Origin of the sequence: Chroogloeocystis siderophila 5.2 s.c.1, from assembly GCF_001904655.1 — a bacterium.
Lineage (GTDB): Bacteria > Cyanobacteriota > Cyanobacteriia > Cyanobacteriales > Chroococcidiopsidaceae > Chroogloeocystis > Chroogloeocystis siderophila.
Window position 1 is genome coordinate 113,679 of the sequence record NZ_MRCC01000012.1, and the last position, 57,671, is coordinate 171,349.

The window sequence follows — 57,671 nt, forward strand, 5'->3', positions numbered from 1 at the left end:
TCAGTATCTACTAATAACGTTGCCGCTCCAGCAGTAAACTGATTGTAGGTGATGCCATCGAGTGTTATTGTGCCACCACTGAGCCATCCTTGTTGAGTGGAAGTGATGCGATCGCCTACATTACCTTTGACAATCAATTGATTTTTCGTGTCAGATAAGTTCAGCACATTCCAGCGGTCTAACTTTAACGAGTTATTGCCAGTTCCCGTCAAATCGATGATCTCAATTCCTGTAATGCGATTTCGCGGAATCGCGGTAAGATCCATTGTCATGTTGCTGACTTCAATCGCAAGAGTGTCTATACCACTACCACCATCCATGCGGTGGTTTTGAGGACCAAAAATTAGCACATCATCACCTGCACCACCGTAGAGAACATCACTGCCACGCCCGCCACGCAAAGTATCATTACCAAGTCCACCGATGAGGATATCATTGCCATTTGTACCAATGAGTAGATCGTCTCCTGGTGTACCAAGGCGATTAACTTTATTTGTGAAGTCGCGTCCAAAGACAACGTAGCTTTCTTCTAAAGTAGAAGACCCCAGAATCAAGTCATCAAAACCATCGCCATTCACATCTCCCGCACTACTAACAGCTGTAGTTGAACCATTATCTGTACTAATTCCTTTCAAGACAAAACCATTAAGTCCATTCAAGTCAGATAAATCAAAGCTAGCACCGAAACCGCCGGCTTTCCCAAAGATGACATAGCTTTCACCAACACCATTAGCTGTAACACGATCACGACTAAGATAAGGGCTACCAGTTCCAATAATCAAATCATCAAAGCCATCACTATTAACGTCTCCGGCGCTACTAACATTTATTCCTGAATAGTTGTATTGATTAATTCCATTAATGATAAAACCATTACTACCATTGAGTGCTGCTAAGTTTATGCTTGCATCAAATCCACCTCGTTTGCCAAATACAACATAGCTTTGCCCTGCGCCAGATTCATTGTTAGGATCTGCACCACGTGCACCAATAATGATGTCATCAAAGCCATCACCATTCACATCTCCTGCATTGCTGACAGAGCCACCTGAAGCATCTCCTAACTTAATACCATTAATTGCGAAGCCATTACTACCATTGAGTGTTGCTAAGTTCACTTGTGCATTAAATCCACCTGGCTTACCGAACACAACATAACTTTGTCCGGCTTCGTTAGCCCCAGGCGCGCCAATTAAAATATCAGCAAAACCATCACCGTTGATATCTCCGGCACTGCTTACAGATGCGCCTGAGTAATCTTCTGGAAAAATACCGTTGATGGCAAAGCCATTGCTACCGTTGAGTGTTGCTAAATTCACACGCGCATTGAATTCACCTGTACCAAACACAACATAACTTTGTCCGGCACTACTTTGACCGTTAGGATCAGCATTACGTGCGCCAATTAAGATATCGGCAAAACCGTCACCGTTGATATCTCCGGCATCACTTACTGTACTCGCACCGTCAAACGCATTGATTCCTTCGAGGATAAAGCCATTGTTACCGTTGAGTGTTGCTAAGTTTAAACTTGCGCCAAATCCACCTGTACCAAACACAATATAACTTTCGCCAGCATTAGTTTGACCATTAGGACTAGCACCACCTGCGCCCAACAAGATATCGGCAAAACCATCGCCATTGACATCTCCGGCACTGCTAACCCCACCTAAAAAGTCTAATGCATTGATACCATTAATAACAAAACCATTGTTACCATTGAGGGCAGTTAAGTTTACCTTTGCACTAAATTCGTTTGGTTTACCAAACACAACATAGCTAGCGCCAGCAAATTGATTAGCCCCAGGCGCACCTATTAAAACATCAGCAAAACCATCGCCGTTGATATCTCCAGCGCTGCTTACAGATCCAGCCGCAAATATATAGTCGCTACTGATACCAAAACTGCTGATTGTAAAACCGTTACAACCATTTAAAGAAGTAGAAACATCGATCTCATCGTCAGTAAATTTGAAGTAAGTACCGATAAGATTGAGTGTGGTCGAACTTTGAATGATGGCAATGAGTTCATTAGGTTCGCCGCTTTTTTGGCGAAAAATTGCAGTTCCTGCAGGCATTCCCGTAGGTGAATTTAACAGCAAATAATCTGAACGCTTACCGTTGAGTCGAATTTGATCTTCAGAGAAATTCAAATCTGTAATCAAAGCGTAGTCGGCAAAACCTGGTGTAGTTGGGTTATTGTCGTCGTAAAATACACGATTGTTTGTACCAAGAATAAATGTGTCTCTACCACGACCTCCTGTCAGAGTGTCTTTGTCGATAGTGCCATCTGTACCAATTAAAGTATCTGCACCTGCACCACCGTTGAGTGAATCGTTACCTGCTAAACCTCGTAAAACATTTTTGAATGAATTACCAATGATTGTATTGTTAAGATTGTTTCCTGTACCCGATAAGTTGCGATCGCCTAAAGGTTCAGCTAATGTCAAATTTTCTAGATTGTCACCCAAAGTATAGTTAATGTAGGAAGTAACAGTATCAATTCCAGCGTTTGCCTCTTCTCTAATGACATCTAACTCAGCGAGGATGTAGGTATCGTTACCATCACCACCGTACAAAATATCTGTAGCGCGATCGCCGAACGTATAAAAGTAATATCGGTTGTTATCAACATCACTACCGCTTAATGTATCATTGCCATCGCCTCCATAAATAATATCTACTCCTGCTTTACCGTTGAGGTTGTCATTACCTCTTCCTCCACGGAGAATGTTATTAGCATTATTACCGATAATGACATTATTAAGATTATTTCCTGTGCCATTAGTTGCTGCTATTCCTGTTAGCTCTAATCGCTCTAGATTACTAGTTAAAGTATAGCTTTGCGAAGATTTAACTGTATCATATCCTCCGTTAACTGCCTCAATAATGAAATCATTTATGTTATCAATAATGTAAGTATCATTGCCTGCTCCTCCATTGAGAGTGTCTATTCCTTTACCTCCATCGAGTAGATCGTTGCCTCCTTTACCTAATAGTAAGTCATTGCCTGCAAACCCTAAAAGTATGTCAGCAAATTGAGTGCCAACTAGCGTATCATTACCCGAAGTTCCTTTAATGATTGCCATAAATTTTGTGCCGGTTATGATAAATAAAAAGACAGGTTAAAAACTCATGATTTTTGACAGAAAAATCGACTATCTCCCCAGAACCAATGTTGGGGAATAGCAGTAATTATGATGCTAAATTAAGAAGATTTTATCCTCAAGACTGATAATTTGAGATTACTTGAAAAGTCAAGCTCAAACTATAAATTTCTGATAAAGACACTAGGCAAAAACACGCCTAAATTAAAGTTTTGGTAAATTCTTAGTAAGCGCAAGTGTATAAAAAAAGAAGACGGTAATATAAACTTCAGTAATATTACACATTCCCTTACAAGAAATAGTATTTATTCAACCAATTCTAATTAACGTTTTTGTTGTGTTGCCACAGGTTCTGCTTCAGGAATTGTAATATCGATTGATGTCACTTCTGATGCTAATGCTGTTAATGGGGGTTGAATCGCCGCAGCATTACCCACTACTAAGGTGACTAAGTTTTCGGGTTTGAGATGAGTTTGGGCGACACGTTGGATATCTTCAGCCGTAGTTGCTTCGACAGCTTGACGATAGCGGAAGAGAAAATCGGCGGGGTAGCCGTAGTATTCGTAACGTAAAAGTCGCGTCAGAGTTTGTGCCGGATCTTCAAAATTGAAAACGAAAGAATTGAGAACAGAATCTTTTGCTAAAGCAAGTTCTTCTGGTGTTACTAATTCTGTTTTAAGGCGTTCAATTTCTTTTTGCATTGCTTGAATAAAAGATACGGTGGCATCAGATCGAGTTTGTCCGCCAGCAATAAATAAACCAGGATAGTCATAACGCGGACTCCACGCACCGTACACCGAGTAAGCTAAACCTTGACGCGATCGCACATTATTAAACAACCGCCCGCCAAAGCCATTTAATACCCCATTTAAAACATCTAGTGCGGGATAATCAGGACTATTAAATTGACCGCCCAAATGACCAATTTGTAAATAACTTTGTGTTAGTTGCGGTTGATCTACCAAGAAAATACCGCCTTGTTTAGCTTGACACACCGTTGGTAATTGCGGCAATTGCATTCCAGGATTCGGTTGCCAATCGGCAAAATACTTTTGGATCAGCGATCGCATTTGTTGCGAGTCAAAGTCCCCCACAATTCCCAAAATCATGTTATTCGGATAGAAATACTCGCGATAAAAATTAACGACATCTTCCCGCGCAATATTATCTACCGTTTGATACTCTGGAATCCGCGCATAAGGACTATCATCACCGTAAATTAACTTTTGAAACTCTCGCTGGGCAATACTACCTGGTTCATCATTGCGCCGTGCAATACTCCCACGCAACTGCGTTTTTGCTAAATCTAATTTATCCTGCGCAAACACCGGCTGACGAATCACCTCAGCAAACAGCCCAAACACTGTATCAAGATCTTCACTCAAAGCATCAAAACTCGCCGAACCCGAAGCGGTACTAATCGATGTTTCCACCGTAGCCGCCCGTTGTTCTAATAACTCATTAAGTTCATCAGCAGAATGCTGTTTTGTTCCTCCCGTGCGCATCACAGTTCCTGTCAAACCAGCTAAACCAGTTTTCTCAGCACTTTCCCAGCGTTGCCCAGTGCGAAACAACGCCGTACCACTCACCAACGGCAACTCGCGATCTTCTAACAGATACACAATCATGCCATTATCCGTCACAAAGCGCGTATACTCTGGTAACTGCACCTCTGGCAACGGCGCAAACTGCAACTCAGTAAAATGTACAGCCCCCGCAACCGCAGGTAACCGCAACATCACCACCAACAACAGCGCTACCAACCACAGCCCAAGCCAATTAACACGCCGCTGACTCCGACTCGTACCAACCCAATGCATCAACATTCCCAAACTTCCTTATGATTTAATCTCTGCTTCAATCTCTGCGTCCTCTGTGGTTCGTTCCCTCAAGCCTTTGGCACCAACCGCCCGATCGTCCGATTCTGCGTCGTAAAAGTCGCCTGCGCCACGCGCTGAACATCAGCAGCCGTCACTGCCCCAATTGCTTCCAACTCCTTGAATAAATTGCGCCAGGAGCCAGTTTTCACTTCATATTCCAATAACAACTGTGCCATACCCATATTCGATTTGAGCGATCGCAATAATCCTGCCCTTGCTTGCGTCTTCACGCGATCCAACTCCTCAGCAGACACAGGTTCTGTCTTTAAGCGTTCAATCTCTTGTCTTAAAGCTACACCGACTTCATTTGCAGTATGACCAGGAGCCGTCAAAGCATAAAATAACATGACATTTTGGTGCTTATCACCTGGAAATCCACTAAAACCTTGAGCAGAAAGAGCAAGTTGCTGTCGTTCAACTAAAGACCTATACAGCCGCGACGTGCGACCATCACTCAGTAATCTACCAATGATGTCATAAGTAACATGATCCGGATCGGTAATAGAGGGACGATGATAGCCTTCTAGATACCAAGGCTGCGATCGCAAACGTAATTCAAATTCCCGTTGTCGTTTTTGAGGTGGTTCCGAGACTTGCACAGCGGGGGCTGCGGGTTTTGCTTTGTAACGTCCAAAGTAAGTTTTTGCTAGCTGTTGCACCTGATTTGCATCAACATCACCAATCACGGCAATTGTCAAATTACTGGGTACGTAGTGCGTATCAAAAAAATCTTGTAAGTCTTGGCGCGTCAAGTTGCGGATATCTTCTTCGTAACCAATCACCGGACGACGATAGGGATGTTTAGTAAATGCGGTATCGAGAAACTTCTCTACCATCTGACCAATAGGAGAATTATCAACCCGCAATCGCCGTTCTTCAAGAATGACATCTTTTTCTTGATAAAATTCGCGAAAGACAGGTTCTAAAAATCGCTCAGATTCTAGCGACATCCATAGTTCTAACTTATTACTCGGAAAACTATAAAAATAGCGTGTTGCATCGGCTGAGGTATTGGCATTTAAACCAACACCGCCTGCTTGTTCGACGATTTTCCCTAGTTCGTTTTGCTTGACAAAACTTTGGGCTTGTGCTTGGACTTTTTCAAATTCTGCCTGCAAACGGGCGACTTCCGCTTTGTTTCCCCTAGCTTGCGCTGCGCGAATTTGGGCATCGAGTTCATCTAAGCGATCTAAGAGTGGTTTTTCGGCTGCGTAATCGGTTGTGCCGATGCGTTGCGTTCCCTTAAATGCTAAATGCTCTAAATAGTGCGCGATTCCTGTTTTACCATCAGGTTCATCCGCACCACCAACATCAGCATAAGTGAGAAACGAAACAACGGGTGCTCGATGGCGTTCTAAAACAATAAATTTTATGCCATTTTCTAAACGAAACTCACTCAGTTGATCGATGACACGATCTAAGTAAGGCTGGATCGATGCTTCTGGCGTCGGGGCTTGCGTACGAGCAAATGCAACTGCTGGTAACGAAGCCCAAGAAAACAAAATAATTATTAAAAAAGTGAAAATTCGCCATCTTACATGATGAGGTAAGAACAATTGGCAGCAACGTTTCCAACTCATAAGTCACAATAAAAGTACTTTTCCAGGATAGATCCCCTTAACGATCTATTACACTTTCAGCGGGGAATCTGCTTGATAGTAGAAAATATCGCTACAAGTAGCACGGCAATCTTACAGGCATTAAGTATATGCAAGTTTTTCATCGCACAGCACAATCTGAAGAATCCTCCCGCGATCGCATTTTGAAAGCAGCACAGCGATTATTTGCCCGTCAAGGATATGATGGCACGACAACGCGCGACTTAGCTGTTGCAGCAGGCGTTGCTGAAGGAACACTATTTCGTCATTTTCCGAATAAAAAGGCGATTTTGATTGAAATTGCAACGCAAGGCTGGGTAGAAATTCTTACCGATTTACTGACTGAATTAAGCGAAATGGGCAGCTACAAGGCGGTAGCCCAAGTGATGCAGCGCCGGATGTGGAATTTTCATAAAAATGCGGATATGATGCGCGTTTGCTTTATGGAAGCGCAGTTTCATCCTGATTTACGCGATCGCATTCAAGCAGAAGTGATTAACAAAATGACGGATGTTGCTGAGGCATTTTTTCAAACCGCGATGGATCGCGGAATCTACCGCAAAACAAATCCGAAAATTGTCGCGCAGGTGTTTTTAGGAATGTTTGCGATCGCAGGTTTTAGTCACAATACATTAATGGAACCGGATGCTTCACCAAAAGCTATGCAAGAAATGGCAGAAGGACTTGCGGATATTTTTCTGAATGGGGTGTTAGAGAGGGGGGAGTGAAACTTAATGTCCGAGTTTAGTTTTGGGTTATGAATATTCATGATGTTGATGCGAGGCTGGCGGATATTTTGCGCGATCGCCGTCGGCGACTTGCTGAAATTTTTGCTGCACCTGTCGTCTTATGGTCAGGGCGTCGTAGTCCGCGCAATTTTGCGGCAAATACGTTTCCGTTTCGCGCTAGCAGTCATTTTCTCTACTTTGCTGGATTACCATTAGAAAATGCGGCGATTTGTTTAGAGTCTGGACAGTTAACTTTATTTATTGACGATCCGTCACCTAGTCACACACTATGGCATGGAGAAACACCTGCAAAAGAAGAGATTGCCCAAAAAATTGGTGCTGACGCTGTTTTGCCGATGGCAGAATTACCAGCACACTTAGCCGGAGTTGCGACAATTCCAGTGCAAGATGCGGCGACTTGGACAGAACAAACGCAGTTACTCGACCGCTGGGTATTACCAGAAAGACCGCTCGAAGGGATTGATTTAGAATTAGCAAAAGCCATTGTTACTCTCCGCTTGATTCACGATGCGGGTGCATTAGCTGAATTGCGCAAAGCTGCGGCGGTGACGATAAACGCGCATAAAGCTGGCATGGCAGCGACTCGGAAGGCTAAGACTGAAGCCGATATCCGTGCGGCGATGGAGGGTGTCATAATTGCTGAGAATATGAGTTGTGCGTATGCAAGTATTGTGACGATTCATGGCGAAGTGTTGCATAGCGATCGCTATCACAATAAAATTCAAGCTGGAAACTTAGTACTTGCTGATGTTGGCACGGAAACTGCAACCGGTTGGGCAGCAGACGTGACGCGGACTTGGGCAGTTACAGGTAAATTCTCATCTACCCAAAGAGATATTTATGATGTTGTTTTAGCCGCCCACGATGCTTGTATTGCTAAAGTTTCTCCAGGCGTTGAGTATCGCGATCTTCATTTTTTGGCAGCAACGACAATTGCTGAAGGGTTAGTCGATTTAGGCATTTTGCAGGGTAACGTAGAAGATTTAGTCGAGAGAGATATTCATGCATTGTTTTTCCCGCATGGTGTTGGTCATTTACTCGGCTTGGATGTCCATGATATGGAAGATTTGGGAGATTTAGCGGGATATGAACCAGGAAGGACGAGAAGCGATCGCTTTGGGTTAGGATATCTGCGTTTGGATCGTCCTTTACGTCCTGGAATGTTGGTGACAATTGAACCTGGCTTTTATCAAGTTCCAGCAATTTTAAATAATCCGGAAGTCCGCACCGCGTATCAAGATGCTGTGAATTGGGAAAGATTAATGCAGTTTGCAGATGTACGCGGAATACGGATTGAAGATGATGTGCTAGTCACCGAAGCAGGAAGCGAAGTCTTGACCGCAGCGTTACCGACTAAAGCCGAGGATATTGAACAGTTAGTGCGCGGATAAGTTTAATAAGAAATTTCCTGGCGATCGCGGAAGAATTTCCCACTCATATCAAGTGACGCTTCGGTCGCTAACCAAATTGCGGTATCTGCACCTTGTTCGGGCGATCGCGGTGCATTTTCACCACCCATATCAGTTTTCACCCAACCAGGACACATTGCATAAACTGCGATTCCCTGCGATTGTAATGCTTCGGCAAGCATAATCGTTGCCCCATTTAATGCAAGTTTAGATAAACAATAACTAGGGACATCTGCGGATAAGCCATCCAGTTCGCCATAGCCACTCGAAACATTAATCACGCGGGCTTGAGTAGCTTTTTGTAATAGTGGGAGGAAAGCTTGCGTTACATGAATTGAACCAAAGGTATTAGTATCCATTGCTTGGTGCAGTATGCTACGTGACACATTGAGAATATTTACGCCTTGATCTTGATAGACTCCCGCATTGTTGACAAGAACATCCAAAGAGTCTATTTCTTGCTTTAATTGCTCTGCTGCACGGTGAATACTATCATCATCAGTGACATCAAGTTTGACAACACGCACAGTGGAGTTAGCTGGTAACTTTTGCGTCGCTGCTTTGGCTTTATCAAGCGAACGTGCTGCGATAATCACCTCAAAACCTGCTTGCAGTAATCCTTGACAAATTGCAAATCCAATGCCTTTATTACCTCCAGTAACAAGTGCCCGTTTTCCTTGAAATTCAGAATTCATAGCGATCGTATCTCATGCCTCTTAATACACCAATGCATTTTGTGTTTTTTTGTTTGCATAAACTTCCTACTCAGGGAGTAAGTTTTCATGACTAAATTTGAACTTTTACAAAAATTCCCGCCTCGCCCAATCAAATCAGAGACTGAACGACAAGTCTTTCAAGAAGTCATTGATAGTTTACTGGATAGTGAGATAATGCCAGAAGGACAAGATTATCTCAATGTACTAGGAGTTCTGGTTTATGAATATGAGAAAAAATCTTTATCAATTCCAGATTTAAGTGGTGTTGAGTTACTCAAAGCATTGATTGATGAATTTGATCTTAAACAAAAAGATCTTATTCTTATTTTTAAAACTGAAGTTATTGTATCGGAAATACTTAATGAAAAACGTAGCTTTACTGTAGAGCGTATTAAAAAATTAGCTGATTTCTTTCCTCAACCATCAATAATAGCACCACGTTCTAGCAAGTAACGCTTCATCTCAGTAGAAAGTCCTTTGACATTGTGCATTTGGGTGTTCTCTACTTGCACGTCATTGAATTCTACACGAGTTAAGTCTGCGTTGCTAAAGTCTGCATGACTCAAATCTGCATTACTGAGATCAGCTTGTTGCAGTAGTACACCCCTAAGATTAGCAGCATGAAGATTAGCATTTTGCAGATACGCACTGCACAAATTGGCATGACTTAGAATTGCCCTACTGAGGTTAGCACGAGGCATTAAACAGCGTAGATCGGCATTTTGTAAATCCGCACCTTGCAAGTTAGCATCGCGGAGATTTGCATTGCTAAGGTTAGCATCGGCTAAACAAGCATTAGATAAGTTAGCACGACTTAGATCAGCAAGTTTGAGATCGGCATTATCAAGAATCGCGTATGCTAAATTAGCAGAATTGAGATTCGCATAACTAAGATTGCAATGACTTAAATTAGCACCTTGCAGATTTGCTGCTTTGAAATTTGTATTACTGAGGTTAGTAGCACTTAAGTTGGCTTTGGCAAAATCTTCAATTGGATTTAAACCAAGCATGGTTGCAACTTTTGTAAAATCATTGGTGGTGGAGGAAGTTAACATTTCTTGCGCTAAAGCTAACTGCTGCTGGTGGTATTCACCTGCTTTAGTCGCATCATCAAGCGCTAAGTAAGCATTTCTTAAGTTTAATAGTGCATTAACTTGACCTTTGTTATCTGCTATTCGCTGCGCTAAGGCTAAATGCTGTTCAAAACACGCGATCGCTTCGGGTAAATTTCCCAAAGCTTGATACGCTGCACCCAAATTTCCTAAGGCTGCACCTTCGCGTTGCAAATCTTGATCTGTGCGATACAAATTTAATGCTTGTTGCCAAGATTGTAATGCTTCCTCAAACGCGTTTGTTTGATATTGGATAATTCCTTGTTTGAGTAATTGATTGGCAGCATTAGTCATGGGTTAATCTATTTGTTGTTAGTATTCACAGTTAGCCATTGCGGTTTGACGTGTTGCAGTGATGAAGGATTGAAAGATGCGGTGTTGTAAAGGATCGACACTACTGGAAAGTTCAGGATGCCATTGCACTGCGATCGCCCAAGGGTGATATTTGTGTTCTAGTGCTTCAATAACTCCATCCGTCGCCCATCCGGTGACGCGCCATTCTGAAGATACAGTACGTACAGCTTGATGATGCCAAGAGACGACATCAACTGTGGTTGTGCCAATGATTTCTTGGGCAAGACGACTCTCAGAGTTAAGATCGACACCGTGTTGAATCGATAGTAATTCTTCAGCGCGATGCGTTACTATCTCGCCGTATTCATCCGGAAGATGCGGAATCAATGTTCCGCCAGTTGCAACTGCAAGTACTTCTAAACCGCGACAAATACCGAGTATGGGAATATCAGAGGCTAAGGCGGCTTGGGCTAGGGCAATTTCGGCGCGATCGCGTTCCAAATCGATATTATAAATTGTCGGATGCATGACACCGTTGTACATTGCGGGATCAATATCTCCGCCACCAGAGAAGATGAAACCATCAATTCTTTGTAATATAATCTCGCTTGCTTCAGGTTCGCTTGGAGGAATCAGTACTGGAATTCCACCAGCGGCTTTAACAGCTGCTGCATACGAACTAGGTAAGCAATAACTACTCGTTTGAGCGTGACCCGAGGTCGTAATTCCAATAATCGGAGGCTGTATCATTTCCCAAGTTTAGCAGTTAACATACTGCTCAACCTCCCAGCTTGTCACTTGCGCGTTGTAACTATTCCACTCGTGATATTTGAAATCGAGAAAGGTTTTGGCAGCTTGTTCTCCTAAGGTTTGCATTAATAAGGAATCTTTTTCTAAGCATTGCAGTGCTTCGAGTAAACTCGTTGGCAGAGTTGGTAAATCAGAAAATTCTAAACCCCGCACAAACATATTTTCATCCAAGCGTTTCCCTATTGCAAGATGTTTTGCCATTCCTTCCATCCCTGCTGCTAAGATTCCCGCTAAAGCAAGATAAAGGTTTGCTGCACCATCGACAAGACGACACTCAAAGCGCCCGCCTTCGGGAATGCGGATCATGTGCGTGCGATTGTTTCCACCATAGGAAATGTAACGAGGACTCCAAGTGCTACCGGATGCAGTTGTCGTCGCACCAATACGGCGATACGAGTTAATTGTCGGGCTACAGAGTGCAGCCAATCCACGACCATGTGCTAGAACACCCGCAAGAAATTCATACGCTATATTTGATAGTCCCATTTCTTCGGTGGTCTCTGCAAAAATATTTTGACCGTCATTCCATAAACTCATGTGGATATGTGCGCCATTTCCGGTAAGCTGGCTGAAGGGTTTGGGCATGAATGTGGCAGTTAAACCGCGTTGTTCTGCTAGAGTTTTCACCATGTATTTGAAAAAGACATGGCGATCGCACGTTGTCAAAGCATCAGTAAACGTCCAATTAATTTCAAATTGACCATTGGCATCTTCATGATCACACTGATACGGTTCCCAGCCTAATTCTTCCATGTATCCCACGAGTGTGGAAATTAATTCAAATTGCCGCATCAAGTTCAACTGATCATAGCAAGGGCGTGCAGCAGTATCTTGAGGATCAGCGATTTGATAACCTTGTTCGCTCTTTTTGAGTAAGAAAAATTCAGCCTCTACTCCAGTTTTGTAGCTGTAACCCAAATTTTCGCACTGTTGTAGTATTTTCTTAAAAATAACGCGCGGCGATGCAGCAAACGGTTCGCCATCTAAATACACGTCACTTGCTAACCAACCAACATTCGGTTGCCACGGTAGCACAATCAACGAACTTGGATCGGGTACAGCAGCAATATCATGTGCATCAGGTCCCAAACCTAGATTACTGGCAAACGGCGCAAAGCAAGCTCCATCATTTTCTACTGCTGTAATTTTCGCGGCGGGAACGAGTTTAGCACGGGTTCCTCCCAACAAGTCAGTATAAGATACAAGAAAAAAATCGAGTTGCAATTCTTTGGCTAACTCGGCTAGGGCTTTGCCTCGTGTCAAGGTTGTCGTCACTGCCGTACTCCCAATTGCTCTGTCTCCGAGTAAACCAAACTTGTTATAACAGATTTGTAGCAGATAATACTGTCTTACTTTAAGATCTCTGTGAATAAAAGCAGGGGGGCAGAGGAGAAATCTATTCAAATTTACTATGTGTGGTAGCTTTGATGGTGTTCTTGGCAAGTTATGTACGCTAGCTACGTGGCAATCCAGAAATTCATGGTTTGTGATGTTAAAAGCTTACAACTTGGCTAGAACTGGTGTTGCTAATGCATCTTTGCAATAGTTAGCTAAAAAAGGAGTGCGATCGCCATTTTTTGTCCACAATATTGGAAAGAAACTCTCATCCATTGTTGTCTCATCCACGCGCTGATAACGCCCATAAATATATCCTGCACCTGTAGGACGAAACTTCGCTTCTGATGACAGTGTATGCACTCCCAAACTGCGACGCACTTTATCAAGTCTGGTATTTTTCCCCGAACCATGCCACACGTTACCATGATGAAAAACGCAGCCTCCCGCAGGAATTTCTACCTGCACAATTTCAGGATTGCTAATATTCATTTCTGCCGCAGCTTGTAACATTTGAGCGCGATACCCTTGAGTAGGTGCATGAAATTCTGCCACACTATCTAGCAAGCGCCACTTATGCGATCCTCTGACATACTCGATTGTACCAGCATCAGCGCTAGTATCATCTAAGGCAATCCAACACGTAATTATCTCCGGCGGATCGATGTATTTAATGTACGTCGCATCTTGATGTAGCGCTACCTCTTTACCGCCAGAAGGTTTCCACCATAAGCTATCTTGTCCAATTCTCGCGCCTGTCCATCCTGCCAAAGTTGCACTCAACCGCCCAATCTCTGCGGATAAAACCACACTTGCAATTGTGAGGTCACTTTTCCAAACATTACACATTTCTCTAGTAACATCAGGCAAGCTCAACCCAGGACGCCAATACCATTCATCAGGATAAATCCCTGTTTCAAACTCCCCAGAAAATAATGGTTCAATTCTTTCAATTAACCGCCCTACTAAATCAGCATTAATTAAGCGAGGAATAACTAAAAAACCATCATGATTAAATTTATCTATCTCTTTTGTAGTTAATTTTATCATATCGCTCGACATAAAGTATTATTTTAAATATTGCTGATACAACTTGTTATAATAACAATATGTAATAGATAAATTGTAGTTTTTAATACAGTTGTATACTTTGATATACTGAATTTATTTTAATAAATGAGATTACTTAAATTTTTCATAGTAATCATCTGACCATAACTATTAATCAATGAATTTAAAAACAGTCAAGCCTGGCTATTTAACTATTGCTGCGAGTAACTTTGATGCTCGTCCAATGACTTACCTTGAAGGAGAAACACGTTTAGGATACGAGCCAGACGTTGCACGGGCAGTATGTGCAAAACTTGGGTTTGAACCAGTGTGGTTTAATGTACCGTGGGTCGATTTTTATCCAACTTTAGCAGCAAAACAGTGTGATGTTGTTTGGTTCAATCAAGCAATTACCGAAGAACGCCGCACCCGTGCCAATTTTACGCAGCCCTATGGTGTATTTGATGAAGCCGTACTGGTTCAAACAAAAAGAAATATCTACTCTGCTGCTGATTTAGTAGGATTGCGTGTAGGAGGATTGGCGACAAGTACCAATTTGCAACTAGCCGAAAGTTTTGGTGATGTCGAGATTGTACCTTTTCCTGGTAATGATCATGTGTTACCCGAAATGCTAGAAGCGTTACGTAGGGGTGATATTGATGCACTGGTGGATGATGAATTAGTGTTAATTGCAGCTGCAAAGATAGATCCAAACTTGCGAATTGCGTTTACTGTACCAACACAAATTCCATTTGGTATAGCAGTACATCAAGATAATTTAGACTTGTTGCGATCGCTCGATGATGCGCTTACAGCATTGATTCAAGAAGGTAAACTCGCTGAACTTTGGCATTGCTCGATTCCCGAAAAAGAATTTCCCATACAATTATTGAGTAGATACCAATGCACTAACGGCGATCGCGATGAATCGTACCGCAAATCAACTTAGCCTCCAAGAGTTTCTGGATTTGCCAGACAGCAACGACCACTATGAGTTGGTGGAGGGACAGCTTAGACCTAAAATGTCGCCCAAATATAAACATTCGACATTACAACTGCGGTTGTCAATAGCGTTAAACCAATGGTGCGAGCAACAAAAGTACGGTAGAGTTCGTCCCGAATGGGGTGTAATTTTACAACGACAACAAAAAGATTGGGTTCCTGTCCCTGATCTGATTTATGTGTCCTACGAACGGCTACCTCAAGCGTGGAATGAAGATGAACCTTGTCCTGTTGTACCAGAGTTAGTTATCGAAATTATTTCTCCTGGTCAAACCTTTGGGGAAATGACCGAGAAAGCAACCGATTATCTACTTGCTGGTGTAGATCAAGTTTGGGTGGTAGATACCAAAGCGCAATCAGTTACAATTTTCGAGCGTGATTCTTTACCGCAGACGATTCGGAGTAATGGTTCAATTAGTAATTCTCTACTACCAGGTTTTGTCTTAAATGTTTCTGATTTGTTTGATATAGTTTGAGGAGGGTCATTATCAGTACCATTTTGCATTATTCAGTAGAAATCCAAAGCATTTGAGTCTTTATTAATAGACTATTTATCTCCCCAATAGAGTAGGAAGCGATATAGACGTGCTGGTAGAGTTTTCAGAGACACCAAGCCTATTGAAATTTATCAATTTAGAAAACTATCTCAGCGATAATCTAGGCATTAACAGTTGATCTGGTGCATAAGTCTGGACTAAAGCCTCGCATTGATCAGCAGATTTTGGCAGAGGTAGTTTACCTGTGACCAAATGGCAAGTTGAAGACTACTTGCAGGATATTTTGGATGCGGTTGCTGCAATCAAGCAATTTACAGCAGATATTGAGAAAGTTTTAGAGGACTTTAAAAGATAAAGATAAAGTACTTAGTTATCTTAAGGGAAAGGCTACGCAAACTACTATGTATCTCTCGTAAAGCAAGCCTACAAGCTACTGCACGAAGAAGCCCTAATAAACTTGATCGTTAGATTACTTTGATCGAGTGAAAGTATCTCTAGATACAGCCTTGTTATAACAAGATTGCTTTACTACAAAAAAGCGTATCAGGAGTCATGGCAGTGACTGGCACACTCACCCGTGTTGAAGCACTAACCGATTTGGAAGCTTATGTTGATGCTGAAGGTCGTGCGGAACTGGTAAAGCAAGTACGGGCGAAAATTAATGAATTAGGAATTCAGTATGTCTATTATCAATTTGTCTCGGTCACAGGTCGTATTGTTGGTAAAGGTGTCCCTGCGGAACATTGGGAAGCGATCGCCCAAAATGGTTTTCAGTTAGTTTACGGTGCAACTGCCAATTTATCTCTCGATCGCCACCGCAATTACATTGGTTATGGTCCCGAAGCTTCAGAACTTGTTGCCATTCCTGATCCGGAAACGTTTTGTCAATTACCGTGGGATAAGCGTGTCGCACGAGTTTTTTGTACGTGTTTCCGTAACCGCGAAGAACCAAGCGATCCTGGTGCGTATTTAACGTCAGATTGTCGCGGAAATTTACGCCGCATTCACGCCGAGTTTCAACAAGAACACGATGGACTGCATCTGCCACATGGTTGCGAACCGGAAATGATGTGGTTGAAAAAAGGTACTGATGGGAAACCTGATGGTGGTGTTACGAAATCAAATTGCTACCATATTGACCAGTTTGAAGAATTGCGCCCCGTGTTCTTGAAGGTCATAGAATATAGTCAGGCGATGGGGTTGGATATGATTCAGGGCGATCATGAAGATGCACCAGGGCAATTAGAACTTAATTTTATGTTTGATGATGCCTTGAGAACGTGCGATCGCCTTACAACATATCGTCAAATCTGCGCTCAAGTAGCAAGAGAACATAATCTCATTGCTTGCTTTATGACGAAACCTTTTATGGGCGTTTCCGCTTCTGGTTGCCATCACAATTTATCTTTATGGCGTGGTGGAGACGCAATTGTTAAAGACTTTGGTAATGAAACACTACCAGGAATGCCAGGAACTTTTCAATATTACAAAGGTGGGGAAACACTTTTTTACCCTCAGAATCGTCGAAACCTGGTCGATCGGTTTAAATTGCATTGGTGGTGTCATAGAACATTTAGGGGCTTTAACTGGGATCGGTTGTTCTACGGTAAATTCTTACAGGCGGTTGTGGGATACTGGATTGTGGGCACCTGTCTATGCAGATTGGGGCTATCAAAACCGCACGTGTGGGTTGCGAGTTTCTGCACCAGGAAGATTTGAGTATCGCGCGGTGGATTCAATGGTGAATCCCTATTTAATGGCGGCTGGGTTGTTGAAGGCTTTTGATGATGGTATCAAACGCAACCTCGATCCAGGAGAACCCGAACATCGCAATTTGTACGAAGCGATGGAAGCTGGTAAGCAAGTGAAGAAGTTACCGATGTGTTTGGGTGAAGCTTTAGATCGTTTAGCGACGGATGAGGTGATTAAATCTGCGTTACCTGGAGAGATGTATCATGTTTACACTTGGTATAAGTGCGACGAGTGGGAGCGATTTTTATCTCAAACTTTGCTCTCATCCCCATACTCCGCTACACTGCGTATGGGGATGAGAGCAAAGCCAAAAATCTGCGGCACTTAGCTAATTGACCGCGGAAGGCGGTGAACGCTTTTCCCCGGAGTTAAACTCCGGTGTACCGTTCACTTGAATTGGATAAGTATTGTATAGTAAGCGCTATGGGAAATAAAGCTTACAAATTTCGATTGTATCCAAATAAAGAGCAATCCGCATTTTTGGCAAAATGTTTTGGTTGCTCTAGATTTGTGTATAACCATTTTTTAAGGTTGACAATAGATGTATACGCCGAGTCTAAAAAATCTCTGCGTTACAAAGAATGGGCGAAGCTTTTAACAGGTTTAAAGTCAGAATTTGAATGGCTTAAAGAAGTTAATTCTCAGGCATTGCAACAGACTCTTAAGGATTTAGAGTCAGCATTTGTGAGATTTTTTAAAAAGTTAGGAGGATTCCCAAACTTCAAAAAGAAAAGTAATCGACAATCTTTCAGAGTACCACAACACTTTTCGATAGATACTCGTGGGTTTCTGAAACTCCCTAAAATGACACCTATCAAAATGGTCATTCATAGGGAAATACTAGGAACACCAAAAAATGTCACCATATCTAAGACACCATCTGGTAAATATTACGCATCAATAGTAACTGAGCAAGACCTTCCTCATGCACCTTTGAATGGTGACAAGATTGGTTTGGATTTAGGACTCAAGGAGTTTGCAATTACGTCAAAGGGCGAGAAGTTTGAAAACCCTAGATATTTTCAGAAGTCTTTACGCCGACTCAAAATCAGACAAAGGAGGCTAACCAGAAAAGCTTCATGTTCTAACAACCGGAACAAAGTTAGATTGGTTGTAGCTAAAATTCACGAAAAAGTGGCTAATCAACGGCAAGATTACCAACACAAAATTAGTTTGAAACTGGTATCCGAGAACCAAAGAATATCAGCAGAAAGTCTCAACATCAAAGGGATGGTAAACAACCGTAAATTAGCCAAACAGATAAATGATGTATCGTGGGGCAATTTCCTCACTATGTTGGAATATAAAGGGGATATCTACGGTTGTGAAGTTCACTATGTAGATAGATTTTTCCCTAGTTCTAAGAGATGTTCCAACTGCGGGTACATCAAGCAAGACTTAACACTTGCTATTCGTGAGTGGGAGTGTCCAGAATGCAAAAGTTTTTGGGACAGAGACATTAATGCTGCCCTGAATCTGATGCTGTTCTCTGAGTCAAAAATACCCTTGGAAGAAGGGAAATCTACGCCTGATCAGCTAGTTGCAAGACTAGGGATGAATCGGGATACTGGTTCAGGACAGGAAGCCACAGGTTCCGCTACGCTGCACCTGTGGTACTTCACCTACAGTTAGTAACTGGGATGTGGAAAATTATCTCGATTGTTTGCCATAGTAACAGAAATTAGCCTGAATATTCTTCAAGTTTTACGTATACTTCCGTTGGATGCGATCGCGCATACGAAATATCCCATTGCCGAAAGCCTAAACTCTGATAAAGCTTTGCAGCTACATCATTCTCTTTTCGATAACTAGTCGCAATGATTTCAACATATCGTATATCCAGCCGCTTATCAGCTTTGTCATACAGCTACAAACTGCTCTAAGTCATGATATTGCCCTTCCCAAAAGCCATATTGTATCCATTTACCCTGATGGAAGCCTAATTTTTGCAACAATTTTTTAGAAGCTATATTCTCTAACATGACCTCTGCAATAACATACTGTATTCCTATGGTTTCAAATCCATATTGCAGAATGGCACTTAAAGCTTCACTCATAATGTGAGTACAAATAATTGTTCCCCTGCACCTCTGTTCCTGTTGCCTATTTGTATTAACCTTGAAGTGAAACGGTATAAGGCTATATCAGAGGGAGAAGTATTAGGTGAAACCTCTTTATTTACCCTTTGCGGATGGACAATGGCGGATGGCAATGGGGCTAAAGCCTTTACAGTTGCAACACTGGATTGAGATTGATGAGGATTTTGCTGACGAATTGAATTACAAAGACAAACTACTCAAAGAGCGTCATTCAGAAGTTTTCGGTAGTCTGCCAGAAAGTGAAGCAGCACAACAAGAAGTCTTGCAATTACTGTTAGAGCATTTGTTGCAGTACTTTCCAGATTATTATCAACAGCAAGATAACTGCGTAGTTAATAAGATTACCGGACAAGTTTGGCATCTGAATGATTTTGCGGCAAATCCGCTTGATTTAGCAGGGCGTTTAGTGCAAGAAGATTTATGTTTAATGCAACTTAAACATGAATACGTACTGACTGCAGGTTCAGTATGTTTTCCGGCGCGGTGGCGCTTGTCGGAAAAGTTAGGGCGTCCTTTGGTGCAAATTCACGATCCGGTTCCAGGTTACGCCCAGAAGCTAGAGCAATCTGTAAATAAGTATTTTCATCACTTGAAACCGGAATGTCCTGGGTATCGCCTAAATTGGGGTATTGTTGATTCTCCAGAATTGTGTCTGACTCAACGCCATAGCACTGAAGCCTTTGGTACAGACATTACTGCTGACAATGCTGGGGAGAAACTTTGGTTAAGAGTCGAGCGTCAAACACTGCGACGCTTACCTGTAAGTGATGGTATCTTATTTACAATTCGTACTTACGTGTATTCTTTGCAGAAACTCGCAAGCGATCCGGCGATCGCATCTCAACTAGCAACAGTTGTTCAGCAAATTCCCCCCGAAGTGCAGATCTATAAAAATATTTTTCCTATTCAGACAGCACTTTTAGCCTATTTACAGCGAGTTAGAGCTTGATTCAGCCCTCAGTATGATGAGAATTTCATCAAATGCAATATTAACTAAGTGATATCGCTATCTGGATAAAGAGGTAATAAATATTACTCAAAGGCTTTAACTATAGTAATTAGCTATTAGCTTTTATTGAGCTAAGTGTTTTATTACTTATTATCTAATTTCATATAAGATGCGATCGCGTTTTTTTGTACTTAATCAGGGTGAGCTTATGTTGAAGTATGCTTTTGTTGCAACCAGATTCACGCTCTTAACAATTGGGAGTATTGAAGTGGTACAAGCAGTTCAACCTTCAGAAGCGAATGTGGTTGTAACTCCATACCTTACTGAATCCCCAATTGCTCAAACCTTTGAACCTTTGACTGGTGATACTAACGGTCGTTCTCGGTTCTCTATAGGTGTCAGTGGTAACGTCGGTATCACGGGGGATACAGCTATGGGAGAAAGTAGTGTGTCGATTAATAGTAGAATTGGCTTGACAGATTCGCTGTCGGTGCGCCCTTCTGTAGGTTTGACCTCCGATCCTAGTATTACTGTTCCTTTAACGCTTGATTTTCCAACAGGAGCAGACACTGATATTGGAGATAGTCTAACTCCTTATATTGGCGGTGGTGTTGTGGTTACTACAGGGGATAATGGACAGGTTGCTCCTATGGCAACGGTGGGTTTAGATGTACCAATTGCGGATGCTATAGGCGCAAGTATTAGCGTCGATGCTGGCTTTTTAGATACAACACAAGTGGGAGCCTCTGTAGGACTCAGCTACTCTTTCTGAGGATCTATTTGGATTGAGGCGATCGCCTATGATGCATGAGGAAAAGTAGGTTAATCGAGCAAATACGATTAATTTTTTGATTGTTTGTCAAAATATATGCCTATGCGTCAAATATCATAGTGATTGACGCTGGCTGAAATGATTTAAAAGGTTAGATTAACCCACATCTTTCCGCAAAAGTGGAATGGCTCAATAACCAAAAAAGATGAATAGTTTGACATTAGAAGTTTTGCACGGTGAGCTAGGCTATCTGGGCACATTTGCTCAGCAGACTATGGTTGAGGCGTTTATTCCTCACGGACACTGCTATCTTTGGAAGCCAGAATTAGTAGGGCTACATATCGTCTCAGACTCGCTCATTGCGCTTGCTTACTACTCAATTCCCCTGACGCTAATTTACTTTGTGCGACAGCGGAAAGATTTGCCCTTTAACTGGATCTTTCTTTTATTTGGTGCTTTTATTGTGGCATGCGGTACAACTCACTTAATGGAAATCTGGACGCTATGGCATCCTAATTACTGGTTATCAGGAACACTTAAACTCGTAACAGCAGTTGTTTCAGTTTATACTGCTGTACTGCTTGTGCCACTAGTACCACAGGCTTTAGCCTTGCCAAGTCCAGCCCAGCTTGAGGCGGCTAACTTAGAGTTACGCAATCAAATTACTGAACGCGAACGGGCGGAAGAACAGATTCGGACTTTAAATATGGAACTCGAACAACGAGTGAGCGATCGCACTGCTCAGTTAGAAGCTGCTAACAAGTTGAAAGATGAGTTACTCGTACGCGAACAAGAAGCCCGCGCTAGTGCGGAAGCAGCAAATCGCACCAAAGATGAGTTTCTGTCGATGCTTTCGCATGAATTGCGTACCCCACTCAATGCCATGTTAGGATGGTCGCAACTTCTTCGCAGCCAGAAGTTAAACGAAGCAACGCGATCGCGGGCGCTGGAAGCGATCGAGCGTAACGCTAGAGGTCAAGCAAATTTGATTGAAGATCTGCTGGATATTTCGCGGATCATTACTGGGAAACTGCGCTTGCACGTTCGTCCGATTGAGCTGATTCCAGTGATTGAGGCAGCAATTGATACCGTGCGTCCTGCGGCTGATGCCAAGCAAGTGCGGATTCAAAGTGTGCTCGATCCATTGGCGGGTCCAGTTTCAGGAGATTCGGATCGCTTACAGCAGGTAGTTTGGAATTTATTATCGAATGCCATTAAGTTTACGCCAAAGGGCGGGCGAGTGCAAGTGCGTCTAGAGCGGGTTAACTCGCACATTGAAATTATTGTCAGCGATACAGGACAGGGTATTACTCCTGACTTTTTACCGTATATTTTTGAGCGCTTTCGTCAGGCTGATAGTACGCATACGCGATCGCATGGTGGCTTGGGTTTGGGATTAGCAATTGTCCGTCACTTAGTAGAATTGCATGGCGGAAATGTGCAAGCACAAAGCCCAGGAGAAGGACAGGGGTCAACTTTTATCGTTCAGTTACCACTTACAGTCGTGTTAAACACTAATGAATCAGAACGCGTACATCCGACTGTGGGCGGCGAAGTTTCGTTTGATCACGCTCCAACACTCAGCGGTTTAACAATTTTAGTCGTTGATGATGAGATAGATGCCCGCGAGTTACTTTCAACAGTACTCCAGGAGTGTGGTGCTGTAGTGAGTGCAGTAGCGTCGGTTGCAGATGCGATCGCCGCGATTGAACAGTTTCAACCAGATATTTTAGTCACCGATATTGGTATGCCAGGGGAAGATGGTTATAGTCTGATTCGCCGCATTAGAGCAAGGGAAGCAAAACATGGCGGAAGAATTCCTGCTGTCGCTTTGACAGCCTACGCCAGAGTCGAAGATCGCACCCGCGCTCTAGCAGCAGGATTCCAAATGCATATTGCCAAACCTGTCAATCCTACCGAGTTAGTTGCTGTGATTGCCAACCTTGCAGGATGGACAGGAAAAGCTCTGCTAACTGAATAATTAGTAATTAATTTGGAGTATCAACTACAAGTTACGAATTAGTAATGACGAATTAATTTAGTTTATAAAAGCGCCATACGAAAACTCCGGCGGCGATCGCCACACCAATCGATTGTCCTAACCATAAACCAGTACCACCTAAACCAAAGTGAAATCCGAGCAAGTAGCCACTCGTTAAGCCAACGACCCAGAACGTGCAAAAGCTGATTAACATTGGTACGCGAGTATCTTTGAGTCCATAGAGTGCGCCGGATGCAGTTTTTTGTACGCTGTCTAAGATTTGTGCAACAGCCGCAATGATAAGCATTGGCATGACTAGCTTTAATACTGAGGCATTTTCCGCAGCGCGGACATCGATATATAGCCCAATGACTTGTTGAGGAAATACCAGCAGGGCGATCGCCATAATTGTCATAAAGACAACTCCACTCGTTATCCCCACATAACCCGCCTGACGTACAGCCGCGTAATTTTGCTGTCCACTCCACTGCCCGACGCGGATTGTTGTGGCAAAGGACATTCCCAGTGGTACCATGAAAATCACGATAATTGTCTGCAAAACAATTTGATGCGCGGCAAGTACCTCTGTTCCTAATGCTCCCATCAGATAAGTGACAACTGTAAATAGTCCGGTTTCTAAAGCAGCAGATACCCCGATTGGCGCACCAACGAATACTAATTCTCGAAAGATTGGCAATTTTAACTGATGTAAATTCTTAAACAGGCGGTAAGATTTTAGTTCTTTGTGTCGAAGTATGTAGATGACAAGCGATAAAAACATTCCCCAAAGGGACACAATACTTGCCCAAGCCAGCCCTCGCAGCCCTAGTGTTGGAAACCCCAATTTACCAAACCCTAGGACATAGTTACCTGCAATATTAAACAGCGTACCGCCAATAACAATCACCATGACTGGACGTGCGTGAGAAAGCCCAGAGACAACACTGCGTAACGTTGCAAACGCTAAAGCAGGGAATAAGCCCCAAAGCATGATGTCTATATATGTCTTGGCTAACGCTACAGTTGTTGCTTGTTGTCCAAACTGACGCATGAGCGTATCGATGTTTGCTAAGAAGAGCATCACAGGAATTGCAAGTATCAGTGAAAGCCATAACCCTTGACGCGCAACTTGTTGAACTCGTGCTTTGCAGCCTGCACCGTAAGCCTCAGCCACGAAAGGACTAACTCCGATGACAACTCCACCAGCAGTGTTTAGGAGTGCGGTGAAGGTGATTGCAGCCAATCCTCCTGCTGCTAAGGTCTCTTGCCCCAACCTACCCATAATGATAGTATCTGCAAAACCTGTTGCAGATTGGGCAACTTGGGCGCTGGCTAAGGGAATTGCCAGTCGGAGAAACTCTCTAAATTCAGTACGAATTGATGGTTGCATAGGAATATACCATGCATATTGCATGATACTGAAAACTGCCACGATTAGCTTGAATCTAAATTGTCGATTGTTGACAATTTACAATTATGACATATAAAATGTTTGTGATTCTTGCTGAATATCGATATGAAGAGGCGATCGCAACTTACAATTGTTCATCGCAGTCTTGAAGTACAAGCTGCGGATGCGATTCGTAAAGAAATTCTCAGTGGTATCCTTCCGCCAGGTTCGCGGTTGTTAGAAATTGAGTTATCTGAACGATTAAATTTAAGTCGCGGTACAATTCGCTCTGCATTACAACAGTTAACATACGAAGGTTTAGTTGAGCAATTTCCGTATCGTGGTTGTGCAGTTTCAGGACTAAGTTCGCGCGATGCTTGGGAACTCTACACACTACGCAATGCCTTAGAAGGCTTAGCTGCAAAACTGCTTGCAGAGTCAATTACGCCTACTAAGACTAAGATTTTGAATACTAAACTACAGCAATTAGTCAAGGCTGCAAAACTAGGCAAATGGCAACAATTAGCAAACACAGACTTTGCATTACATAAAACTATTATCGAACTTTCAGAACACCAACGCTTGCAGCAACAATACAAAATTGTTGAACAGCAAATTAGATTGTATATCGTATCTTGCAATGCGATTCATCCAGATTTAAATGAAATTCGATTGCAACACGAAAGTTTAGTTGATGCCATTTGTTCAGGTAATGCTGAAGTTGCAGAACAAATTGCTCAAGAACACAATGGTGATGGTCAAGCATTAATAGCACATTTAAAAGCCTTGGAACAGAAAAATGATTAATTTTAATGATTATCAAGCTTTAACTTTTGATTGCTACGGTACTTTAATCGATTGGGAAAGTGGTATTTTAGACGCAATGAAGCCTATTTTAGCGGCTCATGATGTTAAGGTTGATGACCGTGAAGTTATTAATTATTATGCTGAAGTTGAGCCAACAATTCAGCAAGTAGGTTATCTTAAATATCGAGAAGTTTTGCAAAAAGGTGTACAAAAGTTTGGCGATCGCTTTGGTTTTACACCAACGGCAACTGAAATAGAATCGCTTCCAGAATCGCTCCAAAATTGGCAACCTTTTCCTGACACAGTAGAGGCACTTCAGTTTCTTAAACAGAAGTATAAGTTAGTTATTATTTCTAACATAGATGACGATCTCTTTGCAGCGACTGCAAAGCATTTAAAAGTTGAATTTGATGAGATTATTACAGCTGAACAAGCAAAAAGCTACAAACCATCATTAAATAACTTCAAGCTGGCGTTTTCGAGAATCGGCATACCGCAAGAGCAAATATTACACGTTGCTGCAAGTCTATATCACGATATCATTCCAGCGCGATCGCTCGGATTAACAACCGTATGGGTAAATCGCAACGCCGAAACTAGCAGTAATTTACCAAATTTAGAAGTACCAGACTTGCGATCGCTTGTGTCCTTAATTGATATTTAGCGTAAACAACATACTTTACTATTACCCTGTTTCCCGTTCCCTGAAAACAGAACTTATTGCATTTTACTAAAAGTTATTATTCGCAAAGCTGTTCGAGAATGTCCAGATGACGCCGAGCAAAAGCACCGAAGATCGCTATTAAGTTTGCCTTTTCCCTTTTCCCTTTAATCTACATAGTGCCACGCAGTCTAATTGTGGGACTGTGTTATCAATACTCTACAAATTGGGAAAGCTAACAGAAGGCGGAAGCTTTTTTGCCTGGTTACTTTCATAGGATGAGATGAACTCTCAATCTTATAGAACTATGTCGCGTCATCTAGAAAGGCTGTTACAGATCGATCACCTATTGCGCTCAAGTTGCGGTCAAACTAGCATCAGCTTGGCTCAGGCTCTAGAAGTAAGCGATCGCACGATTCGAGACGATCTAGCATTTTTGCGCGATCGCTATCATGCACCCTTAGAGTATCGCAAAAAAACAGGTTGGCATTATACAAATCTGGCATGGCGACTACCGAGTATTTCTTTGAGTAAAGGAGAACTGTTTGCGCTGACATTAGGAGCAAGAATGCTAGAAGCTTATGCAGGTTCGGCGTATGAACAGGAATTGAGATCGTCAATTGAACGCTTATCCGAGCGATTACCAGAGCAAACTTGGATTGACTTACAGCAGCTAGCCGACGAACGAATTATCTTTCGTGCGGGGGCGCAAATGGTCAATCTCAATCCCCAGATTTGGCAGCAACTATTAGAAGCTTGTCGCACGTCAAAGCGAGTGTGGATTCGCTATTATGCAGCGACTCGACTTGAAGAATCCGAGCGAGTCATCGATCCTTATCTACTTCACATTTACCGCGCTACTAACCCTTATGTGATTGGTTTTTGTCACAAACGCCAAGAAATTCGCTGGTTTCGCATTGATCGGATTCAGGAATTGCGGCTACTCGATGAAACCTTTGAGCGCAAGTCTAATTTCGATCCTAAAACTTATTTGCAGAAGATTTTTCAGCATGAGGTTGGGGGAAATCCAGTCTCTGTAGCTATTTGGTTTGACGCATCAGCGGCTCCTTTTATTCGCGAACGTCGCTGGCACATTACTCAAGAAATTGAGGAACACCCCGATGGATCATTAACTTTGCATTTGACAACTTCAGGATTAAATGACCTGAAACGTTGGGTGTTGGGTTATGGCAAGGGTGCAGTAGTGAAAGCGCCAACTGAGTTGGTGGAATTGGTGAAAGCAGAGGTTGAGGGGATGAGGAGAAATTATCACTTTTTAACCACTAAAGAAGGAGTAAACTTGTGAATTTTGTGGAAGTTCAATTTTCCTTACGAGGGCAAACCTTACCTGCGGATCATGGCTACGCTCTTTACTCGGCATTGAAACATCTGTGCCAACAGAATCAAGATTGTTTGTTAGGTAACGATTTACCTTCAGAAGTTTTGCTCTGTAGCATACCAGGCATTCCAGATCACAGTGGAATCATTTATTTAAATAAAGCTTCTCGGTTTCGATTGCGATGTCCGACTCAACAAGCACAACATTGGTATCGCTTGCTGCAAAATCAAGTTTTAGATATTCGCGGACATCTCATTCGACTGATTCAGCCCCGCATAACCTTACCTCAAAGCAGCAAAGTGCTCAAAGCTAGATTGGTGACGTTTCGTTTAGAACAATGGAATAGTCAAGACGCACCGTTTTATTTTCTGGAATCTTGTCAGAAAGCCCTTACCAGAATGGAGGTCAATGCCCAAGCATTTATTGATAGCAATTTTGAGGGAGATTTAGCTTTACGGGCGCTCAAGATCAGAGAGAAAAATGTTTTGGGTTACGGCGTGATTATTGATGGATTAAACGCAACTGATTCGCTGAAAGTTCAATTTTTAGGTTTAGGAGGACGCAAACACTTTGGCTGTGGTTGGTTTTATCCCGCTCAGGAGGAAACGCATGCAGCCTAAATTAGTGCCAGATATTCTACTAGCCAAGTCTTTTAAAGCAGGTGCTTGGAGAGGTTCTTATGGACTTGTAGGACATACCGCAGATGTGGTTAATGCTGTTAGCACGTTAGTTGATACTTTGGGCGATCGCTTAATTGAACAGTTCGGACTTGAGTGCAGTTTATCTGAACTTAGGGCAACAGCTCGTCTTAGTGCTTACATCCACGACTGGGGGAAAGCCAACGAGCATTTTCAAGGAGTTGTTCGTGCCAAAATGCCGAATGCTTCTCCAAAGCGATATTTACCTGATAGTCCTCAAATGATTCGGCATGAAGTGGCTTCAGTGCTTTTAGCTTGGGAGTTTCGAGAATGGTTAGAACAAGGTGAAGGAGATTTTTTAACGGCATTAGCAGCCGCTGGAGGACATCACCTCAAACTAGGAGGTAGAGGCGGAAAATGCACTGATGAATTCGGAGAAATCCGTCGAAGTGGCGACGATCGCCTTCATTTATACGTTCTCGATGTTATTGATGGAAAAATTCAATATAATCCTCATTTCCGTCAATTGCTGAAATATGGAATCACAGCTTTGGAGTTGCCTGCAACAATTAAACTTGCTCGGAAACCTTCGACTACGTGGTCAGTAAGCCAGATTAAAGAAAAACAATTTGAGATTCAAGATTTCTTAACAGATAAATGGCAAGCAGATCCAGCGTGGGTGGCTGTCATCAAAGCTCTTTTAATTGCTGGTGATGCAGCAGGTTCTGCGATTCCTAACACGAGGTTGTCGATTCACAAATGGATTGCTGAACAAATCCAATGCACCCTCGATGGAAATAAACTCCAACGAGTTATCGATGCGCGACTTGATGGTAAAGAATTGCGACCTTTTCAAATTCAGTTAGCTCAAAGTTCAGCACGAGTCACTTTAGCGAGAGCCGGCTGTGGAACAGGAAAAACGTTAGGAGCATACAAATGGGGACAGTCGAAGGCAATTGGTAGAAAAATGATTTTTTGCTACCCCACTACAGGAACTAGCACCGAAGGGTTTCTTGACTATGTTCATCATCAAGTTGATTCAGTTCTGCTTCATTCTCGTGCTGATGTGGATTTAGAAATGGCGGCTACAGGCGAAGAAGAGGAAGTTGGAGAAACGCATAATGAAGCAATTCTCAAATTAGAATCCTTTAAAGCTTGGGGCAAAGAAGCTATCGTTTGTACGGTTGATACAGTCCTCGGACTGCTGCAATGCAATCGGAAATCGATTTATTGTTTTCCGGCGATCGCCCAAGCAGCTTTTGTATTCGACGAGGTTCATTGTTACGACGACCGCTTGTTTGGTGCTTTGTTGCGGTTTTTAGAAGTTGTTAAAGCTCCTATTTTACTGATGTCTGCGTCTTTCTTGCCTTGGCAAAAGGAGGCGATCGCAGCAGCAGTCAGCGAACCGATTGAAATTATCTCTGGTCCTGTAGAGTTAGAACAACAGCCTCGCTATCGTTTTCATTACGTTGAAAAAACTCTTGATTGGGAAAGAGTTGAACGAGAACTACAAACAGGAGGAAAGGTGCTATGGGTGTGTAATCAGGTTAATACCGCTATTTCGGTTTACCAAGAAGCCAAAGCTAAAGGATTCAACACTCTTCTTTATCACAGTCGCTATTGCTATCAAGATCGGTTACGACATCACCGCGATGTTGTCGATGCGTTTAAACCCGAACAAAAGAAGCCCGTATTGGCGATCGCAACTCAAGTCGCAGAAATGTCCCTCGATCTTTCAGCAACGCTGTTAATTTCTCAAATTGCCGATCCAGCAGGATTAATTCAGCGACTAGGAAGACTGAACAGGCGTTATTGCGGTCGTGCGTTGGATGCTATTTTTTATGACGATGAGAAGATTGACTATCCTTATAGTCAAAAAGAACTTGATGATGGATTGAGACTCATTCAGTCCTTTACAGGAGAAGTCTGTCAAGGAGATTTAGCAAGATGGTTGGAAAGTTCGGAGCAAAAAGGTAAATCAGATCCTCAATCAGTCTTACTAGATGGACATTGGCGGACTTATTCGACATCTCTACGAGAAGCAGGTTTTAATGTCACCGCCTTACTTGAACAAGATTTAAATAAAGTTAAATCCTTACCTGCTAAAGAAATTCCTCGTTATACCGTGCCAATTCCTGCCAAGAATACTCACAAATGGGAAAGATATAAATTTTATCCTGTAGCACCAAAAAAACAGTGGAGTTATTCAGCTGAATTAGGGGCTTATGAGCTTAAAGAGGAGAAATTAAGGTGACACTTACTTTATCTATTTTTGACCCCAATACTTTACTTCCTCATCGCGCTGGAATTGCTGGTTTAGCCCTAGCTTTATCTGTTATCAATCCTGATGATGTACCTTTTGCGTGGGAAGTTACCGAGGATGCTGTCAAACTGTCATGGGAGTGTAGCGACAAGGAAGCAGTATTAAGTTTGCTGCAACAAACCTATCGCATTCAAGATGGTTATCTAGATGTTCCAGCATTAAATCTCGATCCACAAGGTAAATACACGTTTACTGAAGGAGTTATGACAACCTTTCTTCAGCATGGAAAACAACGCAAACAATTGAAAGAATCAATTACTTTAACTTTTTTGATTGATGAAGGTCAACCGGAAATTTCTCAGACTTTTCGACCCGTTGAAGATTGTTACTACACCGGAGATTTTAAAGAAGCGTTTAGTAGTAAAGGTGCATTTAAATCTAAAATTCCGCTCAAAGGTCATCATTTACCAGGCTTAGTGGAATGTTTTGCTCATGGTGCTTATCAAGAATCTCCCCAAGGTTTTTTATCTTTGGTTTTTCTCCCACTGGCTTGTAGTTATTATCATTTGCCAGGATATCGTTCAGCCGTTGTTATTCCAGAAGTGAAAAATCTTCAACAATGGGTCAGACGGCGACAAAATTCGGTTGGTAGAACCTACAAAAATTTCCGCTCTAGTAGTTCAGGAGAATCTGCTTTACGGTTTTTACTACAAGAAAACTTGATTCAAGATAACCGACAATTCCGAGTAAATTATTGTGAAGTTTATCAATTAGGTAAACAGCAATGGGATGGCAGTCAAAGTTACCTTAAACAAGCTGTTTATCGAGTTAAGGTGAGTGATGAAATTTTAGCATTGTACGATTCAGCTTTTCAATTTTTTAAACCACAAGTTCGTCAAAACGAAAAAGGAGAGACATGGCTAGCCATTTCAAAAATTTTACCTTGGCTCTGCGACAATCTAATTGCTGATAAGCCTTGGTATTCTGATTTTCATACATTTTATAAACAGAACGAACTTTATGAGCGAAAAGGATTAGTGAAAATGACTCAATATCTCGATACCTTGGAACAAACTTTTTTTGATGCTATGCAAGGAGCTTTCAGTTGTTATTTACGAGAGCAACATATACAAGCTCAAAAACAAGGTCGTCCACTCGACTACAAACAAGTTACTGATAAAGTCATTAATCGCTTACAGCGCCCAAGCACTCAACAAGATTTTGCTAAAACAACTGTTGATTTTTTAAGTCGTCATCGCAGCAAAGCTACTAGAGGTGTTGGTGCTGAAATTTATCAATGGTTACATAAAGATAACCAATGGAAACAAGCGCGAGATTTAGCTTTACTTGCTATTGCCAGTTATACAGGTAAAGGAAAAGATGGTCAACCTGAAATTCCCGCAGAAGTGCTTGAAGATGACTCTCAAGTTGATACCGAATTTGAACTATTAGTGTCTTGAAAACTCCCCGCAACGGACTGGCTCGGAAACCTCCGCACGAGGGTTTTCGCTTTTGTAATTTTTAAGGAGATAAAATCATGACTCAACACATATTTGTTACTGTAGTTACACCTACTGCTGTTGCTGCTAATAATCGCGGAGAAGGAGATGGCAGTACTCTTTCTACATTGCAAAAAATTACGAAGGGTAACGACCAATATACAACAGTTAGTGCTGATGCTATTCGCTGGGCTTATCGAGAATATTTACAAAGTATCAAACCAACAGAAGTGAATCGAACTTTTGATCCGGAAGCTGATAAATACAACATTAAAGATGAACGATATAAGGCTGAAGATTACATTGATGACGATATTTTCGGCTACATGGATGCTAAGAAAGGCGCAGATAATAAAGATGCCACAACTAAAAGACGGGGAATATTAGAGGTAAGTCGGGCTATCAGCCTTGATCCTTATTGGGGTGATATTATCTTTGGTTCTAAAGGAGGCGAAAAAGGCAAAACTTCAATTCATAATACAGAAGCTCATTGTACTTCCTATCAATATACTCTGGCTTTGACGCCCAGTAGTTTAAAAAAACCAGACCGCGCTAAATTAATTCTTGATGCTATTCCTATGATTAAACACGTCGGTGGAAATCATGCTCGGTTCTTGTATGAATTTCGCCCTGAATCAATTGTTATTCGAGTTACTCAAGATTCAAGTCCTTGGATTATGAATTGCTTTGAACGAGTTGGTGAATCAGTTGGATGTCCTCGTTTGGTTCGTTTAGTAGATGTTAAAGATATTCCTGCTAGCGAACTTATTGTCGCAGGAGAAATTGCCGATACTCCTTATGGCAAACAATTAGAGGAATTAGGTGTTAGTGTTTGTCGCGGAATTAAAGAGGCGATCGCTATGGCTCAAGGTCTTTTAAAAGCAGAGGTATAAATTTGATGAGTGATATCCTCTATCTAGAATGTCCTTGTAGTAGCTTTCCTCGCAGTTTTGCTCGCGATTACAAAGAAACGTATCTTTATCCCCCACCTTCGACTATTTATGGTTTTCTCCTGTCGTTAGTTGGCGAAGAAGACTTAACAGCCCATTTAGGAGTAAAGTTAGCGATCGGTATTGTGGGAGTACCCCTTATTTCTCGCATCCTCCGAAAACAACGACATCATAAGTTTAGTAAAACCCATATGGGTACTTACCCTCCTAGTCAGTTTTCTAAACCCAATTTTCAAGAACTCCTCACCGATATTAAGGTTGTCATCAAAATTGATTCAACTAAAGAATCGGCTAGTGTCAAACTTGATGAACGAGTCGCAATTGCGCTAGCAACTCCCGAACAAATTACTCGTTTTGGTGGGTTAAGTTTAGGGGAATCTTGGGCATTAATTAATGGCATTAGAAATTACCGCCCAGAAGACGGTGAAATTCAATGGCTAGTTAAGGATAATCGGGGGTTAATTGGCTTACCAATTTGGATTGATCGCCAAACTACGCAGGGAACATTTCAACGCTTTAGTCTCAGTGTTAACCAATTCGATGAGAATTGCTGGACTGAGATTCAAGTGCCTATAAAGACAAAAGCAACGAAGTTTCAGTCTTAATACTTAATACTTGCAATTAAGTAAACGAGCGGCCAAGAAAGTTACCGTACCATGAAAATTAAATAAATTTCGGCTCAACGCGGAAGCTTTTTTGCCTGGTTGACTGGCTAGATTGATGGCTGTGTAACATCTATAAAACATTTATATTACGATGCAGTCTATTGATCTAGCTCAAGACACCTTAACAGAAGCTTTCCCAAATACTCTGCGCGTATGCGCCCTTCATGCTTTCGCCTACTGTCCTCGCCTGTTCTACTTAGAAGAAGTTGAGGAACTCTACACTCAAGATGCGGCTGTCTTTGCTGGACGGCAGTTACATGAGAAAATAGAGCAGCAGGAAGACGAAGAATGGCTCGACCTTTATCTTGAAGATGAAATCTTGGGGTTAAGAGGGCGAGTAGATGCCTTGCGTACTCGGGATGGGCAAACGATTCCCTACGAACACAAACGGGGGCGTTGCTATCGGGATGATAATAAACCTCAAGCATGGGACAGCGATAAGCTGCAAATTTTAGCTTATTGTTGTCTGCTAGAGGCAGCATTGGGTATTGTGGTTTCGGAAGGAAGAATTCGCTATCATGCCGACAATGTGCTGATTCGCGTTCCTTTAGACGAGCAAGGACGTCAATGGGTTAAAGATTCGATTCAACAAGCAAAACAGTTGAGGAAGTCTGCCTATCGTCCTCCTGTAACGAGTAATGAGCATCTGTGTACCCGCTGTTCGCTATCTTCGGTTTGTCTACCAGAAGAAGCACGGTTAGCACATAACAAAGAATGGCATCCTCTGCGTTTATTTCCTCAAGATGACGAACGCGAAGTGCTTCATATTCTCGAACCAGGAACTAGAGTAGGACGCACAGGAGAACAACTCAAAATTAGCCGCCGCGACCAAGCTGATGAAAAAGTTTCGGTTGGGCAGGTTAGTCAAGTCGTTCTTCATAGTTTCGCTCAAATTTCCACCCAAGCTGTCCATTTTCTTGCTTACAAGGACGTTGGAATTCACTTTGTTTCTGGAGGAGGATGTTATATCGGCAGTGTGGATACTCGTGTGGGGAGTATTCAACGGCGCATTCGTCAGTATCAGGCATTGAGTCAATCGGACTTTTGTCTGGAATTGGCACGAAAACTCGTGAATTGTCGAGGCGAAGGACAGCGGAAGTTCTTGATGCGTGGCAAACAGAAGAGCAAGTCAGACAAGGTGGAACTAGAACAGGCGATCGCACAAATGAAAGCAGTTCTTAAACAAGTTCCGCAAGTTCAATCGCTTGAATCTTTGTTGGGTATTGAGGGTAATTTAGCTGCACTTTATTTTGGGGTATTATCGCAGCTGTTGGCTCCAGATACCCCCGACTTACTGAAATTCTCTGGTCGGAATCGTCGCCCTCCCAAGGATCGGTTTAATGCTTTATTGAGCTTCGGTTACTCTTTGCTGATCAAAGATGTGATGAATGCCATTCTCACAGTCGGTTTAGAGCCAGCTTTGGGATTTTATCACCAACCCCGCACCCAAGCCCCGCCATTGGCATTGGATCTGATGGAAATTTTCAGGGTTCCTTTGGTCGATCTCATTGTCGTCACTTCTATTAATCGCAATCAATGGGATGTTGATGCTGATTTTGAAGTTAGAGGTCAACAAGTTTGGCTTAGCGATCGCGGACGACGAAAATTCATCAGTATCTACGAGCAACGCAAGTCAGAGTCTTGGAAACATCCTGTGACTGGTTATTCATTAACCTACCGCCGTTTATTAGAACTAGAAGTCCGATTGCTCGAAAAAGAGTGGTCAGGCGAAGGCGGTTTATTTGGGCAGTTGATTGTGCGGTGAGGGAATATCATGGCAGAACTGAAGAATTGGTATTTGGTCTGTTACGATATTCGCTGCCCTAAGCGATGGCGTAAAGCTTACAAGCTACTGGAGGGTTACGGAGAGCGTGTGCAATACTCGATTTTTCGTTGTTGGTTAAGTCAGCGGATGCGGGAAAAGCTGCGATGGGAATTGGAGAGAGTTCTAACCAAAGAAGACGATTTAATCTTGATTCGTCTTTCTCAGCAGTGTGTGAAAGATTTGCCAAAGTACAATCGTCCTAATACTTGGTTGTTAGACGAAAAGGGTTTTCGGGTAATGTAAAAATGCAAGTACCTCTGAATGTGGCAGCCAAATAAAGGATGAAAATAGCTCTGTGCGTTATTTTATCTAGCTTAGAAGTAATCAAAACACGTGCTGAGGTGCTTGCAAAACTCCCAAACCTTTACTTGGCAAGGCTCTTGGAGCCAAGGAAAATATGTTTTTATCGTTCAATCGGTAATTTCTGGTCATCTGTAAGGAGGTGCTTGTATAATGTAGTAGGAATGCTTACTAGTTAATGGATACAGTGTTCGGGGTGCTTAAACCTTAGATGCCACAAGGCGTTGATCACCAGCGCAGGGGATTCGTAAGGTTGGTGCTTTACCCGGTGCTTAAACCTTAGATGCCACAAGGCGTTGATCACAGTCGCTTCGATGCACACTGGACGATTGACCAAACAGTGCTTAAACCTTAGATGCCACAAGGCGTTGATCACATGAGGCTGCTTTCTTTAACATGATTCCCAATGGGGCGTGCTTAAACCTTAGATGCCACAAGGCGTTGATCACCACTTAGTAGTAACTCGATTAGACTCTCTCTCACGCGTGCTTAAACCTTAGATGCCACAAGGCGTTGATCACATATTTCCCCAGAGGGGGATGTTAAGTTTGAGGAGTGTGCTTAAACCTTAGATGCCACAAGGCGTTGATCACCATCCCACGATGGAGTAGTAGGCAGAGTAGATAGAGTGCTTAAACCTTAGATGCCACAAGGCGTTGATCACGACTTTATTGCAGTATCGTACGACTATCCTGAAGAGTGCTTAAACCTTAGATGCCACAAGGCGTTGATCACCTTACTGCTTCTCTGGGTGTTAGCTCGGTACCTAGAGTGCTTAAACCTTAGATGCCACAAGGCGTTGATCACGAGAACCCACTCGTCAAAAGTCAGGTCATCTTGTTTGTGCTTAAACCTTAGATGCCACAAGGCGTTGATCACACTTTGTTGTTACTATTCCTAAAAGCTACTCTATGTGCTTAAACCTTAGATGCCACAAGGCGTTGATCACGGGTAACGTCAACCGCTTTATTGACGAACTAGACGAGTGCTTAAACCTTAGATGCCACAAGGCGTTGATCACCTTCTATACAAGGGGTGACATCCTTAGGAGTAGGCGGTGCTTAAACCTTAGATGCCACAAGGCGTTGATCACAATACTGAGACAATGGAATTCTGGCATCACCTAGCTGTGCTTAAACCTTAGATGCCACAAGGCGTTGATCACACCTCAAACCCTTACAGGGAGCCAACTTTACCAACGTGCTTAAACCTTAGATGCCACAAGGCGTTGATCACAAACTGGTGGACTGTCTGCCTTTGAGGTAGACAAGTGCTTAAACCTTAGATGCCACAAGGCGTTGATCACTCAAGGTTGGATTGTACTCTGGAACCGTTGATATCGTGCTTAAACCTTAGATGCCACAAGGCGTTGATCACTCATATCCCAAGTAATTAGAGTATGTCCTGCGCCTGATGTGCTTAAACCTTAGATGCCACAAGGCGTTGATCACAGCCTTGATGCTCTTAACTTGCACGGCTAAGGCATAGTGCTTAAACCTTAGATGCCACAAGGCGTTGATCACAGCTTCCCAAACTTGACTGCCCGCCGCAAAAACCGTTGTGCTTAAACCTTAGATGCCACAAGGCGTTGATCACGCTCCCGTGTACAATCCAACCTTGACATTTTTGCTGAGGGTGCTTAAACCTTAGATGCCACAAGGCGTTGATCACTCTATTGAAGATGTTGAAGACCTTTATGCTGAAGAGTGCTTAAACCTTAGATGCCACAAGGCGTTGATCACGAGTCACCCAGCGCTGCAGCTAGCCACAACTCCTCTTGGGTGCTTAAACCTTAGATGCCACAAGGCGTTGATCACCTTGCCCTTAAGGACTGCTTTGGGATTGCCCTTGATGGTGCTTAAACCTTAGATGCCACAAGGCGTTGATCACAGATATATTCTACCATGGTTCAATCTGCAAGCCTCGTGCTTAAACCTTAGATGCCACAAGGCGTTGATCACGTCCAGCCCTGGTTGCCTCTCTAACAAGTAGAGCAGTGCTTAAACCTTAGATGCCACAAGGCGTTGATCACAACTAGGAACCCCCATATAAATCCGAGGTTCTATCAGTGCTTAAACCTTAGATGCCACAAGGCGTTGATCACAATGCCAAACGAAGACACTGTCACCTAAAGTTAAAGGTGCTTAAACCTTAGATGCCACAAGGCGTTGATCACCTCCATGCTACATTCTACAAAGTTCCCAGATGCTGTGCTTAAACCTTAGATGCCACAAGGCGTTGATCACTGGATTTAGTCTATGACAATGCCACACCATATGAAGTGCTTAAACCTTAGATGCCACAAGGCGTTGATCACACGTTATTTGCAATAGGTAGGTTTACCCAGCTTTTCCTAGTGCTTAAACCTTAGATGCCACAAGGCGTTGATCACAAATTCTTAAGGAAAGATTAAGGGCAGACGCAGAGTGTGCTTAAACCTTAGATGCCACAAGGCGTTGATCACGCTAGACAAGCCAGTGCAGAACGAGCATGGTCTTCTAGTGCTTAAACCTTAGATGCCACAAGGCGTTGATCACCTTCTGGCCGGCAGAAAAAACAACAAATTTTACGTTGTGCTTAAACCTTAGATGCCACAAGGCGTTGATCACTCAGAAGTGCCGGAAGTGTCAAACCCTTGTAGGACGTGTGCTTAAACCTTAGATGCCACAAGGCGTTGATCACGCGATCGCACCGTCTTTAAGCTCTACAACGAAATTGTGCTTAAACCTTAGATGCCACAAGGCGTTGATCACGGGCATCGGCACGACCTTAAATGTACGTCGAGGGAGTGCTTAAACCTTAGATGCCACAAGGCGTTGATCACGAAAAAGCCTACCGTTACAGAGTTTATCCAACTACCGAGGTGCTTAAACCTTAGATGCCACAAGGCGTTGATCACTCAATCAAGTGTCAATCAAGTGTCAGAAGTGTCAAAGTGCTTAAACCTTAGATGCCACAAGGCGTTGATCACTGTATAGTTACAATATAGTACAAATGCCGCAAACACAAGTGCTTAAACCTTAGATGCCACAAGGCGTTGATCACTGGACAACCGATTTGAAGTTTGCCACACTGTATACAGGTGCTTAAACCTTAGATGCCACAAGGCGTTGATCACTCAATCAAGTGTCAATCAAGTGTCAGAAGTGTCAAAGTGCTTAAACCTTAGATGCCACAAGGCGTTGATCACTGTATAGTTACAATATAGTACAAATGCCGCAAACACAAGTGCTTAAACCTTAGATGCCACAAGGCGTTGATCACTGGACAACCGATTTGAAGTTTGCCACACTGTATACAGGTGCTTAAACCTTAGATGCCACAAGGCGTTGATCACGATTCGCCTGATTTCGACAAAGCAAGTTGACAAGGTAAGTGCTTAAACCTTAGATGCCACAAGGCGTTGATCACCCGATATCCAGTACTTGACCGCACAGCTAGTCGGTACGTGCTTAAACCTTAGATGCCACAAGGCGTTGATCACGATATGATTCGCGACTCCAAACAGCTTGAATATCTGGTGCTTAAACCTTAGATGCCACAAGGCGTTGATCACAATCAGTGTGCAGAGATATTTAATGCACATATTAGTGCTTAAACCTTAGATGCCACAAGGCGTTGATCACAATTATTTTTGACAACACCGGATCTTCCAAGCCGAGTGCTTAAACCTTAGATGCCATAAAGCGTTGATCACCCTCGTGGTACGACGTAGCCTAAGCCACCACCTTTTCTTTGAGTTTACGGTTTCGCGCCCGCTAACGTTTGCATCGCGCGTTGTTTTACAAAATCGGTGTGCGATGGCGGAGCCATGAAAGCAAACTTTTGTCGCTCGTAAAGTGCTTTTGGGAGAAGCTCGCGCATTGTTTCGCGCAGAATATATTTATCTTTGCGTCCTCGTAAACGCATATTTTGCGGTAGCATGACGGCGAATTCGACTAACGGATGATCGAGAAACGGTGGACGTGCTTCCATTGAGTTTGCCATATCGACGCGATCGCCTGCCCAGCCAAGGACTTGTGACTCAAACTGCGTTTTCACCCATATGTATTGCACTTTGTCAAGCGGGTGACGCCCTTCAATTTGATCTCGATCAAGCGCATGAGCAACAGCTTCTCCTGGCGAATAATTTTGCGTTGTGGCGCGGCGATCAGGATGCAGTAAACTCGGAACGTAGGCAGATGCCGATAACCACGATTGCAAGCAACTTGGTGTGAAGCCTACTAAGTTTGTCAATGCTGGATCGTCTAAGGCTTTGTCTGCTAAGAGATTTTCTTTAAATAAGCGATTACTTTCTGCTAGCCAGTCTTCCAAATCAGCGCGTTCTTCTGGCGAGGCATCTGCCATCCCATGTAAAATCATATCCAGTCGCAGTTGCGGATATTCTGCGAAAAGTTCATCCGCTCCTTCACCCGTGACGACCACTGTGTAATCCCTACTTTTCTGTAGCTGGTAATATGCTGGTTGGCGAACAAACTTTGCTAGCAATGGTAGAAGCATATCAAGCCAAAGAAGGTATGGAATTTTCTGAACGATTATTGCAAGCATTAGAAGCAGGGGAAGCTGCGGGTAGTGATAAGCGGGGTCGTCAATCGGCAGCTATTTATGTTGTCAATCAAGATGTCTATCCTTATCTTGATTTGCGCGTCGATCACCATAACAATCCGATTGCAGAACTGCGCTATTTATTTGAAGAATCACGCAAGGACTACTATCAGATGTTTCGGCAGACAACGCCCACACGACATCCTCGGACTACAGAGCCTATTAGTCTAAATCCTACACCGTGGTCATCTTCTACTAAAGCACAACAAAAAAGTGCTAGCACGACGGATACACCGCTGTCTGCTTGATTTATTCTCTGAGGCAACGTAAGCACATCGGAAATACTAAGATTATCACAAGCGCCTCTATTGGCAGTTGAAACTGTAAGGGGGTTAGGGCAAACCCCCACACAATAAAGATTGCGCCAGATATTGCTGTTGCTAGGCGATAGACATCGTCTTTGAATTTTATACTTATCCAGACGAGTCCCATACCAATTGCTAAAAAGATCAAGTGAGTTGAAGGCATATTGTCTATATGTAGAGATTAGGGGGACTACACTAGCAAAGAACAGTACAATCGTCTTTGGTTAATGCCAAGTGCAATAAGGTTTGAAATCATGTCAACAGTAGAGACGAAATCAAGTTCTGTATTTCAACGCGTTCTGTTTACCTTCATCGCATTACTTTTTGTGACTATCTGTGCATTAGGAACCAAAATCGCCTTTTCTGGAGAACCGCAGTTATTTGCCGGAACGCGACCTGATAACCTTGGGGTTCATGCTGGTGAATTAGCACCCTGTCCGAAAACTCCTAATTGTGTCAGCAGTCAAAGCCAAGATACAGCGCATCAAATTGCACCTTTAACTTACAATTCAACTGACCAAGAGGCAATGGCACGGCTCAAAACAGTGCTGCAATCTTTTCGCCGCACCAAAGCGATCGCCCAAAATGAAAATTACATTTACAGCGAATTTACGATTCCCGTTGTCGGATTTGTTGATGATGTCGAATTTTTGCTTGACAAAGATGCCAAAGTGATCAATGTTCGTTCAGCTTCGCGTTTAGGCGAGGGCGATTTGGGAGTTAATCGGCGTAGAATCGAAACTATCAGAACTAAATTTAATGCATCTTCTGTGGTGGATGCCTCTGACTGAAGTCGGGGCTATATAAACTAAGTGTGTCTACGCACACTTTTAGTCATGTTATATGCGTAGTCCACACAGGTGGACTTTGTTTACTAGTTGCAAATTTATTCGCCAGGTCTAAATAGGTATTTTAAAATTGTCTTGACCAATCTTGAAACCAGCGCTCAACAACAACTTTCGTTTGGGTAAAGAATTCAACGGCGTGATGTCCTTGTCCGTGCAGATCGCCAAAGAAACTTTCCTTCCACCCGCTAAAAGGGAAGAAAGCCATCGGTGCAGCAACGCCAATGTTGATGCCGATATTACCGACTTCTGCTTCGTAGCGAAATTTGCGTGCAGCAGCGCCACTAGAAGTAAATAAGCACGCCATGTTACCATATTGACCGCTGTTAACAAAAGCGATCGCTTCATCCACTGTATCAACATGAATTAAACCGAGTACAGGACCAAACACCTCAGTTTGAGCAATTGTACTTGTAGGCTCGATGTTCTCAAGTAGCGTTGGGCGGATAAAATAACCTTTAGGGTAATCCGCAATTTTTGCTTGCCGACCGTCAACCAGTGGTTTCGCACCCTCGGTAATTCCCTGTTGAATCAGTTGCTCAATTCTCGCTTGACTTTCTGCTGTAATCACAGGTCCCATTTGTACTTTGTCGTCTAATCCATAACCAACAACGCGAGTAGACGCCGCATCAGCGATCGCATCAATAAAGGTTTGACGCGCTTTGCCAACAGTAATTGCAAGCGAAGCCGCTAAACAACGTTGTCCAGCACAACCAAAGGCGCTATCCGCAACAATGCGAGTTGTTATTTCCATATCCGCATCAGGTAGCACAATCACCGGATTTTTAGCCCCACCTTGACATTGCGCGCGTTTACCATTTGCTGTCGCCCGACTGTAAACATAACGCGCTACAGGAGTCGAACCGACAAAGCTAATTGCACGAATCGCAGGATGATCGAGAATCGCATCGACAACTTCTTTAGCACCATTAACAAGATTAACAACACCTTTGGGTATTCCTGTTTGTGCCAAAAGCTGCATTACTTTTTGCATTGTCAGTGGTACTTTCTCGGAGGGTTTAATAAGATATGTATTACCGCAGGCGATCGCATACGGCATAAACCAAAATGGAATCATCCCTGGAAAATTAAACGGCGCAATAACTGCTGCAACGCCTACAGGTTGTCGAATCAAAATTTCATCAATACCTTTGGCAATGTCTTCTGAGTTGTAGCCTTGCATCAAAATTGGAATTCCGCAAGCAACTTCCACATTTTCAATCGCCCGTTGCAATTCGCCTTTTGATTCTGCCAAAGTTTTGCCGCATTCTTGCGTAATTGTTACAGCTAAGTCCTCAAAGTTCTCTTCTAACAGTGCTTTAAGTTTAAATAAATACTGCACTCGTTCCCCTGGTGGAATGCGACGCCAAAAGTTGAATGCTGTGGCTGCGGCTGTTGCTGCTTGATCTATGTCTGTTGCTATTCCTAATGGAACCTTAGCCAGTATTTCTGCTGTAGCTGGATTAGTTACATCCAAATACTCAGTAGCATTGGAGTCACACCATTCGCCATTAATATAGTTTTGAAGAACAGGGGCACAACTCATAAGATTTACCCTGATACTAAACTCTATTTATTATCAGGGCAATGCTCGACAATTGCTTTGAAATTTAAGCGAATAAATTCGCAGCTAAAAAAAAAGTCCACCTGCGTGGTTTAAACGAACACTTGGGTGCGCTTTTACTGATCCAATTGACAACAATCGTAATTCCCTGCAAGCAAAACGAAAATTCGGCAACTTTACCAGCTACATACACTTCATCGCCTACCTACTTGAAATTCCTTGAGATTACCCACAAGTGTATAAAGTTCACCGTCAGCAGTCCGTAGCGTTTGACACTCTACTCCCTCATCGGTGAGAACTCCCTTGACGCAAATTGTTCTCTCTTTACCGCTTGTTTCTAAAAGTGCAACTTGAGAATTACTAGAAGCATAAACTTTTACTCCTCTAAGATTTGTGGGAATATTTTCCAGACGGAAATTTGCTTTTTTTGACGCAAGTGCAGGTGCAACAATTCCTTCTGGTGGTTCAGCTACAAACTCAAATTCATAAATACCGTCAATGGGTGGCTAGATATAGGTGTAAGGAATTAGTTCGGTATTTTCCAGCCTTGTGTAGGGACAGTTCCTATCGCTGTGATAGAAAGCTTTCTAAAATTGCTAGCTTAATTTCTTGTACTTCTAATACTTTATTTTTATCCATCTTATATCTCCGAATGACTGCTTTGTTTTTAAAACCCAGTTTTGTTTAACCACGTGAAGTAAGTTTTCACTCTTTCTTCTTCAAAGCAGTTTGAGTGACTTACATAAGTCTTTAGCAAAACTTAATATTCAATACTAGAGCTAAAGCTATCTGAATTTAGTAAGGTGTAGTATAAATTACTTACAATATTGCTGCTACGATAAAGCGTTGCAGCGAAAAATTGCGTGTAAATAAAATTAGTTCGAGAAGGCGATCGCGCTAAAGTAACATCTACTGACTTAATAACTAAAAGCTTGACTTCACATTTTAATAAAAAGAAGGGAATTGTTACTCCCTTCTTGTCGATTTTACTTATGTTCAGAGTATCTGCTCTCCGAGTATCTTACCGCTGCCTCTGATGGTACAATCTTGTACCCTAACATATGGTGTTCTCTTGCTACGATTTCGGCTTTCTCTCTACTTTGATACATCAACGTATAGTGCAAATGTCCGTGCCATTCTCCGTAAACTTGATTTTGGTCATCTAAGATTGAGTAGTGATTAGGCATCGTTACTTACTCCATTTTCAAGCACTGCCTATATGCTTTAAATTATCGTCTGCAAACGAGCCGCCTACAGTGAACAATTATAAAAATGTGTTGAAATTATTTTAAGTTTTTTGTTCAAAAAAATACTTTATTCGGACTTGTAAGCCAAAAAATCTACTCATTGTCATTCCATAGCAGAAATTACTTCATATCCTTCGGCAGCCGAGCTTTTTTAACAAATTTATATATTTCTACTTAGCTCTTAATTTCGTTACAATATCTTCTGTTTTTTAATCTTCTATAACTCTACAAATCCGCTACTCTAAGCGTTCTAAATCAAGTTCACCCTTATCACACACAATTCTGCCTACCGTTGGATCGACATGACTTAAATCCATAAGTAGATTGTGTAGAATCTGCTGCTGTTGGCGTGATTGAGTTACCTCATGCAGTGCCTCAGTTTTTAATCACTATGTCTTCGTTGATGCCAGCGCCATGCATCTTCTATCATTTCCTCTAGCTTAGAATAAGCAGGCTTCCAGCCTAAAACCCTTTGTACTTTTTCATAATTACCAACTAAGATAGGAGGATCGCCCGTTCGCCGTTCAGTCTTAACAACCGGAAATGAGCGCTTAGTTATATTAATAACTGTATCAATTACTTGCTGTACAGAAAAACCATTGCCATTGCCTAAATTAAAAATTTCCGTTTCGCCTCCTTGTAATAGATAATTCAGCCCTAAAACGTGAGCATGCGCCAAGTCTATTACATGGATATAATCGCGGATACACGTACCGTCAGGAGTGTCATAATCAGTACCGAAAATAAACACTTTTTCTCGCTTTCCTAACGCAGTTAACAAAACTAGGGGAATTAAGTGCGTTTCTGGAGTGCGATCTTCTCCGAGTCGTCCTAGCTTATCAGCACCGGCAGCATTAAAATAACGGAAGCAAACCGAGCGAAGCTGATATGCTCTATCAAAGTCTAATAGTATTTTTTCTACCATTAGTTTAGTAGCCCCATATGGATTAATGGGATTCTGAGGATGTTCTTCTGGAATTGGTATTTGTTGAGGAATACCATATGTAGCACAAGTTGAAGAAAAAACAATCTTATTTACTTCAGCCTGAAGCATTGCTTCCAAGAGGGTAAGCGAACCTAGCACATTAGTTTGGTAATACTTGAGTGGGTCAGATACCGATTCATTAACATAAGTATAGGCAGCAAAATGGATAACTGCCTCTATAGATCTTTGGGCGAAAATTTGATCTAGTAGGGGGCGATCGCAAATGTTGCCACAGATGAGTTCTGCTTTAAGTACCTTTTCTACTAAATCTCTGTGACCATACACCAAGTTATCTAAAATTAAGACGGAATATCCAGCCTCTTGGAGTGCCAAGACTGTATGAGTACCGATATAACCTGCGCCTCCAGTAATCAATATAGTTGGGTTTTCCACAACGCGCCCTGTTAGTAGAATTGTTATTTTTAAACGATGCAGTCACTCTGCACACCATTCAAGGACCAATCCATTGCTTGTGTAGCGAAAATAGAAGCCCACGAATTTACGTCCAAACTGCGATCGCAGTAGTAAAGCCCGAAGTCTGGAGAACGCAGGCTTAATAAAAATGTAAATCCCTTATTGATTGCTTCAGCAAAGCGATCACGGTCTACTGCTATCCAAATGCGTAGTGCTTGTGCAGTCGCATCACAAACTTTACATAGTTCTCGTGACGGCGCATTGTACCAGTTAAACAGGCTTCCATCTGAATTTTGCCACCTTTGCAAACTCTGGGCACCACCACTCAATAGTTCTGTAGCCTCAAGATAGTCGCGTGAGTGAAGATAGAGTAACCCTTCTAGAGCATAGCAATGAGCATGGCAGTAAACAAGAGTTGTTTCTGGAAAAACATGAAAGACTCCATCTGAGTAGCACTCGCGTACAACTTCCTCTGCAATCTCCAATGCTAAGTTAGAAAAATAATGCTCGCCTGTTTCTACCGCAAGTGCATCTAGCGCAATGACAGTTTTTAGCATACTTGCACCGAAAACACTTGACCAATGAGGTTGTATTTCTAGCAAGCTACCATTATCAGCTACAACCGCTAGCCTTTGCTGTGCCATCTTCATTATGAAGCGTGACATGTCTGCCACAACTGTGGGATTTACATAACCATTCAAATACTTTTTGTAAGTCAGCAATCCATTGACAGCCATGCAAGTATCAAACAAATAGAGTTTTTCATTTTTGCCTATACCACCTAACGGTGATATCAAATGTTGTAAGCTGTTAGCAACAGCGTGGGCTTGTTCAGCAAGATAGCGATAGTTTCTTTGCAGACTCAGTTGCGAAACTAATGTTAAGTAAAGTCCCATAGCTTCTGGGTAAACAAACCCAGGATGGTTAGGATTGATCCACGAATAAATATAACCAGAGTTACAAACAATTTTAGAGCAAGTTAAGAAATGAACTAAATCAGTCTGCATTTCTCTTGTAGGTAAGATAGCACTCTCAACATTTGACATAATGAGTACTCCTTGACTTTTTCTGATGAAGCTCTTTTTAAAAAATCGATATCAGAAAATATACCATTGGTGTCAAGCTTGTTTTTTCTATAAAACTATCTTGTTTGTGTTAATCTAGTTACAAAATAACTATACGACACACATCGATGACTTTTTTTTATTTGTTTTTGCTAAAATTTTAATAAAAATCAACAATTGTTATTAAAGGTTTGATTTTATATATTTTTTGAGTTTTAAGTTAATTTCGTTTTAAATTCAATGCTCATAATTTAGAACTGCATATAAACTGAACTCTTTGTTAAATCTACCTAGAACTGATACTATTTTTTAACTCATTTAGGTTTAAATAGGGATGCCATAGCGCATCCCTTATCGTAATTACTCTTCTACAACTTCACGGATTCGCTGCTCTAGGCGTTCCAAATCAAGCCCACCCTCATCACGCACAATTCTGCGTACCGTTGGGTTGACATTGCTTAAATCCATAAGTAGATCGTGTAGAATCTCCTGCTGTTGGCGTGATTGAGTCACCTCACGCGGTTCTTGCACTAAGTCGCGGACAATCGAGTCTTCAGCGCGCGAAGCAACAATCGGATCTGTTTGTCCTTGGAGATGTATAAATGTGCGTCGCCCAGGCCCACGTTCTTCCTCAATGGGGATAACTGCTGTTACTTGATCTGAACGCACATATTTGCCAAAACCAAGATGTACTAATGCTGATGACTGTATTCTCATTTAAGCAAATTATTTTTCTTTCATTTATATATCTATTATCCTGCAATAAACACTGACTTAATAGCAATAAGTAGAACGGGTTACGCACCTATTTTTATCGTGTTTCCCCTAAACGATTCGACTGTTTTAAATCTAATAAAGTTCAAGACAAATTGCTGTTTTGGATGGTGATTTATGGCTGATGAAAGCTTAGCTAGTATGTGTTTTTGATAAGTCAGGCGGAAGACGATCGCGTTAACTAGTAAAAGTAAAATACGCAGATAAAAGTTTAGTGTTTGATCGTTAAAATACCTCGCAGAAATAGTCTTACTCTAGCTAAGAACGAACAATTTTTAAAGCAATAGAAACTAGCGAGAGAAAAGTCAAAAATCCTACAGCATCTAAAACTGTTGTTAGCAGTAGTCCAATAATTAATGCAGGATCGGGATTTATCCTTGTTAAACCCATTGGAAGTAACGTTCCTAAGGTAGCAGCAACAAATACGTTGATTGCCATAACCATTATGGAGGCGACCAAATTAAGGAAAGAATACCAAGCGCAAGACTCAAAGCTAAGGCTGTACCTAAACCTGCAAGAATCTCTTTGCGGACGATTTTGAGCGTATCTTTGGGTACGACTTCCCCAACACCTAATCCTCTGAAGGTTACAGATAATGCTTGAATTACAACATTGCCGCTGGTGTTAGATATAATTGGCATGATGACTGCCAAAACGCGGACGAGAGAAATGACCTGTTGAAAAGGCGCGATCGCGACTGACACATCGCCTTGACAATTTGCACCACTTGGGTGTCGTGTAAAGAATTAATGAGTTCTTCTTTGACTTTGGTTAGCTTTGGTTAGTAAGTATCCAAACACATCAATTGCATGGGCTTTGTTGAGTAAGCAAAAAGCGATCGCGCGTTGTTCTGGTACGAAGGTACACTCAAACAAGGTTTTTATGAGTAAGTTCACGGAGGTGGACTTTGTTATATGGACTTCGAGCCACCATAGATACAACAAATAGAATTTCCACTGGTATTCGTTATTAATACCAGTTACTAGAATCTTAACCGTTAAGGGTGGCGCTATCAACCAATAGAAGAGTTGTATCTCGGTTCTCCAAGATTAGAAAATTTGCAAGTTTTTTACTGTACTATCCTTTGTCCATTGTTGCTAAAACTTGATTGGCAAATCTTTCTGGATGTTCTGGAGTAACAACAATTGTGCGATCGCACAACTTCAGAACTACTGCTTTACTCGGATCTGTTGCATAAGCTTGGTAATTGCCCAATTTTCGGTTGTAGAACTTTCCAGAGTAACTAAATAACCCACCATTTCCCCACTTACGTAGCGAGTTTCGCATTGCTTGTGGATCTACATCAGCAGAAGTTAAGTTCCTTAAATCAATTTTTGTGTTCCAACCAATGCGCTGAACATAAAGTGTATTGTCTGCGATCGCATAACCGCGAATACTGAAGAATACAGATATTAATAAAATCACCAAAGGAATTATTACCATCGCCACTAGCCACGCAATATCACTACGAGAAGCAGTCAATATTCCAATCAACACAATTCCTAGCAGTATTGCAGAAACTACAATAGTAATAGCAATCAGCGATATCGCCCAAGGAGCCTTAAATACTTTATTCATCAGTGGCTTCTCCTATTTCATATTAATACTTCACCTACTTATGACGCACGCAATCTCAGCATTTTCATCAGAACCAAGACTTGGGAACTTCCCTTTATTCTCCCCATCGGGGAACGCAACCGTCCCCAAACCCTTTGCAAACAAGTGGCTACTCATGACGCAGTAATTGTTCGGGGTGGCTGTTGCGTAAATCCTGACACTTATAGGTTATTCATCGCAATTAATAATATGTAAATTGTAATTCTTTGCATCACTATACTGCGTGGAGAATTAAGTTATTTAATTGTAAAGTATTCAATAAAAACAAACATACAGATATTGAAATGTTAACAGCGATCGCTTAGAGTTCATGCACAGCCAGTGTAACTAAGACAAACTTATATACTAGAACTTAGGACAAACACAAGACTTTAAGATTGACAGATAATCTTCCCGCAAGCGGAAACCAAAAAAAAGACTTGCATTGATTGCGGAGTCGAGTTGAGAATAAGTTAGAGTAACGCGCACGCTTTGAGGAGACCTGCGGTGAGTCAGGAAGCATTTGATTACGATTTAGTCATTATTGGCGCTGGAGTCGGCGGACATGGTGCGGCTTTACACGCGGTCAGTTGTGGATTGAAAACCGCCATTGTCGAAGCAGCGGATATGGGTGGAACCTGCGTCAATCGGGGTTGTATTCCTTCAAAAGCACTACTTGCTGCTGCTGGTCGCGTGCGAGAATTACGCAATGCGCATCATCTCAAAGCTTTGGGAATTCATGTTGGGGATGTGGCGTTTGACCGCGCAGCGATCGCGGATCATGCAAATAACTTAGTCAGCAAGATTCAAGGTGATTTGACAAATAGCCTCAAACGTCTCGGTGTTGAGATCATTCGCGGTTGGGGTAAAGTCGCCGGACAGCAAAAAGTTGCGATCGCTACTGACAACGGCGAAAAAACTGTTACAGCCAAAGATATTATTCTTTCGCCTGGTTCTGTCCCATTTGTTCCACCAGGAATTGAAGTAGACGGCAAAACAGTCTTTACAAGCGACCAAGGTGTCAAGTTAGAATCACTTCCGGATTGGGTGGCAATTATTGGTAGCGGCTATATTGGGCTAGAATTTTCTGATGTGTACTCAGCGCTAGGGTGTGAAATTACAATGATTGAAGCCCTAGACCAACTGATGCCAGGATTTGACCGCGATATTGCCAAATTAGCTGAACGGATATTAATTACACCCCGCGATATCGAAACGTATGTGGGAATTTACGCAAAGCGCGTCATTCCTGGTTCTCCTGTCGTCATTGAACTTGCAGACTTCAAAACGAAAGAAGACGTGGATATCATTGAGGTTGATGCTTGCTTGGTAGCTACCGGACGCATCCCAGTCACGCAAAACCTTGGGTTAGATTCGGTGGGTGTCGAACTTGATCGCCGCAACTTTATTCCTGTAGACGATCGCATGGCAGTTTTATCTGCGGGTGAACCCACACCACATTTATGGGCAATTGGCGACGCGAACGGCAAAATGATGTTAGCGCACGCGGCTTCTGCACAAGGTATCGTCGCCGTTGAAAATATCTGCGGAAGACACCAAGAAATCGACTATCGCAGTATCCCCGCCGCCGCGTTTACGCACCCTGAAATTAGCTACGTAGGAATGACCGAAACTGCGGCGAAAGATATGGGTAAAGAACAAGGATTTGAAGTGAGTGCAGTTCGTACATACTTCAAAGGGAATTCTAAAGCCCTCGCAGAAGGTGAAGCTGACGGTATCGCAAAGGTCGTGTATCGTAAAGATACGGGCGAAGTCCTCGGCGTTCATATCATCGGAATGCACGCCTCAGATTTAATTCACGAAGCTTCCGCCGCGATCGCTAACCGTCAATCTGTTTATTCTTTAGCACATCTCGTCCACGCCCACCCCACACTTTCAGAAGTGCTGGATGAAGCATATAAGCGTGCCATTGCTTGAGTAAAATGCGAATCGGTAATAGGTAATGGGTGATTCTTAGTTAAGTATTTTTCTAATGACCAGTTACCTATTACTAATGACCTGTTACCAATTACCTAATATGCAAATTCGTCGTCGTCCACCTAATCCATCAGTTGATGTGAAAAGCTTGCGCTATCAAGTTGCTATTCCTGATGCTGAGCCACAAAATATCTTAGAAAAAATTGTCTGGCATAAAGAAACTGAAGTCGAGCAACTGCGTGAAAAGCTTCCTTTAGTCGAACTTCAGCGTAAAGCCCTTGCTGCACCACCAACACGTGATTTTATTGGTGCGTTGCGTCAAGGAAAAACAACACCTGCACTCATTGCCGAGGTAAAAAAAGCTTCACCAAGTAAGGGCGTCTTTCGCGAAGATTTTGACCCTGTGGCGATCGCGCAATCTTATGCCCAAGGTGGTGCTAGCTGTCTTTCAGTACTGACTGATGAAAAGTTCTTTCAAGGCAGTTTTAACAATCTTGCCTTAATTCGCGCTGCGGTAGATTTACCACTTTTGTGCAAAGACTTCATTATCTACCCGTATCAAATGTATATGGCGCGTATTCGGGGTGCGGATGCCGTGCTGTTGATTGCCGCAATTCTGAGCGATCAAGATTTACAATACTTTGTTAAAATTGCAACTGCTTTAAAAATGGCAGTATTAGTCGAAGTTCACACCTTAGAGGAACTTGACCGCGTTTTGGCAATTGATGGTATCCGATTAATTGGTATAAATAATCGCGATTTAGAAGATTTTACCGTAGATTTACAGACAACTTGTGCATTGCTAGAAGCACGCGGCGAAGAATTGCGATCGCGGAATATCTTAGCCGTCAGCGAGTCAGGATTGCATACACCCGCAGATCTACAAGTTGTCGCTTGTGCAGGTGCAGCAGCGGTGCTCATTGGCGAATCTTTGGTAAAGCAAAGCGATCCGCAAGCGGCGATCACCACTCTATTTACTATCTAGTCATTAATGGCGCTCTGAATCTGGAGCAAAATTCAGTAACAAGAGCGCCTGCAATTAAGTCAATTTTTTATGCAGACAATTCCCCTTCCCTCTCCGATTCACTACGAACTCTTGTTGCAGTTATTAGAACAACAAACACTATCCGCAGCAAGTCAAAATCCAACTTTGCGCGAACAGGTGAATCAGCTAATCATTACCCTACGTAAAGCCGCCGCGCAACAGAAGCAGCTAGAAGAAAGTTGTCAGCAGTCACAGATTGCAATTGAATCACGGTGGTCACTGAATCAATAAATTAGATGAGGACTTACACAAGAAACGATCTCAAAACTTTTGGCGAATAAATTCGCTCCTAAATCAACAAAATCCACCTCTGTAGACTACTTTATTTTTCTGCGCGTGCTTTGAGTGCTTGATTCATCTTTTCAAAACCACTTTTAGTGTTGGTGTCTAAGCTGTTTGCTAAAAAGGGAACGAGTAACCCTGAAAAAACTTCGCTGTGGATAAATCGAATGCGATCGCGATCTCGCGGCTCAATTTGAAAACAATGTTCGCCAGTAAAAATTCCTGGTACAAGTAACCGTCCTAACCAACGCAGTTCTCGTTCAGGTTCAGCGACCAAAACTTTAGGGCGAAATGTCATCGGGGTTCCCCCTGGTGGTTGTAGTTGCACTTCTAACCTTGCTCCTTGCTTTACCTCACCTCTCACAACACGAATAAACGGGTTCCATTGTGGATAGCTATCAAAGTCGGTCAAGATTTTCCAAACTTTGCTAGCCGAAGCATTGATTTCAATGTGGGTGTTTAACTGCTTCACAAGCAATCTCCTCAGTGAAAATGCGAGCGAATGACTTTGCTGCTAGATTAACAAAGTTTAGATGGTGCGTAGACCGATTTATTTTCTGCCTAAATGTATAGTACGTACATCGCATAAATTTTAGGCATTGACTAAAATAAAATCCTACGATGGTGCTTATCAAAAACCAGACAGTTAGCCCAATCGAAGGGAGAACTAGCGTGTTAGAGCAAGATTTGATACATAGTGATTTAGCGCATCAGTCAGAGCGTTACTTACACGCGATCGCAACGAATAGCGGTAACGACATATCCCCTTTTGATAATCAAATCGAGCAAAAACAATCGAATCGCATTCATCAGCTGGAACGAGCGTTAGAACAGTCATTGACGTATCTAGCAGAATTGCGCAGAAAGTTGAAAACTCAAGCTTTACTCGAAGCACAGCTAGCCGCAGTCGAGGAAATCGCCAACTTACAGAAGCAAGTCATCAGCAAATTGCAGCAGCAACAATCGCAAGTGCAATTGCAACAAGAGAAATCACATCAAACTCTGCAGCAAACTGCGATTCTTCAAGAACAAATTATCCAGCAATCGCAACAGGTTGGCGAGTATGTCGCTGCTGTACATTATTGGAAAGAGCAGTATTTGGCAAGTGTGACGCTGGCGCTCGAACTAAAAGAAGTGATAGAAAGACTTTTACCAGACCGATTATTTGAACTTAACCATTTATTAACAACGGTGCAATCAATAACACAAAAAACACAAGAAGTTGCATCAACTTTACCTACACCTGCAAAGCACGCATCTAAAGTAGATTTACCACCTTTTCTAAAGTAGCACCCTTCTTTTGCTCCTCTGCACAGTAGCTGTATCCGCGATCGCACTTTTCCAGGTATAATCAAAAAATTTCCCAAAATCGTACAAGCTATTCAACTTGTGCAATCCTAGAGAAACCCCTAACTCTTCGCACAACAGTAGGACAACAATGCAAGACAAGCTGATGCTGATGATTCCTGGTCCCACGCCGGTACCAGAGGCGGCGCTACTCGCGTTAGCCAAGCACCCCATTGGTCATCGTACCAGTGAATTTAGCAACATTCTGGCAGAGGTGACAGAAAACCTCAAGTGGCTGCACCAAACGCAAAGCGATGTCATGCTGCTGACAACCAGCGGGACAGGTGCAGTCGAAGCCGGAATGATTAATTTTTTGAGTCCTGGCGATCGCATTTTAGTCGGTTGTAACGGTAAGTTTGGCGAACGCTGGGCGGAAGTGGGTGAAGCTTATAGCTTGAATGTCGAAAGAATTACTGCTGAGTGGGGACAACCCCTCGATCCTCAGGCGTTTGCAGAAAAACTCGAAGCTGACAAAGAAAAACAAATCAAAGCTGTCGTCGTTACCCACAGCGAAACATCAACAGGCGTACTTAATGACCTAGAAACAATTAACCGCCATGTTAAAAATCATGGTGAAGCGCTGATTATTGTAGATGCAGTCACAAGCCTTGGTGCAGTTAATGTGCCAATGGATGCTTGGGGTTTAGACGTTGTTGGTTCTGGTTCGCAAAAAGGTTATATGATTCCCCCAGGGTTGGGAATTGTTGCGGTTAGCCCGAAAGCTTGGGAAGCCTACAAAACTGCGAAACTACCCCGCTACTACCTCGATTTAGGTAAATATCGCAAAGCAACTGCGAAAAACACAACTCCGTTTACACCACCCGTTAATATGATCTTTGCTTTACACGCTACACTGCGGATGATGAAGCAAGAAGGATTAGACGGCATCTTCACCCGCCATCAACGATTGATGCAGGCAACACGTGCGGGAATTAAAGGCTTAAATCTACCTTTGTTTGTGAGTGATGATTGTGGAAGTCCTGCCATTACTGCGGTAGCACCCGCAGGAATTGCAGCGGATCAGGTGCGTGCGATTATGAAAAAGCATTTTGATATTGCTTTAGCTGGCGGACAAGATCACCTCAGTAATAAAATCTTCCGTATCGGGCATTTAGGCTTTGTCAGCGATCGCGATATTCTCAGTGCGATTTCAGCACTCGAAGTTGTCATGCACGAACTTGGTTATGAAAACTTTACGCCTGGTGCAGGTGTGGCTGCGGCTGCAAGAGTTTTTGCTCAATCGTAGAATAAACCTCCTGCATGAATGTGTGAACTTATTGATAAAAGTCTTGCTTCAGTGTACTTTCGTACACTTTGCTTGAGTAGCCCCTGACTGAAGTCAGAGGGCGTTTGTGATTCATGCAAGAAGTCTAATGAAGTGCTAAAGGCATGGCAATTTAAAATCAAAAGAGCGGGTAATACCCGCTCTATGTATTGCCAATACATTGTTCTGTCTCCTTTCACTATTATTGCCTACGCACAACTTGCGTGTCTAGACATATTTGAACTAGCATTTGGCGATTTGTCATATTTGCGCGTTCCTATACTACTGCGCTTTCCAACCAATCGTAGATTTGGTTAAGTTGGTCTAACGTAACCAAGCCATACTGCCACAAAATCATAGGTAACGGACCTGGATCTTGTTCGCGATGGCGTAATGCGACATCAATCGAAGCAGCGGATATCGATAAATCTTTTTGAAGAAAGTCAATGAATTTAGAGTAGTTTGCTGGTGACATTGTTTCACCTTCCGTTGTAAATAAGTTTAAGTTTGAGTTATTCGTCATACGATCAGCTAGTACTGACTAGCCAGTTTTTTCTGTCCTGATACCACTGGTAACTTGCTAACTCTACTTGACGGTGAAACTGACTTTTATGAGTTTCCCTGACATATGAAGAGTACAAATAACGACATGGAATAGAATTTTAGCGCAACTTGCTAATTTTCGTAGTTTGCTCCAGAAAAAACAAAATTTATTAGAACTATTTTTACTTTAGTGCAGCAATATTGTTCACCTATTACAAGGAGGATATTAGCTACAGGATTTTATTCTCCCAAAAGACTGAGCAGGGCTTGACTCGTGCGAATTTAATATTTTTTGAATTGTAACGCTCTACACAATAAGAATGATCGCCGCAATAATTTTATTTTTCTATCAAATCTATCAAATATAGCAGGAGTCGGAGGTCAGAGGTCAGACATCAGTTGACAGTGAACAGAGTGTGGAAAGACTTTGTCAACTGTCAACTAGCAACTTAGCGTGCTAGATGTCCTAACTTTATTGACTAGGGCTATATTACCCTACTCAACCTCAAATCACTACAATTTTTCTGGGGGATTTCCCCCTTTATTGCAAACGATGTGGTAAAAGAAAGTTGCTTGTTTAGAGTTTGCGAGTCTAAAAATCGAATATCGAGGCGATCGCCGACGCGAATTCCGAGTTCAGCGGCGCGTCCCCCACGCAGTTCTATGACTTGGTTGACGGGTGTTTCGGGACCATACGTCGGACAGGGTTCAGCTTGACAAGGTGGTACAGCGGGTGCGATCGCTTTCACGCGTCCATTTTCTAAAAAAATCATATCAAGCGGAAATCGCACATTTTTCATCCAAAAACCGACAGGGCGCGCCGGTTCAAAGACAAACAGCATTCCGCGATCGTCGGCTATGGTGTCGCGATACATCAAGCCAGTGGCTTGTTCTTGAGGTGTCCGCGCTACTTCCAGATTAATTTTACGTCCTGCAATCGTTACTGTAGCAGTTATAGGAAGATTTTGACCAACATTCACAGATTGTTGCGCCAGAGGTGTTACTGTTGGCGATACTGCGGGCGTTGGCGTTGCACAACCCAGCATCATAGTTCCTAAAATGATTCCAAGGACAGCAGAACCACGACTCACTATTTAATAACTCCCAGCATTTGCGTTCATAGCTTTTGAGTGGTTCTCCTTCGTCAGAGTTCCCTAATTACGATTCTCGTAAAACATAGCCGACACCCCGCACAGTTTGGATTAAGCGTCTGTGACCTTCGTCTTCTATCTTAAGGCGTAAATAACGAATATAAACTTCGATAACATTCGATTCACCCATGAAATCATAACCCCAAACATTTTCTAGAATTTGTTCGCGAGTTAGAACTTCACGCGGATGTTCCATCAGATACTTGAGCAGTTCAAACTCTTTCATTGTCAGATCCAACGCTTTGCCATGACGAATGGCGCGGCGCGTTGCTAAATCTAAGACAAGATCGCCAAAGCGTAATTGTTCGGTTAAGCCTGTTTCTGGTTGTAGATAGAGGCGCACCATCTGTAAAAATTCTTCAGAGCGGTAAGGTTTGAGAAAATAGTCATCAGCACCCGCTTCTAGACAAGCTACGCGATCGTCAACGGTATCTCGTGCCATCAAGACTAATACCGGTATGCGCGCGCCTGCTTTGCGTAGATGAGTACATAACTCTAGCCCTGATTCTCCAGCCAGCATTCGGTCTACCACAATCAAAGCTGGCTGGATTTCTCGCGAGTATTGCATCCCGCTGTAAACGTCAGGCGCGATCACAGCTTCATAGCCTGATTCTTGTAAGTCAAGGCTCACTTGCTCTGCCAACGTCTCATCAGTTTCGACTAATAAAACACATGGACTGCGTTCAGCCTCTACCGTACTCATAAGCCGCTATCCAGGAATGAAGGATTGCATTTGGTCATAGCTCAGTTATCACACAGCGAAACTAAGTATGAACACTTAATTATATTCATATCCTTATAAAAATTGCCCACTTTTAAGGCAACTCGACCGAAGTTGGCTTGGCAATATGCGGTAGCCCCCAACCTAACTTTTCGCGCAAAATCCGAAAGAACTCCGGTGATTGCAGGCGGATAAATCGCGCGGAGTATTGCGATCGCCCTAATTGCACCTGATCCTCAGGAAAAACGTAGCAACCAGCATTTCCATCAACCACCATCACTAACCGATCAGTACTCGCACTCGAAATTGTCACAGTTTCAGTATCAGCAAAGACGAGCGCGCGTGACGCAAGCGAATGCGGACAAATGGGAACTAGCTGTAATACGGGAACTCCTGGTGTTACCACAGGTCCTCCCGCACTCAATGAATACGCCGTTGAACCAGTGGGAGTTGAGACAATGACACCATCTGCGGCAATATCTACGGGCGCGTGATGTCCCACCGCAATTTCAAAATGGCACATACACGTCAA

At 42.6% G+C, this 57,671-nt stretch carries 50 protein-coding genes, 2 pseudogenes and 1 CRISPR repeat array (2 of these 53 cut by a window edge); of the genes and pseudogenes, 28 read left to right on the forward strand and 24 right to left on the reverse strand.

Annotation, left to right across the window (positions count from 1 at the left end; translation table 11 throughout):
• The 3 genes from NIES1031_RS15380 to NIES1031_RS15390 all read right to left on the reverse strand — a co-directional run.
• Window positions 1–3,089: the 5' portion of a beta strand repeat-containing protein gene (locus NIES1031_RS15380; RefSeq protein WP_073550406.1), read on the reverse strand. Its footprint begins 22 nt before the window's first position; 3,089 of the gene's 3,111 nt are visible here — the first part of the coding sequence; it begins with the start codon at window positions 3,087–3,089; its stop codon lies off the left edge, out of view.
• 341 nt (window positions 3,090–3,430) lie between these two features.
• Window positions 3,431–4,933 (reverse strand): M16 family metallopeptidase, encoded by a 1,503-nt coding sequence (locus NIES1031_RS15385; RefSeq protein WP_073550407.1) that lies wholly within the window; start codon window positions 4,931–4,933, stop codon window positions 3,431–3,433.
• A 62-nt stretch (window positions 4,934–4,995) separates the two neighbouring features.
• On the reverse strand, window positions 4,996–6,567 hold the full coding sequence (locus NIES1031_RS15390) for a M16 family metallopeptidase (protein WP_073550408.1): 1,572 nt from the start codon (window positions 6,565–6,567) through the stop codon (window positions 4,996–4,998).
• Window positions 6,568–6,695: 128 nt separating this feature from the next.
• Here NIES1031_RS15390 and NIES1031_RS15395 point away from each other — a divergent pair, with 128 nt between their 5' ends.
• Window positions 6,696–7,313 (forward strand): TetR/AcrR family transcriptional regulator, encoded by a 618-nt coding sequence (locus NIES1031_RS15395; RefSeq protein WP_073550409.1) that lies wholly within the window; start codon window positions 6,696–6,698, stop codon window positions 7,311–7,313.
• 29 nt (window positions 7,314–7,342) lie between these two features.
• Window positions 7,343–8,725 (forward strand): aminopeptidase P family protein, encoded by a 1,383-nt coding sequence (locus NIES1031_RS15400; protein WP_073550410.1) that lies wholly within the window; start codon window positions 7,343–7,345, stop codon window positions 8,723–8,725.
• 2 nt (window positions 8,726–8,727) lie between these two features.
• Here NIES1031_RS15400 and NIES1031_RS15405 read toward each other — a convergent pair whose 3' ends face one another.
• A complete protein-coding gene (locus NIES1031_RS15405) occupies window positions 8,728–9,438 on the reverse strand; it encodes an SDR family NAD(P)-dependent oxidoreductase (RefSeq protein WP_073550411.1) in 711 nt (236 codons plus the stop codon).
• Window positions 9,439–9,525: 87 nt separating this feature from the next.
• On the opposite strand from NIES1031_RS15405, the gene NIES1031_RS15410 reads away from it, so the two are divergent.
• Entirely contained in the window at window positions 9,526–9,912 is a 387-nt protein-coding gene (locus NIES1031_RS15410) for a helix-turn-helix domain-containing protein (RefSeq protein ID WP_073550412.1), read from the forward strand.
• Here NIES1031_RS15410 and NIES1031_RS15415 read toward each other — a convergent pair.
• The 4 genes from NIES1031_RS15415 to NIES1031_RS15430 form a co-directional block, all read right to left on the reverse strand.
• Window positions 9,876–10,865: a pentapeptide repeat-containing protein gene (locus NIES1031_RS15415; protein ID WP_073550413.1), complete on the reverse strand. Its 990-nt coding sequence runs from the start codon at window positions 10,863–10,865 to the stop codon at window positions 9,876–9,878. The genes NIES1031_RS15410 and NIES1031_RS15415 overlap by 37 nt on opposite strands.
• Window positions 10,866–10,883: 18 nt before the next feature.
• The gene (locus tag NIES1031_RS15420) at window positions 10,884–11,615 is read right to left on the reverse strand and encodes a gamma-glutamyl-gamma-aminobutyrate hydrolase family protein (RefSeq protein ID WP_073550414.1); all 732 of its coding nucleotides are present in this window, start codon (window positions 11,613–11,615) and stop codon (window positions 10,884–10,886) included.
• A gap of 9 nt (window positions 11,616–11,624) precedes the next feature.
• Window positions 11,625–12,950 (reverse strand): type III glutamate--ammonia ligase, encoded by a 1,326-nt coding sequence (gene glnT / locus NIES1031_RS15425; RefSeq protein ID WP_073550415.1) that lies wholly within the window; start codon window positions 12,948–12,950, stop codon window positions 11,625–11,627.
• 225 nt (window positions 12,951–13,175) lie between these two features.
• Entirely contained in the window at window positions 13,176–14,060 is an 885-nt protein-coding gene (locus NIES1031_RS15430; RefSeq protein WP_218596821.1) for a phytanoyl-CoA dioxygenase family protein, read from the reverse strand.
• A 178-nt stretch (window positions 14,061–14,238) separates the two neighbouring features.
• Here NIES1031_RS15430 and NIES1031_RS15435 point away from each other — a divergent pair, with 178 nt between their 5' ends.
• From NIES1031_RS15435 to tnpB, 5 genes and pseudogenes are all read left to right on the forward strand, one after another.
• Window positions 14,239–15,009, forward strand: a complete 771-nt coding sequence (locus tag NIES1031_RS15435; RefSeq protein ID WP_073550417.1) for a substrate-binding periplasmic protein — start codon at window positions 14,239–14,241, stop codon at window positions 15,007–15,009.
• Window positions 14,984–15,538: a Uma2 family endonuclease gene (locus tag NIES1031_RS15440; RefSeq protein ID WP_073550418.1), complete on the forward strand. Its 555-nt coding sequence runs from the start codon at window positions 14,984–14,986 to the stop codon at window positions 15,536–15,538. Before NIES1031_RS15435 ends, NIES1031_RS15440 begins: the two co-directional genes overlap by 26 nt.
• Window positions 15,539–16,111: 573 nt before the next feature.
• Window positions 16,112–17,020: pseudogene (locus tag NIES1031_RS26065) on the forward strand (type I glutamate--ammonia ligase); the annotation flags it as partial.
• Entirely contained in the window at window positions 17,007–17,639 is a 633-nt protein-coding gene (locus NIES1031_RS26070; RefSeq protein ID WP_269086016.1) for a type I glutamate--ammonia ligase, read from the forward strand. The pseudogene NIES1031_RS26065 and the gene NIES1031_RS26070, both read left to right, overlap by 14 nt.
• Window positions 17,640–17,689: 50 nt before the next feature.
• Window positions 17,690–18,943, forward strand: coding sequence for an IS200/IS605 family element RNA-guided endonuclease TnpB (gene tnpB / locus NIES1031_RS15455; RefSeq protein WP_236738854.1), 1,254 nt, complete (start codon window positions 17,690–17,692; stop codon window positions 18,941–18,943).
• Window positions 18,944–19,170: 227 nt separating this feature from the next.
• Here the strand turns inward: tnpB and NIES1031_RS15460 are convergent, their stop codons facing one another.
• Entirely contained in the window at window positions 19,171–19,368 is a 198-nt protein-coding gene (locus tag NIES1031_RS15460; RefSeq protein WP_084544372.1) for a GNAT family N-acetyltransferase, read from the reverse strand.
• Window positions 19,369–19,474: 106 nt separating this feature from the next.
• On the opposite strand from NIES1031_RS15460, the gene NIES1031_RS15465 reads away from it, so the two are divergent.
• From NIES1031_RS15465 to NIES1031_RS15475, 3 genes are all read left to right on the forward strand, one after another.
• On the forward strand, window positions 19,475–20,359 hold the full coding sequence (locus tag NIES1031_RS15465) for a heme-dependent oxidative N-demethylase family protein (RefSeq protein ID WP_084544373.1): 885 nt from the start codon (window positions 19,475–19,477) through the stop codon (window positions 20,357–20,359).
• Between the two features lie 268 nt (window positions 20,360–20,627).
• The gene (locus tag NIES1031_RS15470) at window positions 20,628–21,131 is read left to right on the forward strand and encodes a hypothetical protein (RefSeq protein ID WP_143167792.1); all 504 of its coding nucleotides are present in this window, start codon (window positions 20,628–20,630) and stop codon (window positions 21,129–21,131) included.
• A gap of 205 nt (window positions 21,132–21,336) precedes the next feature.
• Window positions 21,337–23,112, forward strand: coding sequence for an ATP-binding protein (locus tag NIES1031_RS15475; protein WP_073550421.1), 1,776 nt, complete (start codon window positions 21,337–21,339; stop codon window positions 23,110–23,112).
• Between the two features lie 52 nt (window positions 23,113–23,164).
• Here NIES1031_RS15475 and NIES1031_RS15480 read toward each other — a convergent pair whose 3' ends face one another.
• The gene (locus NIES1031_RS15480; RefSeq protein ID WP_073550465.1) at window positions 23,165–24,502 is read right to left on the reverse strand and encodes an MATE family efflux transporter; all 1,338 of its coding nucleotides are present in this window, start codon (window positions 24,500–24,502) and stop codon (window positions 23,165–23,167) included.
• A 111-nt stretch (window positions 24,503–24,613) separates the two neighbouring features.
• On the opposite strand from NIES1031_RS15480, the gene NIES1031_RS15485 reads away from it, so the two are divergent.
• The 10 genes from NIES1031_RS15485 (at window position 24,614) to cas2 (ending at window position 35,392) form a co-directional block, all read left to right on the forward strand.
• The gene (locus NIES1031_RS15485; RefSeq protein WP_236738855.1) at window positions 24,614–25,309 is read left to right on the forward strand and encodes a GntR family transcriptional regulator; all 696 of its coding nucleotides are present in this window, start codon (window positions 24,614–24,616) and stop codon (window positions 25,307–25,309) included.
• Window positions 25,302–25,973: a haloacid dehalogenase type II gene (locus NIES1031_RS15490; protein WP_073550423.1), complete on the forward strand. Its 672-nt coding sequence runs from the start codon at window positions 25,302–25,304 to the stop codon at window positions 25,971–25,973. Before NIES1031_RS15485 ends, NIES1031_RS15490 begins: the two co-directional genes overlap by 8 nt.
• 304 nt (window positions 25,974–26,277) lie before the next feature.
• The gene (locus tag NIES1031_RS15495) at window positions 26,278–27,276 is read left to right on the forward strand and encodes a helix-turn-helix transcriptional regulator (protein WP_073550424.1); all 999 of its coding nucleotides are present in this window, start codon (window positions 26,278–26,280) and stop codon (window positions 27,274–27,276) included.
• A complete protein-coding gene (cas6, locus tag NIES1031_RS15500) occupies window positions 27,273–27,929 on the forward strand; it encodes a type I-MYXAN CRISPR-associated protein Cas6/Cmx6 (protein ID WP_073550425.1) in 657 nt (218 codons plus the stop codon). Before NIES1031_RS15495 ends, cas6 begins: the two co-directional genes overlap by 4 nt.
• Window positions 27,919–30,201 carry a CRISPR-associated helicase/endonuclease Cas3 gene (locus NIES1031_RS15505; RefSeq protein ID WP_073550426.1) on the forward strand — a complete coding sequence of 761 codons (2,283 nt, stop codon included), beginning with the start codon at window positions 27,919–27,921 and terminating at the stop codon, window positions 30,199–30,201. Before cas6 ends, NIES1031_RS15505 begins: the two co-directional genes overlap by 11 nt.
• Entirely contained in the window at window positions 30,198–31,670 is a 1,473-nt protein-coding gene (gene cas8a1, locus NIES1031_RS15510) for a type I-MYXAN CRISPR-associated Cas8a1/Cmx1 (protein WP_073550427.1), read from the forward strand. Before NIES1031_RS15505 ends, cas8a1 begins: the two co-directional genes overlap by 4 nt.
• 77 nt (window positions 31,671–31,747) lie before the next feature.
• A complete protein-coding gene (cas7i, locus tag NIES1031_RS15515) occupies window positions 31,748–32,602 on the forward strand; it encodes a type I-B CRISPR-associated protein Cas7/Cst2/DevR (RefSeq protein WP_073550428.1) in 855 nt (284 codons plus the stop codon).
• A 5-nt stretch (window positions 32,603–32,607) separates the two neighbouring features.
• On the forward strand, window positions 32,608–33,264 hold the full coding sequence (cas5, locus tag NIES1031_RS15520) for a type I-MYXAN CRISPR-associated protein Cas5/Cmx5/DevS (RefSeq protein WP_073550429.1): 657 nt from the start codon (window positions 32,608–32,610) through the stop codon (window positions 33,262–33,264).
• A 151-nt stretch (window positions 33,265–33,415) separates the two neighbouring features.
• Window positions 33,416–35,089: a type I-MYXAN CRISPR-associated endonuclease Cas4/Cas1 gene (locus tag NIES1031_RS15525; RefSeq protein WP_073550430.1), complete on the forward strand. Its 1,674-nt coding sequence runs from the start codon at window positions 33,416–33,418 to the stop codon at window positions 35,087–35,089.
• Between the two features lie 9 nt (window positions 35,090–35,098).
• Window positions 35,099–35,392: a CRISPR-associated endonuclease Cas2 gene (cas2, locus tag NIES1031_RS15530; protein WP_073550431.1), complete on the forward strand. Its 294-nt coding sequence runs from the start codon at window positions 35,099–35,101 to the stop codon at window positions 35,390–35,392.
• A 253-nt stretch (window positions 35,393–35,645) separates the two neighbouring features.
• Window positions 35,646–39,146: a CRISPR direct-repeat array (repeat unit 36 nt; unit sequence GTGCTTAAACCTTAGATGCCACAAGGCGTTGATCAC).
• A 44-nt stretch (window positions 39,147–39,190) separates the two neighbouring features.
• On the opposite strand, the gene NIES1031_RS15535 is transcribed toward cas2, so the two are convergent.
• A complete protein-coding gene (locus NIES1031_RS15535) occupies window positions 39,191–39,874 on the reverse strand; it encodes an asparagine synthase-related protein (protein WP_236738856.1) in 684 nt (227 codons plus the stop codon).
• Between NIES1031_RS15535 and NIES1031_RS15540 the strand changes: the two genes are divergently transcribed.
• Window positions 39,874–40,302 (forward strand): DUF1028 domain-containing protein, encoded by a 429-nt coding sequence (locus NIES1031_RS15540; RefSeq protein ID WP_269086019.1) that lies wholly within the window; start codon window positions 39,874–39,876, stop codon window positions 40,300–40,302. The genes NIES1031_RS15535 and NIES1031_RS15540 overlap by 1 nt on opposite strands.
• Before the next feature lie 311 nt (window positions 40,303–40,613).
• Window positions 40,614–41,150 carry a DUF1499 domain-containing protein gene (locus tag NIES1031_RS15550; protein WP_073550433.1) on the forward strand — a complete coding sequence of 179 codons (537 nt, stop codon included), beginning with the start codon at window positions 40,614–40,616 and terminating at the stop codon, window positions 41,148–41,150.
• A 121-nt stretch (window positions 41,151–41,271) separates the two neighbouring features.
• On the opposite strand, the gene NIES1031_RS15555 is transcribed toward NIES1031_RS15550, so the two are convergent.
• The 8 genes and pseudogenes from NIES1031_RS15555 to NIES1031_RS15580 all read right to left on the reverse strand — a co-directional run bounded on the left by NIES1031_RS15555 (window position 41,272) and on the right by NIES1031_RS15580 (window position 48,830).
• The gene (locus NIES1031_RS15555) at window positions 41,272–42,750 is read right to left on the reverse strand and encodes a CoA-acylating methylmalonate-semialdehyde dehydrogenase (RefSeq protein ID WP_073550434.1); all 1,479 of its coding nucleotides are present in this window, start codon (window positions 42,748–42,750) and stop codon (window positions 41,272–41,274) included.
• Window positions 42,751–43,754: 1,004 nt separating this feature from the next.
• Window positions 43,755–43,955: a hypothetical protein gene (locus NIES1031_RS23880; protein ID WP_015189551.1), complete on the reverse strand. Its 201-nt coding sequence runs from the start codon at window positions 43,953–43,955 to the stop codon at window positions 43,755–43,757.
• A 442-nt stretch (window positions 43,956–44,397) separates the two neighbouring features.
• Window positions 44,398–45,393: a UDP-glucose 4-epimerase GalE gene (gene galE / locus NIES1031_RS15560; RefSeq protein ID WP_073550435.1), complete on the reverse strand. Its 996-nt coding sequence runs from the start codon at window positions 45,391–45,393 to the stop codon at window positions 44,398–44,400.
• 29 nt (window positions 45,394–45,422) lie between these two features.
• Window positions 45,423–46,460, reverse strand: coding sequence for a hypothetical protein (locus NIES1031_RS15565; RefSeq protein WP_073550436.1), 1,038 nt, complete (start codon window positions 46,458–46,460; stop codon window positions 45,423–45,425).
• Between the two features lie 378 nt (window positions 46,461–46,838).
• Window positions 46,839–47,195, reverse strand: a complete 357-nt coding sequence (locus NIES1031_RS15570) for a hypothetical protein (RefSeq protein ID WP_073550437.1) — start codon at window positions 47,193–47,195, stop codon at window positions 46,839–46,841.
• A 315-nt stretch (window positions 47,196–47,510) separates the two neighbouring features.
• Window positions 47,511–47,893, reverse strand: a pseudogene (locus tag NIES1031_RS26400) (magnesium transporter).
• A 105-nt stretch (window positions 47,894–47,998) separates the two neighbouring features.
• A complete protein-coding gene (locus NIES1031_RS24430) occupies window positions 47,999–48,148 on the reverse strand; it encodes a hypothetical protein (protein ID WP_178378155.1) in 150 nt (49 codons plus the stop codon).
• A gap of 181 nt (window positions 48,149–48,329) precedes the next feature.
• On the reverse strand, window positions 48,330–48,830 hold the full coding sequence (locus NIES1031_RS15580) for a PH domain-containing protein (RefSeq protein ID WP_073550438.1): 501 nt from the start codon (window positions 48,828–48,830) through the stop codon (window positions 48,330–48,332).
• A 525-nt stretch (window positions 48,831–49,355) separates the two neighbouring features.
• Between NIES1031_RS15580 and lpdA the strand changes: the two genes are divergently transcribed.
• The 3 genes from lpdA to NIES1031_RS15595 all read left to right on the forward strand — a co-directional run bounded on the left by lpdA (window position 49,356) and on the right by NIES1031_RS15595 (window position 52,062).
• Window positions 49,356–50,786, forward strand: coding sequence for a dihydrolipoyl dehydrogenase (lpdA, locus tag NIES1031_RS15585; RefSeq protein ID WP_073550439.1), 1,431 nt, complete (start codon window positions 49,356–49,358; stop codon window positions 50,784–50,786).
• A gap of 100 nt (window positions 50,787–50,886) precedes the next feature.
• Window positions 50,887–51,771: an indole-3-glycerol phosphate synthase TrpC gene (trpC, locus tag NIES1031_RS15590; RefSeq protein WP_073550466.1), complete on the forward strand. Its 885-nt coding sequence runs from the start codon at window positions 50,887–50,889 to the stop codon at window positions 51,769–51,771.
• A gap of 69 nt (window positions 51,772–51,840) precedes the next feature.
• Window positions 51,841–52,062 carry a DUF5340 domain-containing protein gene (locus NIES1031_RS15595; RefSeq protein WP_015189543.1) on the forward strand — a complete coding sequence of 74 codons (222 nt, stop codon included), beginning with the start codon at window positions 51,841–51,843 and terminating at the stop codon, window positions 52,060–52,062.
• Window positions 52,063–52,153: 91 nt separating this feature from the next.
• Here NIES1031_RS15595 and NIES1031_RS15600 read toward each other — a convergent pair whose 3' ends face one another.
• Complete coding sequence (locus NIES1031_RS15600) at window positions 52,154–52,585, reverse strand: SRPBCC domain-containing protein (protein WP_073550440.1); 432 nt, start codon at window positions 52,583–52,585, stop codon at window positions 52,154–52,156.
• A gap of 149 nt (window positions 52,586–52,734) precedes the next feature.
• On the opposite strand from NIES1031_RS15600, the gene NIES1031_RS15605 reads away from it, so the two are divergent.
• Both NIES1031_RS15605 and NIES1031_RS15610 read left to right on the forward strand, forming a co-directional pair.
• Window positions 52,735–53,403 (forward strand): hypothetical protein, encoded by a 669-nt coding sequence (locus NIES1031_RS15605; RefSeq protein ID WP_073550441.1) that lies wholly within the window; start codon window positions 52,735–52,737, stop codon window positions 53,401–53,403.
• Window positions 53,404–53,551: 148 nt separating this feature from the next.
• Window positions 53,552–54,706 carry a pyridoxal-phosphate-dependent aminotransferase family protein gene (locus NIES1031_RS15610; RefSeq protein WP_073550442.1) on the forward strand — a complete coding sequence of 385 codons (1,155 nt, stop codon included), beginning with the start codon at window positions 53,552–53,554 and terminating at the stop codon, window positions 54,704–54,706.
• Window positions 54,707–55,001: 295 nt separating this feature from the next.
• On the opposite strand, the gene NIES1031_RS15615 is transcribed toward NIES1031_RS15610, so the two are convergent.
• The 4 genes from NIES1031_RS15615 to NIES1031_RS15630 all read right to left on the reverse strand — a co-directional run.
• Window positions 55,002–55,199 carry a DUF2949 domain-containing protein gene (locus NIES1031_RS15615; protein WP_041919208.1) on the reverse strand — a complete coding sequence of 66 codons (198 nt, stop codon included), beginning with the start codon at window positions 55,197–55,199 and terminating at the stop codon, window positions 55,002–55,004.
• 553 nt (window positions 55,200–55,752) lie between these two features.
• Window positions 55,753–56,316 (reverse strand): DUF192 domain-containing protein, encoded by a 564-nt coding sequence (locus tag NIES1031_RS15620; protein WP_236738860.1) that lies wholly within the window; start codon window positions 56,314–56,316, stop codon window positions 55,753–55,755.
• Window positions 56,317–56,425: 109 nt separating this feature from the next.
• On the reverse strand, window positions 56,426–57,121 hold the full coding sequence (gene nblR / locus NIES1031_RS15625; RefSeq protein ID WP_073550443.1) for a response regulator transcription factor NblR: 696 nt from the start codon (window positions 57,119–57,121) through the stop codon (window positions 56,426–56,428).
• A 112-nt stretch (window positions 57,122–57,233) separates the two neighbouring features.
• Window positions 57,234–57,671 carry the final stretch of an NAD(+) kinase gene (locus tag NIES1031_RS15630; RefSeq protein ID WP_073550444.1) on the reverse strand. It continues 483 nt past the right edge of the window, so only the last 438 of its 921 coding nucleotides appear in the window; the start codon falls outside the window, past its right edge; its stop codon occupies window positions 57,234–57,236.

Coding starts and splice junctions, on each gene's coding strand:
- NIES1031_RS15385 (WP_073550407.1), bottom strand. CDS start 4,933: ATGTTGATGCATTGGGTTGGTACGAGTCGGAGTCAGCGGCGTGTTAAT.
- NIES1031_RS15390 (WP_073550408.1), bottom strand. CDS start 6,567: ATGAGTTGGAAACGTTGCTGCCAATTGTTCTTACCTCATCATGTAAGA.
- NIES1031_RS15395 (WP_073550409.1), top strand. CDS start 6,696: ATGCAAGTTTTTCATCGCACAGCACAATCTGAAGAATCCTCCCGCGAT.
- NIES1031_RS15400 (WP_073550410.1), top strand. CDS start 7,343: ATGAATATTCATGATGTTGATGCGAGGCTGGCGGATATTTTGCGCGAT.
- NIES1031_RS15405 (WP_073550411.1), bottom strand. CDS start 9,438: ATGAATTCTGAATTTCAAGGAAAACGGGCACTTGTTACTGGAGGTAAT.
- NIES1031_RS15410 (WP_073550412.1), top strand. CDS start 9,526: ATGACTAAATTTGAACTTTTACAAAAATTCCCGCCTCGCCCAATCAAA.
- NIES1031_RS15415 (WP_073550413.1), bottom strand. CDS start 10,865: ATGACTAATGCTGCCAATCAATTACTCAAACAAGGAATTATCCAATAT.
- NIES1031_RS15420 (WP_073550414.1), bottom strand. CDS start 11,615: ATGATACAGCCTCCGATTATTGGAATTACGACCTCGGGTCACGCTCAA.
- NIES1031_RS15430 (WP_218596821.1), bottom strand. CDS start 14,060: ATGATAAAATTAACTACAAAAGAGATAGATAAATTTAATCATGATGGT.
- NIES1031_RS15435 (WP_073550417.1), top strand. CDS start 14,239: ATGAATTTAAAAACAGTCAAGCCTGGCTATTTAACTATTGCTGCGAGT.
- NIES1031_RS15440 (WP_073550418.1), top strand. CDS start 14,984: ATGAATCGTACCGCAAATCAACTTAGCCTCCAAGAGTTTCTGGATTTG.
- NIES1031_RS26070 (WP_269086016.1), top strand. CDS start 17,007: ATGAAACACTACCAGGAATGCCAGGAACTTTTCAATATTACAAAGGTG.
- NIES1031_RS15460 (WP_084544372.1), bottom strand. CDS start 19,368: ATGAGTGAAGCTTTAAGTGCCATTCTGCAATATGGATTTGAAACCATA.
- NIES1031_RS15475 (WP_073550421.1), top strand. CDS start 21,337: ATGAATAGTTTGACATTAGAAGTTTTGCACGGTGAGCTAGGCTATCTG.
- NIES1031_RS15480 (WP_073550465.1), bottom strand. CDS start 24,502: ATGCAACCATCAATTCGTACTGAATTTAGAGAGTTTCTCCGACTGGCA.
- NIES1031_RS15490 (WP_073550423.1), top strand. CDS start 25,302: ATGATTAATTTTAATGATTATCAAGCTTTAACTTTTGATTGCTACGGT.
- NIES1031_RS15495 (WP_073550424.1), top strand. CDS start 26,278: ATGTCGCGTCATCTAGAAAGGCTGTTACAGATCGATCACCTATTGCGC.
- NIES1031_RS15505 (WP_073550426.1), top strand. CDS start 27,919: ATGCAGCCTAAATTAGTGCCAGATATTCTACTAGCCAAGTCTTTTAAA.
- cas7i (WP_073550428.1), top strand. CDS start 31,748: ATGACTCAACACATATTTGTTACTGTAGTTACACCTACTGCTGTTGCT.
- cas5 (WP_073550429.1), top strand. CDS start 32,608: ATGAGTGATATCCTCTATCTAGAATGTCCTTGTAGTAGCTTTCCTCGC.
- NIES1031_RS15525 (WP_073550430.1), top strand. CDS start 33,416: ATGCAGTCTATTGATCTAGCTCAAGACACCTTAACAGAAGCTTTCCCA.
- cas2 (WP_073550431.1), top strand. CDS start 35,099: ATGGCAGAACTGAAGAATTGGTATTTGGTCTGTTACGATATTCGCTGC.
- NIES1031_RS15550 (WP_073550433.1), top strand. CDS start 40,614: ATGTCAACAGTAGAGACGAAATCAAGTTCTGTATTTCAACGCGTTCTG.
- NIES1031_RS15555 (WP_073550434.1), bottom strand. CDS start 42,750: ATGAGTTGTGCCCCTGTTCTTCAAAACTATATTAATGGCGAATGGTGT.
- NIES1031_RS23880 (WP_015189551.1), bottom strand. CDS start 43,955: ATGCCTAATCACTACTCAATCTTAGATGACCAAAATCAAGTTTACGGA.
- NIES1031_RS15565 (WP_073550436.1), bottom strand. CDS start 46,460: ATGTCAAATGTTGAGAGTGCTATCTTACCTACAAGAGAAATGCAGACT.
- NIES1031_RS15570 (WP_073550437.1), bottom strand. CDS start 47,195: ATGAGAATACAGTCATCAGCATTAGTACATCTTGGTTTTGGCAAATAT.
- NIES1031_RS15580 (WP_073550438.1), bottom strand. CDS start 48,830: ATGAATAAAGTATTTAAGGCTCCTTGGGCGATATCGCTGATTGCTATT.
- trpC (WP_073550466.1), top strand. CDS start 50,887: ATGCAAATTCGTCGTCGTCCACCTAATCCATCAGTTGATGTGAAAAGC.
- NIES1031_RS15595 (WP_015189543.1), top strand. CDS start 51,841: ATGCAGACAATTCCCCTTCCCTCTCCGATTCACTACGAACTCTTGTTG.
- NIES1031_RS15605 (WP_073550441.1), top strand. CDS start 52,735: ATGGTGCTTATCAAAAACCAGACAGTTAGCCCAATCGAAGGGAGAACT.
- NIES1031_RS15610 (WP_073550442.1), top strand. CDS start 53,552: ATGCAAGACAAGCTGATGCTGATGATTCCTGGTCCCACGCCGGTACCA.
- NIES1031_RS15615 (WP_041919208.1), bottom strand. CDS start 55,199: ATGTCACCAGCAAACTACTCTAAATTCATTGACTTTCTTCAAAAAGAT.
- NIES1031_RS15620 (WP_236738860.1), bottom strand. CDS start 56,316: ATGATGCTGGGTTGTGCAACGCCAACGCCCGCAGTATCGCCAACAGTA.
- nblR (WP_073550443.1), bottom strand. CDS start 57,121: ATGAGTACGGTAGAGGCTGAACGCAGTCCATGTGTTTTATTAGTCGAA.